Source organism: Frankia umida (assembly GCF_023242945.1).
Taxonomy (GTDB): domain Bacteria; phylum Actinomycetota; class Actinomycetes; order Frankiales; family Frankiaceae; genus Frankia; species Frankia umida.
Map to the genome: position 1 here is coordinate 227,928 of NZ_JALKFT010000005.1, position 57,435 is coordinate 285,362.

A 57,435-nucleotide genomic window follows, 5' to 3' on the forward strand; every position below is an offset into this window, starting at 1 on the left:
GCCGCGCCGATGTCCGGCGGCACCAGCCAGGTGAACATGTCGGCGCTGGTCGCCGCCACCGACCACACGCCCCGCTCCACCGGGATCGATCTGGGCGCCCTGTCGTCGATGGAGGCCTACTGGGAGGCCGTGCGGGACCTGTACGCACCGTTCGAGGCGGGCCTGCGCGCACCGACCGGCGCGGTCTACCGGCACGAGATCCCCGGCGGCCAGCTCACCAACCTGCGCCAGCAGGCCATCGCGCTCGGCCTCGGCGACCGGTGGCCCGCGGTCCAGGAGGCCTACGCGGTCGCGAACGACCTGCTCGGCAAGCCCATCAAGGTGACCCCGACCAGCAAGGTCGTCGGCGACCTCGCCCTGTTCCTCGTCGGCGGCGGCATCGACGTCGACCTGCTGCGCGAACACCCCGAACAGTTCGACCTGCCCGCCAGCGTCCTGGGCTACCTCGCCGGGGAACTCGGCACCCCCCCGGCCGGTTTCGCCGAACCGTTCCGCGAGCGTGCCCTCGCCGGACGACACCCGGAACCGCCCTCGGCCACCCTGGACGCCGCCGACTCCGCCGAACTCGACGCCGGTGGCGCCCGCCGCCGCGCGGCGCTGTCCCGGCTGCTGTTCCCCGGCCCGTGGAAGGACTACCTCGCCGCCGTCGAGGCCTACGGCGACACCTCTGTCATCCCCACCGAGGGCTATCTCTACGGCCTGCGTCCCGGTGTGCCGCTCGCCGTCACCCTGGAACCCGGCGTGGAGATCATCGTCGAGCTGGAGACCCTCTCCGAACCGGACGACGCCGCCCTGCGCACCCTGTACCTGCGGGTCAACGGTCAGCCCCGCCCGGTGCGGGTCCGCGACACCTCCATCACCGCCACGACCACCGCGGCCCGCCGGGTCGACCCCGCCGACCCGAAGCAGATCGGTGCCGGCCTGCCCGGCATCGTCACCTTCGTCGTCGGCGTCGGCGACACGGTGACCGCCGGCCAGAAACTCGCCGTCGTCGAGGCCATGAAGATGGAAGCCGCTGTCACCAGCCCCGTCGCCGGCACCATCGCCGAACTCGTGCGCACCAGCGGCGACTCCGTCGAGGTCGGTGACCTCCTGCTCATCCTGCGCCCCTGACTTCTGCCCCTGACCAGACGTGAAACGCCGGGCCGGCCCGTCCCAGGACTCTGACTGGGGCGGGCCGGCCCGGCGTCGTACCGGGATCGGAAGGCGGGTGGGCGCGGCTCAGGAGGCCTGGCTGGTGGCGGGACGCCGCGGACGGAAGACCCAGGCGCGCATCAGCAGGAAGCGGATGACGGTGGACAGCAGGTTCGCCAGGACCAGGACGGTGACCTCCAGACCGCGTCCGGGATGACCGCTGCCGGCGTGCAGAAGAGCGAGCGAGCCGCTGGTCAGCCCCAGCCCGATGCCGAAGACGACAAGGCCCTGGAGATGGTGGCGGCCGGCCTGCTCGGGGCCGGTGAGACCGAAGGTGAGCCGACGGTTCGCCGCGGTGTTCGCCACGGCGGTGATCAGCAGGGCGAGCAGGTTCGCGGCCTGGGCACCGGTGACCGTCCGCAGCAGGACGAACAGAAGCAGGTAGGCCAGGGTGCTGGCGACGCCGATCGCGGCGAAGCGGACCAGCTGCCTCGGCAGCCCCCGTGGCACTCCAGGAACCTGCACGCCGTCTCCCGTATCCCTCGAACTGTCAGTGTTTCCGCTGGTCAGAGCACTACCTGCGGTGGCGGTCAGGGGTCCGCGGCCGAACTCGCGGCGCAGGTCCGCGACGGGGAGCGCGCCGCTGCCGAGAGCACGCAGCAGACGGGCGACGCCCTTGAGGTCGGCCATGGCGGTGGCGACCACGTCGACCCGGCTGTCGGGATCGTCCACCCAGTCGACCGGCACCTCGTGGATGCGCATGCCGGCCCGTTCCGCGAGCACGAGCAGTTCGGTGTCGAAGAACCAGCCGGTGTCCTCGACCAGCGGCAGCAGCGCGGACGCCGCGTCCGCGCGGATCGCCTTGAACCCGCACTGGGCGTCGGAGAAACGGGCCGCCAACGTCCCCCGCAGGATCATGTTGTAGCAGCGGGAGATCACCTCGCGGCGCGGCCCGCGCACCACGCGGGACGTGCGGGACAGCCGGGTGCCGATCGCCAGGTCGGAGTGCCCGGTGATCAGCGGGGCGACCAGCGGCAACAGGGCGGCCAGGTCGGTGGACAGGTCGACGTCCATGTAGGCGAGCACCGGCGCGGACGACTCGCTCCACGCCGCCCGCAGCGCCCGGCCGCGTCCCTTGGCGTCCAGGTGGAAGGCCCGGACACCGGGCAGCTCCTCCTGGAGGGCCAGCGCGATGCCCAGGGTGTTGTCGGTGCTGGCGTTGTCCGCCACCGTGATCTGGAAGGGGTAGGGAAAACCGTCCCGCAGATGTGCGTGCAGCCGGCGCACGCACGGCGCGAGGTCGTCCTCCTCGTTGTAGACGGGGATGACGACGTCCAGGACGGCGACGGGATGCTGGTCGTCCACCGTCCGCTCGTCCTGCGGTGTTGCTGTCGTGGCCTGTGCCCAACCGCCGCCAACGCGCTGCACGGGGGCGGCGGAGGCAGTACCGGTCGCCAGGGATCGCATCGACGTCGTCATGACACTCACTCTCGGTCGGTGAGCTGTGGCACCCGTGTGCCGATCCTGTGCGGTGACTGTGAACAGCGACGGCCTCGCCCGGATGGGTGAGGCCGTCTGGCCTGCCACGTGGCCGTGCGTCCCAGCCCGAGGGGAAGGGGGCTGGAACGCACGGCCGGACCGGGGGACCGCGGGGCCGCGGTCCGATCAGTGGTCGGGTCGGTGGGTCAGGTGGTCTGGGCGGTGGTCGCACCGGTGGCCGAGGTGGACGCGGCCGTCTTCGGGGCGGTGAGGTCGTAGAGGGTGACCCCGCCGACCGTCCTGGCGGTGAAGTTCGCCTCGATCCAGCTCGCGATGCTGCTGGAGGCGCTGCTGCCGCCCATGGACTGGCCGAAGCCGCCGCCGCCGATGAAGTAGTGGATCCTCTTGTCGCTGACGTACTTCTGGAACTCGGCGAGGGTGGGCGACGGGTCGCTGCCGTTGAAGCCACCGATCGGCATCACCGGCTCCCGCGTGGCCAGCTGATAGCCGGCGGCGCTGTTCGAACCGACCGCCGCGGCGACCCAGGTGTACTGGTCAGCGTCCTGCTTGAACAGGTTGACGATCTCCTGGCTCGGCTTGGCCGCGTCCAGCAGACCGCCCATGCCACCCCGACCGCCAGCGGCGCCCGGACCCGTCGCCGTACCGCCAGTAGCACCCTGACCAGCCGTCCCGCCGGTGCCCGTGCCGCCGCCGGTGCCTGTGCCGCCCTGGCCCGGCGCGGTGGCGCCGTTCTGGCCGGGAAGCGCGCCCACGCCGGCGGGGCCACCAGCGGCACCCGGGGCGCCGGGGAAGCCCTGAGCTCCGGCGCCGCGCTGGCCGAACCGTCCGAACTGGCCGTTGCCGTTGCCGTTACGACGACCCATCCCGCCGGGACCGCCGCCGAAACCGGCGCCGGCCGGACCGGCCGAGGGGATCGAACCGGTGTGCGGGGCGCCGGCGGTGGCGATCGTGTACGCGCCGGGACCGAGCAGACCGGTGACCAGCGTCAGGACGGCGACGCCGAGCGCGGCCCGGCGCGGCAACCGGACGCAGGCGAGGAAACCGAGCGCGGCGATGACGCCGGTGACCAGCACCGTGTAGCGAATCCACGGATTCCAGTCGGGGGTGCGGTCGAGCAGGTGGAACGTCCACCAGGTGGTCACACCGATCGCGGCGGCACCGGCGACCGCGGCGGCGGGGTGGTGGCGCTGGCGCCAGATCAGCACCGCCCCCATGCCGACCACGGCGCCGATCGCCGGCGCGAGCGCGACGGTGTAGTACGGATGGAAGATGCCCTGCATCTGGCTGAAGATGATCCCGGTGACCAGCAGCCAGCCGCCCCACAGCACGAGCGCGGCGCGCAGCCGGTCCGTCCGCGGCGCCCGCCGGGTGATCCACAGGCCCGCGCCCAGCAGGATCAGCGAGGCCGGCAGCAGCCAGGAGATCTGGCCACCGACCTCGTCGCCGAACATCCGCAGCCAGCCGGTCTGACCCCACATCCCGCCACCGCCAGGCCCGCCACCGCCACCGGGACCGCCCCCACCACCGGGGAAGGTGAACGCGCCGCCGGTACCGGTACCGGTGCCCGGTGCGGCGCCGGCCGCCCCGTTCTGCAACGCGCCCCCCGCGGCCGTCCCTGCGGCCCGGCGAGCACCACCGCCGCCGACGCTGCCGGTCTCGTTACCGGTGAGGCGTCCCAGCCCGTTGTAGCCCAGGGTGAGTTCCCACAGACTGTTCTTCTGGGAGCCACCGATGTACGGCCGGGACGACGCCGGAACCAGCTCGACGATCGCGATGAACAGTCCGGACGGAATCAGCAGCCCGAGCCCACCGGCCAGGGTCTGCCGCACCCGCCGCCAGAACCCGGTCGGCGCGAACGCCAGATAGACCAGCGCGAACACCGGCACCACGACCAGCGCCTGCAACAGCTTCGTCAGGAAGGCGAAGCTGACCAGCACACCGGCCAGCACCATCCACTTCGTACTGGCCTGTTCGACGGCCCGAAGCGTCGCGTACGCACCGCCGATCAGCAGCAGCACGAGCAGCGCGTCCGGATTGTTGAACTTGAACATCACCGCGGCGATCGGTGTGAGCGCCAGCACCAGCCCGGCGATGAGCCCGGCCACCGGACCCGCGTACCGGCGCACCGACCTGTAGAGCAGCCCGACGGACGCCACACCCATCAGCGCCTCGGGAACAAGAATGCTCCACGAGTTCAGCCCGAAGATCCGCACCGAGAGCGCCATGATCCACAGGGACGCCGGCGGCTTGTCGACGGTGATGGAGTTCCCGGCGTCCGAGGACCCGTAGAAGAACGCCTTCCAGCTCACCGACCCGGCCTGCACCGCCGCCGAGTAGAAGGCGTTCGCCCAGCCGGACGCGCCGAGATCCCACAGGTACAGCACCGCCGTGCCGATCAGCAGCACCGCCAGCGCGGGTCGCACCCAGCGCGGATCGGGTGCGTTCTCCGGCACCGCCCCGACGTCGGGCTGCCCCGCCTCACCGGAGCCGGCTCCGACCTCGGTCGGCGCGTCGGATCCGTCGGATGCGTCAGATCCGTCATGGTCGGGTGTTCCGGCCGGGCCTGTCCTGGTCCACGGCAACCTGCGACGGTGCCCGTGGGCACGCCGATCCCGCGCTTCGGGGATCGGGTCGGTGAGAGTCGACGACATGGGAATCACCCTGCGCCGCGGACCTTTCGGCTCCTTGTGCTCCACCTGTGACCAACCTGTGAGCTCCGCCCTCGGGTAGCCCCGGCCCCGACCCCCGGGTAGCCCCGGCCCCGACCCCCGGGTAGCCCCGGCCCCGACCCCCGGGTAGCCCCGGCCCCGACCCCCGGGTGGTCCCGGCCCCGACCCCCGGGTGGTCCCGGTCCCGACACCTGTCTCTGGTCGCGGTTACCTGGTGTGACGGATCTGCCGGGGGTCACGGGTATGCAGGGTGCACACGGGTCGTCGTGGGGGTATTCGTGTCCGTTTTGCCCCCCACAGCGACCCGCGTGGGTGGATCTTGTCTTGGGGCTGCCAGCAGATTGTGATGACGGCCCGAGCTGGTTGCCGTGGGTGAGGGTGGGGGGTGTTCCGGCTGCGGAGAGTGGGCGGGCTGCCGGGGTTTGTTCGTGGATGAGAGGCTGGCGTGACCAGGGATCGGGCGGCGGCGCGCGGTGCCTGCGGAGGTTATGGGCGGGGCGACGGTGTGTGCCCGAGCGTCGGGGCTGCGAGGAAACCACTGGTGGGGGCGTCAATGGGCAGGTGATCCCCACGGGTATGGCCGACGGCGCCGCCCATGGGATCCCCGACGGCACCGCCGCCAGGAGCCTCGATCGCGCCGTTGTCGGAAGCGCCCATGGCGCCGTCAGCGGGAACGCCGAACGCCTCGCCGAGGGCGGAGCCGTCCGAGATGGGAAGGGAGGCATCCGAGGACGTGCGGGGGAGACGGACGACGAAGGCGGTGCGGCCGGGGACACTGCTGGCCTCGACACGGCCGTGATGGGCCTCGATGACGGCGGCGACGATCGCGAGACCGAGGCCGGTGCTGCCGGCGGCGCGGGAACGGGAGCTGTCGCCGCGGGCGAAGCGTTCGAAGATCTGCGGGAGGAGTTCGGCAGCGATGCCGGGGCCGTTGTCGACGACGGCGATGATGGCGTCGGTGGCCGTGGCGGACAGGCTCGCGGTCACCAGGGTGCCGGGCGGGGTGTGGGTGCGGGCGTTGGCCAGCAGGTTCGCGAGGACCTGGTGCAGGCGCGCGGCGTCGCCGGTGACGGAGACGGGCTCCTCGGGCAGGTCCAGGCTGAACCGGTGGCCGGGCGCGGCGACATGGGCGTCACTGACCGCGTGGACGACGAGGTCGGAAAGGTCGACCGACTCGTGCTCCAACGGCCGGCCCGAGTCGATCCGGGCGAGCAACAGCAGGTCCGAGACCAGGGATGTCATCCGGGCGCTTTCCGATTCGACCCGGCTCATCGCGTAGGTGACGTCCGGCGGGACCGGTTCGCGGGTGCGTCGGGTGAGCTCCGCGTAGCCGCTGATCGCGGCCAGCGGGGTGCGCAGTTCGTGGCTTACGTCGGCGAGGAACTGCCGCATCCGCGTCTCGCTGGCATGCCGGACGGCGAGCGCGTTACCGATATGACCGAGCATCTGGTTGAGCGCCGCGCCGACCTGCCCGACCTCGGTGCGCGGGTCGGTGTCGACCTCGGCCACCCGCACGGACAGCGCGACCTCGCCGCGTTCCAGCGGCAGCTCCGCCACCCGGGACGCGGTGGCCGCCACCCGGCGCAACGGCCGCAGCGTCACCCGGATGATGATCGTCCCGGCGATCGCGGTGGCCGCGACCCCAATCAGGGCGACCACCCCACCGATCACCGTCATCTTGGTCAACGTGGCGTTGACCTGCGCCATCGGCAGGGCGGTGACCACGGTCGTACCGTTCGCCCGCGTGGTGCTGATGATGCGGTACTCATCGCCACCGATGGTGCGGGTGTACGCGTTTCCGTCGCGGGGGACCGCGGCGATCGTTACCGCCTCCCCGTCAGTGACCGACTGCAGGGCGTTCGTGGACGAGTCGTAGGTCGCCCCGTAGAGGGTGCTGCCGTCGATCACCGCCGCGAGCGTGCCCGGATCCACCGGCCCGCGGAAGAACCCGTTCACCAGAGCCGTGCCGTCCAGCTCGTCCAGCGCGTTCTGCGCCGCCGTGGTCGTCGTGGTCACGGATGTGGTGGTGGTACCGCTGCCCGAACCCGTCGCACCGCCCGTGCCGCTGTCCGACTCCGAGCTGTCACCTGAGCCCGAGCCGCTGCCGGCCCCCGTGCCGTAGCCGCTTCCGTAGCCACCGCCGTAACCGCTCCCGGGCAGCAGGCCGGCCCCGGCAGGGGGCAGACCGGGGATGCCATCGCGGCCCCACCGGCGGCTGGTGTCCACGAGCTGATGGTCAAGCTGGTTGATCAGAACACCGCGCAGAGCCACCGCCGTGACGAACACGATCGCCATGGACGCGGTCGCCAGCAGCACCATGAGCAGGGCGATCAGCCGGGCACGCAGGGACCAGCGGGCCGGTGAGACCTTCCGCCCATGCCCCGGCTCGCCGCCGCGAGCAGCCCTGCTGCGGCGCGCACCGGAACGTCGTCCCGGCCTGGGGACCGGACCCGAGGCGCCACCGGGCAGCTCCGCGACAGCCATGCAGATCAACCCCGTCAGCCCCGACGGCCCAGGCCGCCACCAGCCGACGCCGACACCGCCGCCGCCGACACCGACACCGCCGAGGTGCCAGCCCCGGGTGGACCAGGCGCGCCCTGGGCCTGATCGGCCGGACGCAGGACGTAGCCGGCACCGCGCATCGTGTGGATCATTGGCGGACGTCCGGCGTCGATCTTCTTACGCAGGTAGGAGACGTACAGTTCGACCACGTTGGCCTGACCGCCGAAGTCGTAGTTCCACACCCGATCGAGGATCTGCGCCTTGCTCAGTACCCGACGTGGGTTGCGCATGAAGAAGCGGAGCAGCTCGAACTCGGTGGCGGTCAGATGGACGGGCACCCCTCCACGCTCCACCTCGCGGCTCTCCTCGTCCATGGTGAGGTCGCCGACGACCAGCCGGGCACCCTGCGCGGCCTCGGTGTTGCGCGCCGCCCGCCGCATCAGTCCCCGCAGCCGCGCGACCAGTTCCTCAAGGCTGAACGGCTTCGTGACGTAGTCGTCGCCACCCGCGGTCAGCCCCGCAACCCGATCCTCGACGGCATCGCGAGCGGTGAGGAACAGGACGGGCACGTCCGGACTCTCCGCCCGTAGCCGCCGCAGCACCTCCAGCCCGTCCATGTCCGGCAGCATGATGTCGAGCACGACCGCGTCGGGCCGGAACTCGCGTGCCAGTCGCAGGGCGGTCCGCCCGTCCCCAGCGCTGCGCACTTCCCAGCCCTCATAGCGCAGCGCCATCGACAGCAGCTCCGCCAGTGTCGTCTCGTCGTCCACCACGAGTACCCGCACCGGTTGCATGAGGACAGCCTCTCCCAGATCCCTAGCCGTCAGCTGAGTCCTCGCTGTGAACTTCCTGTGAGTGCCCCACGCGGCGGACGGCAGGGTTGTGGGCTCGACGTTGTCTCAGATCGTGCTGCTTTGATCACTGGCCGGCCATATTGTCGCCTAGTGCAACTAGATGATGCTTTGGAGGCATTGGCCCTGCTTCGGCGGCAATCTGATCATGGACGGCCACCGCCGCAGCAGTCGCTGACGTTGCTGTGGGCGGTCGAGCAGGTAGCCGTGGGCATCCGCCTCTTCCGGTGGTCGCAGATGCACGAGACGCTGGAGGCCAGGTTCGCCACCCGGGCCGAGGCGCTAGGTCATCGTGCAGCTCCAGAGAACGCTGTGGTCGCGCTGCGCGATTCTCCACTCTGGGAGATCCGGGCCGACTCTGTGGTGCCGGTGTCGCTCGGGTCATCAGTGCGTAGCTGGCTGGAGGAAGAGGATCCCGAGTTTGGGCTTTCGGTCGAGGCATTCAGCCTCCTGCGGGACGAGGGGGTTCGGGCCCTTTTCGTCTCCCAGCTACGCGCACTGATCGATGACAGCACACCCACGCCGACCTCATCTCTCGCGCCGAATGTGTCGAATGCGGACGAGGATTGGGATATTGAGGTAGGGGAAGTCTTGCGCCGGGCGGAAGTACACGACAGGTATGGTGGAAGTCGTCAGTCGGGGATATCGCACTCGAGGCAGACTTCAAATATCCTGCTCTTTGCAGATCCCGCCGCGCGAGAAAAGCATGGGTACTTTGATGGCTGGAGCGACGACGGCCTTTTTCACTACACGGGAACTGGTCAAAAAATAGATCAGATCATGCCTGGTGATAATGAGCGGCTGTTGCAGCATAGGAAATCGAAACGGCCGCTGCGTCTCTTCCGCGTCCTCGCGCGCGCGAAAGTCCAATATGCGGGAAGATTTTGTGTCGACGAGGTAGAGCCCTGGTACCCCAGTCGAGCACCCGCCACGGCCGACGGCCCCGAACGCTCGGTCATCGTCTTTCGCCTCAGGCCTGATGGCGAGGTCGAGGATGCCGAGACAGCTGCTGCCTACGGTGTCGCCACTTCGAGTCGCGTAGTCTCGATACCGCTCGAGAAAGTCAAGACCGAAAGCTACACGATGAGTGGTGCGCCGGCGTCAGTCGTTGTGCGGCGAAAGGAAGGTAAGCTCGTTGAACAGTACGCCGCCTACCTGAGATCTCTTGGCCATGATGTCAGTCGCAACAGCATCCTTCCAGTCGGGGAGTCGGGTTCGCTGCAGACGGATCTCTATGACGAGACCACCGGCGATCTGGTGGAAGCGAAGAGTGATGTGCATCGAAATTCGATCCGCCTGGCGATCGGGCAGCTCCTTGACTATCGGCGGTTTATAGATCCATCTCCGCGGTTGAATGTCCTGCTTCCAGCGCGACCCCGGCGAGATCTTCTTGATCTATGCGCGACTGTTAATGTTACTGTTATCTGGAAGTCTGACGCGTTGCCAGGCTGGGATCACAGCTAGTTTTTGGGTGTGGGCCGCGGTGCGGCCTTCGCCGGGCCTCAGCAGAATATCGGCGCCAGGTGCGGTGCCCCGAACCGTACTCGCTCAGCCTGGCCATCACCGGCCAGCGACCACACTTCGCCCTTGGCTGCGCTGGACCCTAGATCCGCAAGAAGCCGATCCCGGGTCCGGAACCAGCGGCTGATGGGTAGGTGGTGAGGGTGCGGGTCGCCGTGTGGGCGCGGCCTTGGGTCTCCCGGACCCCGCGTCCCTCGGAAGTTGCCTGGCTCTTCATGACCATCGTCCTGGTGGCTCTGGGCCTGGTGGTGGGGTCCTAGCGGGCCAGAGGCCGCGGATTGGTACGGGATGTGTTGATCTCGTCGCGGACGGGTGACCATGGGTTGGACCAGGCGCTACCTGGGTCACAGGACGAACTGCCCAGGATCACGGTGTGATCTGTCGCGAGGGTGACCACCAAACTGCCCCCCAAGTGAGGGTTCATCCGGCCAAAATGGGTACGTGCAACGCATGGTTCGACGTCGTCGTCCTCAGTCCGCCCGCCACCGAGCGCGCCGTCGCGCGGCGCGCCGGATCGTGCTGCCCACGGCCACCTTCGTCACCGCGGGGATCGTCACTGTCGGCACGGCCTTCGCCTGTACCGGCTCCACCACCGGTGCGGCTGCGCGTCCGTCCGGGCTGGTCAAGTCCGGTGCGATCGTCGCGAGCTCCGTGCGCGCGGCGGACACGCTCGCGCCGTCGTCGACGGATGCGTCCGCCATCGCCCAGGCGGTGAAGAGCAGCGAGTACACCTCGGCCGTCCCCGCGGCTGACTACGAGGTGACCGGCACGCTCCTCGCCGCCAGCGACCCGACGTGGGCCTACACCGAACTACATCCGACCGTCCAGGACTACGACCGTGCGGAGGGTGTCCTGCACCGCACCTCCGGTGGCTGGCAGCTCGTCCAGCTCGGAACCTACGAGGTCGGCTGTGGTGTCGCGCCGACGGCGGTCCTCGACGACTTCGGCCTCGCATGCCCGCCCCCGGGTGCGGAGGACGACAGCGCGACGGAGGGCGCCGCCGCCGCGTAGCCATCCCCGAGCATCGAACACCTGATCGCGGATGGTCGACGCCGAGGCACGCACAGACACGTACAGGCACGCACAGACACCGACGCCCCGCCGCGCTTCCTGCGCCGCGGGGCGTCAACGCGTGTGGTCCGAGCATGCGAGATACTTGCGCTGTCAAGTGTCGCCGCCGTCCCTGGCGGTACTACCGGGGCGATGGCGGACGACGGGGGACACGTGCTCCCGTCCATAACGTCCCGCCGCACGTCGTGGGACACAGCAGCGAGAGGTAAGCAACGTGCCAGTCACCGAGCTTGACGTCCAGACCCCCGACGGCGTGCTGGACGCCTACCTGCACACCCCGGACGGCGCGGCGGCCAGCGCGTCCCCGCTGCCGGTGGTGGTCTTCTACCCGGACGCGGGTGGGGTCCGGGACACCATGCACCAGATGGCCCAGCGGCTGGCCGACGAGGGATACGCGGTGGCGGTGGTGAACTACTACTACCGGCAGGGCAAGGTCTCGTTCGATCTGAACAGCACGTTCGCCGACCCGGACGCGCGGACGCGGATCATGGCCGCGCTGGCGGGAGCCGATGGCGCGCTGGTCGCGCGGGACACCGCGCTGCTGCTCGACGCCCTGGCCGCGCGCGGTGATGTGCGGGCGGACCGAGTTGGCGCGGTGGGGTACTGCCGGGGCGGCAACCTGGCGTTCACCCTCGCCGGGGCGGTGCCGCAGCGGGTCGCGGTCGCCGCGTCGATCCACGGTGGGAGCATCGCCACCGACGCGCCGAACAGCCCTCATCTCAACGCCGACCAGATCCAGGGGGCGCTCTACTTCGCTGTCGCCACCGACGACCCGCACTGCACCCTCGAGCAGCAGGAGCTGCTGACCACGGCGCTGGACAAGGCCGGTGTCCGCTACGAGCTCGATCGTTACGACGCCGCCCACGGGTTCGCCGTCCCCGACCACACCGCCCCCTACGACCCGGCCGCCGCCGAGCTGCACTGGCAGAGGATCACCGCGCTGTTCGCCCGCGAACTCCCACGCTGAGCGGGCGTGTCGCGCTGAGCCGCGGTGACCGGCCTGGCCGCCTGGCTGTCAGGGACGGTAGATGATGTCCCACAGGCGGGCGGTCATGTCGGTGCTGGTGGTGGCGAGCAGCAGACCGAACGGCGCGAAGGCGCAGCTTATGACGGTGCTGGAGTGGCCGGCGAGGGTGGCGACCGCGGCGCCGGTGGCGACATCCCACAACAGGGCGGTGTCGTCGGTGCTGGCGGTGGCCAGCAGCTTGCCGTCGGGGGAGAAGGCGCAGCTCTGCGCCGAGCCGGGCAGGGTGGCGACGGTGGAGCCGTTGGACGTGTCGGTCAGCCGGGTGCCCTCGTTGCCGGCGGTCGCGAGCAGGGCGCCGTCGGGGGAGAAGGCGCAGCCACCGGTGAAGTTGGTGTGGCCGGGCAGGCTCATGATGATCTCGCCGACGGAGACGTCCCACAGCAGGGTGGATTCGGCGCCGGCGCTGACCAGCAGGCGCCCGTCGGGGGAGAACGCGCAGCCGTAGACGGTGCCGCGGTGACCGTCGAGGGTGGCGATGTTCTTGCCGGACACCGCCCCCCACAGCCGGACGGTGCGGTCGGTGCCGGTGGTCGCGACGAGGCTGCCGTCGGGGGAGAACGCGCAGCCGTAGACGGGGCCGCGGTGGCCGGTCAGTGTCACCGCCTGGCGGCCGGTGGCGACATCCCACACGCGGGCGGTCTTGTCACTGCCGGTGGTGGCGAGTAGTCGGCCGTCGGGGGAGAAGGCGCAGTCGTGGATGAGGATGCTCTTGCGACCGCTGAGCGTGAGGGCGGTGCGGCCGGTGGCGACATCCCACAGCCGGGTGCCGTCCTTGCTGGTGGTGGCGAGCCAGTGGCCGTCGGGGGAGAACGCGGCCGAGGTGACGTCGCGCTCGTGGCCCTTCAGCGTCGCACGGGCGGTGACCTCCACCTGATGGGACGGACGGGTGCTGCGTTCGAAACCGCGCAGATCCGCCCCGCCACCGGCGCCGGTGGCACCGAGCAGCGGGGCCGGGCCGGACGGGAGCGTGGTGGCCAGCCAGTCGGCGTCGCGCACCGGCGTGCCGGGTTCGGCATGGGTGTGCAGGAGGCTGCCGGGGGCGTCCATCGCCAGGTCGAACAGGGAACCGTCGGTCAGCCGGACCCGGGCGAGCACGGCGCCGGCGTCGTAGCGCTCGCCGGGTTCGACCAGCCAGCGCACCATCGTCGCCCGGGCACCGGGGATATCCCACCGGGCCGGGACGAGCACCGGGTTCGGCCGCGCCGCCGTGGTCCGCCGGGTCGACACCGACGACGCCCACGCCGCCGCGCCGAGCACCACGGCGAGTTCCGGATCGACCGGGGTGTAGATCTGGGTGGTCGGCCACGCGGTGCCGACCCCGAGCCGCCCGGTGAGAATGTCGGTGACCACCGGGATATGCGCGCTGCCGCCCACCGACAGCACCCCGCCGAGCTTCTCCGGCCCGTACCCGCCGGCCTCCAGCAGATGCTGGCAGCAGGCCATGGTGCGGGCGAGTGTCGGCGAGGCGAGCTGGGTGAACCGATCGCGGCGCATGCTGACCAGCAGGCCCGCCGGGCTGAACACATCCTCGACCGAGGCGATGTCGCTGAGCTGGTGCTTGACCGCGCGGGCGAAGTCGAGCAGCTCGTGGCGGGTGCGGCTGGCCGTCGTCTGGTACATCTCGCCGCTGCCCGGCGGGTTCAGCAGCGGCTCGAGCCCCGGGCCGTACAGGCCGAGGATCTCGTCGAACAGGATCTGGTCGAGATCACGCCCGCCGCAGTCGTGCAGCGCGGAATGACTGAGCATCTCGTGCCGACCGTCGGCACCGACCTCGATCAACGCGCCTTCGAACGTGCCACCGCCAAGGTCGTAGACGAGCATCAGCGTGCCCGGCTCGGGCTGGGTGCCATCCAGCGGCGACCAGGCCGCCGCCAACGGTTCGGCCAGCAGGTCGACGTCGACGAACCCCGCCGCCTCCGCTGCCGCGATCATGATCCGCCGCAGTGGCCCGGACGGATCGTAACTGGCCGGTACGGTGACGACCGCCCTGGTCAGCCGCTCTCCGCCGCCGCCCCCGGCACCCGCCCCGCCAGCACCGTTACTACCGCCACCGCTGCTACCACCGCCGTTGAGCTGGAGCTCCGCCTCGGCCTTCAGCGTGCTGATGACCGCTGTGACCAGGGCGCGCGGCGGATACCCGCGCCCATCCAGCCCGACCGCGACATCCCGCGCCAGATCGCGTTTGATCTCACCGCGGTAGGCGGCCGGCCAGATCCGTTTGCGTCGCTCGGCGAGGGTGCCGACGATCAGATTTCCCCCGTCGGCGAAGACCGACGCCGGCCAGTTCGCCGACCCGCTGGCCGGCTCACGCACCAACTCGATGCGCCCCTCGATGGCCAGCGCGGCCCTGGCACTGCAGGTGCCGTAGTCGATCGCGAGGATCGGCTCGCCCACGGCACCCCCTGTCCACGTTTTCCGGTGGGCAGATCGTAGCGGCGACCACCGACACGACGTCGGCACCCTCACCAAACTCGCCGACAACGGGACGCTTCGTTCGACACCGGTCGCCGCTGGTGAGCAACCGTCAACACCGGCCGCCCCTCGGGACCCTCGATCCCGGCCGGGCCGGGCCGGTCGTCCCGAACGTCCATCCAGGATCGCTGGCACCATCGCCGTCGAGTGCCGAGTGTGGGCGGGCCGCCGGTCTCCCCCGTAACTCTCCCCCGTGAGACCGGCGGCCCAAGGAACCACACAGGTGCGCCCCCGTACGACTCCGAGCCGCCCCACGTTTCCCCCGACGAGGCAGCCCGATCACCGCCGCACCGGTGTGATCCCTTGGTTTCATCCTGTCGCCCCGCACCGCCGGACGCTATCCCCCATTCATCGGGGGAAATCGCGGGCGCCGGGTGCGGCCTGACGGCCACGTGGCCGGGGACGGTCGAAGATCCACGCGAGCTGATGGGGATGGCGCCAGCGGGTGGGATGCCAGGGGGGCGGGCGCAGGGCGTCGGCCGTCCGGGCGAGGAGTTCGAGCTGGCCTGCGACCAGGTGGCCGAGTTCGGCCACGAGATCGGCGGGCAACGTGGCGTCCTCCCCGGGGGAGAGGCGTAGTCGCGCGACGGCCATGCCACGGTGGAAGACACGCGTGACGCCCGAGGCCAGGCCACCGGCGAGGAGGTCGGGCGAACGGTGGGACGGGTCCGCGGAGGCGGGCGCGACGTCCAGGGAACGGGGGAGGGCGGCGGCCAGCCTGGCGGCGAGTGTGACGGAGGCCAGCAGCCAACGTTCGTCGTCGACGCGGTAGAGGCGGGCATCTGGTGGCCCAAGCCAGATGGCGTGGCCGTAGCTCCGGGCGCCCGCGATGCCGCTACCGGGTTGAGCCCCCGGGGCCGGGCCGGCGGCTGTCAGGTCGGGGGCGCGGATGCGGGTCATGTTCGCGGGCAGCGCGGCGGTGCTCAGGAACGAGGCGAAGAAGGCGGCGAGCCGCCGGTCGGACCTGCTGCGACTGCCCTTTCCCCGCCCCCCGGTTCCCATTGTGACGAGGGTGTGGGCCGCGATGCCCGTCCGCAATCCCGCAGAAGTAAGGGGGCCGGACGGACGGGGGTGGGCCGCGGGTGGGTGCGAAAGGTCAGTGGAAGCCGAGTTCGCGGGCCCACTGGCCGGCGGCGTTGCTCGGCGCGATGGACGGCGGGGCCTCCGGATGACTGGCGAGGTATTTCGTCCGCACCGTGCGCAGGTAGTCGGCGACGACACTCTCGCGGATCTTCATCTCCCGGGCGGCCTCCCGGTAGGTCAGCCCGCGACAGCCGATGAGGATCATCACCTCGGCCTCGCGGGGGGACGGCCGGTGCAGTCGGCGGCGGCGGCGGGCGGCGTCGAAGATGCGGTCGAGATGACGGCGGGCGGCGGGCGGCGAGAGATCCCACTCGGCGCACAGCTCGTCCATCAGGTCCCCCTGGGCGAGACCACGCAGAAGATCGCGTTCGGTGCTGTCGATCTCGTCCCGGGACAGCGGTCGGCGTTGTGCGTCGTCCAGCAGGAAGCCGGCGAGTCGGGTGGAGATGTGGTGGCCGCCGGCCGCGATGGCGATGACCGCCGGCACGAACTGGTGGGACGGCGCGGCCTTGTCGACGAAGCCGTGGGCGCGCGCGGCGATCGCCTCGAGCACCTCGTCCGGGGTGGCGACGCCGGAGGTCGCCAACACCAGCAGGCCGCGTCGATGCAGCTCCGCGACCGCGGCCGCACCGGACAGGCCGGGCAGATGCAGGTCGCAGACGACGACGTCCGGGGTGGCGGCGACGTCGAGGTCCTCGAGACGCGGGGCGGGCGCGAGCACCGAGAAACCGGCGCCGGCGAACCGAGCGGCCAACGACTCGGTGGTGATCGGATGGTCCTCGACGATGGCCACGGACACCGGCCGGCCGGCCTCGCCACGGCCGCGACCATCCTGGCTGCTCAGGGTCAAGGGAGCTCCCCGTCCGATGCGGGCGGTGGGATCAGCACGTCAGGTGCGGTCAGTGTGCTCGGTGTGGTCGACGTGCTCGGTGTGGGGTGGTCGTCGGCGTGGGCCGGCCAGCGCATCGTGACCTTGACGCCGCGGCCGGGGCGGGCTGTCACGGTGACATGCCCACCGTGCCGTTCGAGCGCGCGGTAGCTGCCGGCGAGTCCCCCACCGGGGCGCACCGTCGCCTGGTCGAAGCCGACACCGCGGTCGCGGACGACGACGAGCATCGTCTCGGCATCGCCTTCGACGAACAGGCTGACCTCGTCCACCGGGCCGGCGTGCCGCAGCACGTTACGCAGGGCCTCGCGTGTCGCGGCCACCAGCGCCTCGCGGACGGGCTCGGGCGGCTCGCCGGTGACCCCGAGGAACGGGACGAGCGCCAGACCCTCGTCGGTGAAGGTGTCGACGACCGCCGACATCATCGCCTCAGTACTCGTCTCGCCATCGAGCACCGGCACCGAACCCGCCGGTGTGGCTGTTCCCACGGCCGCGCTCGGATGGGCCAGGGCCGGGGTGGGGGTGTGGCCGTCGTGCGGAACGCGGGGTTCGAGGCCACGCGGATCCATGATGAGGCGGCGGGCGCGTGCCGAACCGCGGCGCGCCTCGCGGACCAGCGCCGCCGACAGCGCACCGCCGCCGGCCACATGGTCGACGATCGGCAGCAGGTAGTCGTGGACCTCCCGGTGGGTGATCTCGCGCTGGAACGCGCTCTCGGCCTCCAGCTCCTGCTGGGCGGCCCGGGCCGAGGCGGCGGCCGCGTCGTCCTGGGCGTCCGCGGTGGCCGTCGACAGCCGGCGCAGTTCACCGGCGATGAGGATCGCGACGACGTACCACAGGGCGAAGCCGAGCAGGTCGGAGCCGAGTTTGAGGGTGACGTCCGGCAGGACGGCGATGCTCCAGGTCGCCATCAGCGCCACCACCAGGAGCACCCCGGCGGACCCGAGCCCGACCGCGATACCCACCCCCGCGGACGACACCAGGCTGAACGGGACCAGCTCCGTCATGATCCTGTTGCGCTCGTGCGGCCAGGCCGCCCGCGAGCCGACGGCCATCAGCGCCACGCAGAACGCGACGTCCGCCAGCACCAGCCGCTGCGACAACCGCCCCACCCGGTGCCAGGCCCGCCAGGCGAACCAGGCCGCCTCCGCGAGCGCCGCCACCGCGATCACCACGGCGATCGAGGCATGGCGCAGATCCGACCAGCCGAAAAGCGGTATGAGCACGAACGACGCGCAGGCCGCCCGCGCGTATCCCACCATCCGCGCCAGGCGCTGCTCGGTGCGTACCACGACCATTCGGGACGGTCCCGCCGACACGACCAACCCGGTCATAGCTCGCAACGGTAGTGAGCCACCCCGATCTCTGCCACCCCCCGCAACCGATTCATTCCATTTCCCGCTCCTCGCGGCCAGGCCCAGCACCCTCGAGGGACGGGTCCGGCCACGATCCTGGCCGACCCCCGCACCACCGAACCGCACACGTTGGATGTGGCCTTCGAGGACATGGCGGTGTGCCGCCGTCGACCGGTGGGCACGGCCACATCATGACCACCATCGCAGACACCACCGACGTCCTTCCGCCGCCCGGCCCCGGCCCCGGCACACCCGATCCGGTGCCGCCGGTTCCCGTGCCCGATCCGGTCCCGCCCGGCCCCGGAACCGATCCCGTTCCCCCCGGTCCGGGACCCGACCCGGTTCCCCCCGCCCCTGACCCCGACCCCGTCCCGCCTGGTCCCGGCCCCGATCCGATCCCGCCCGGCCCTGGCCCCGTCCCGGTTCCCGTCCTCGCCCTGTAGGGCGGGCAACCGCGACCGGGCATCTCCCTCGATCCATGCCGGACGGCTTGGCGCTCGCGGATGGCCTGGCCTGGGCCGGGTGGGTCGGCCGGGTGAGGCCATAGGTGTGGTCTTTGGGTGGGCGCCGGTTCTGGTGAGCTACATCAAACCGACGGCGGGTACACCGAAGAAATGACGCATCGACCCGAAGGCATCCCGGCTCCCGCACTCGCCGACGGCGACCTGACACGCGAGCTGCAGCATCTGCACCGAACCCGCCATGACGCATTCCTCACCGGCAGCGAGGACGCGTTCGAGACCCACACCGCGCGCATGCTCGAGCTTGAGCAGGAGTACCTGCGCCGGTTCCCCGACGCGGCCAGCCCCGACCCGCTACGCACCCGCGCCGGCCGACGACGAGCGGCCGGAGTCTGACCCACGGCCGGCCGGCGAGAGACCGCCGGGTGACGCCCGGCCAGGTCATGACGCGTGGCCGGGCGGGGCTGGTCAGCGGGCGGTGGTGAGGGTGTCGGCGTAGATGCCGAACAGGGCGGTGGCGTCGGGTGCGACATAGGCCCGTCCGCCGGTCGCGGCGGCCAGACGTTGCAGAGCGGTGGCGTTGGCCGCCGGATCGCAGCCGATGATGACCAGGCGGACGGGGTGTGCCGCGTCGTAGCCGGCGTGCAGCTGCTCGACGGTCTGATCGAGGGTCGGCTCGCCCGAGGCCAGGGTGTCGGAAGCGTCCCGGCCCCCACCGCCGGAGCCGACCGGGCCGCCGGTGGGGTCGTCGAGGATGCCGTCGGTGATCACGATGACCTCGTTGAGTCGGCCCGGGGTGAAGTGCCGCTGGCGGTCGTGGACGGCGGCGAGGACCGTCGAGTAAAGGGTGGTGGCGCCACCGGTGCGTAGTGACCGGGCGAGGGAGGTCAGCTCGTCGAGGTGCGTACCCGCTCCGGTCGAGGCGGGGGCGGCAAGACTCGCCATCGGCGAGAGGACCCGATGGCCCTCGGGCAGGGCACCGGCGGACTGCCAGATCTCGAGGTCGCTGGTCGGGCCGATCACCTGGAGGCCGGCCACGGCGGTGTCGGACGCGGCCTGAAGGCGGGTCCGGCGGGGCTGGTCGGTGAGCGGCAGACGCATCGAGGCGGAGGTGTCGAGGACGGCGATCGTGGCGCCGCGCTGCCGGGCGTGCCGGAAGAACCGGCGGGCGGTGCCCAGCACGCTGTCGGAGGCGTCGACGCCGGCGACCTTGGGCGCGGTGGTGCGGATCCCATCGGTGATCGTGAGCTTGTCGGCGAGGCCGGCCGGGTCGTCGCGGCCGGCGAGTTCGGCGGGGGTGCGCAGGCCGGCGTCCGAGAGGGCCTGGCGTCCGGTGTCGGTGCCGAGGTAGTCGAGGAAGGACGCGGCGACCGTGCGTTTGGCATCCGTCTCGGACGTGTGGGTCAGCACGATGTACGGGACGCTCGCGGTGAACGTCCCGTCGGAGGGGTACTGGGCGACGAGGGTGCTGCCGCGGCTCGCCCGGTTCGTGGAAGCGGTCAGGCTCCGGTTGTAGGCGATCACGTCCGATTCGAGTGCGGGGAAGGCGGACGGGGGCCGTCCACCGCCGGGAACGGAGGTGGTGCGCTCGGCGTCGAACAGCAGGCTGTCGTACGTCGGCAGCCAGGTCGCCAGGCGTTCGAGGCGGACGGTCGTGGCCTGCGCGGTCCGGTCCTGGTCGAAGGTGCCGGTGGACATGTCCGCCGGGGCGATGCCGCGGGCCGCGCTGACGATACCGATCACCGCCCGCAGTCCCGCCGCGGACGAGTCCGGGTTCGCCATGTCGAAGCGGAAGTCGCCCCAGGCCGGCTGGCCCCGCGTCGCCCAGAACCCCGGGACGCCCGCGTCGGCGGCGAGTTCCGCCCAGGTCAGGTGGTGTTCCGGCCAGCCCAGATGCTGCGCCATCTCGCGGGGCATCGCGATCACCACCGGGGACGCGGCGATCGTCGTCGCCCGCAGCGGGAGTTTCGGCGCGGCCGAGGCCGACTCCTGCCCGAGCGCCAGCCAGTCACTGGACTCGGGAATCCACACGTCCGGGATGCTCGCCGCGGACGGACTGGCGCGGGCCACCGCGTCCAGGGTCCGGTCGGAGGGCGCCGCCTGCACGCGGATGGTCGGGCAGGGACCGTTCTGATCACCGTGGGCCCGCTCGTAGGCGGCGGCCAGAGCGCGCACCGGCACGGCCAGCGAGGGTGCGGTGGTGATCGTCAGGTCGGTGCGTGGAGTGCCGTCCGCGCAGGTAGAAGGATCACTACCGCCGAGGATGGACGCCACGGCGAAGGTGGCACCAGTGATCAGCAGCGCCGTCGGCACCAGGATCAGCAGACCGTTGACCGCCGCACGCCGCCGTCGTGACGGCGGCCCCTGCCGCCGCACCGCATCCTGATCGCCAAGCGGAGCGGGCTCACCGAACGCGGTCCGAACACCGAAGATGCCTCTGGGTTCCGGCGTGGGCTGCGCGCCGAACAGTGGCCCGGGTTCCGATGCGGCCTGTACGCTGAACGGCGCCTTGGGTTCCGGCGTCGGCTGTACGCCGATGGTGGTCTGAAAATCGGTGGCGGTCTGAAAATCGATGGCGGTCTGAGGATGCTGTCGCGTGGCCGGATCGCCGGGTGCGGCAGAGCGGCCTCGCGACCTGTGCCGGGCGCCGGACACACGAAATCCTTCCTCCGGGCTACGCCACCGCCCCGTCGCGACGGTGTGTGTCAGGACGGGACGGTGCACCCACCGTGAGATCTCGCCGCCACCTCGTCGGCTGACGACTCTTCCACGGTGCCAGCGCCGGATCGCGGGACAGCGAATATGCGCATGCCGGGGTCAGCCGTTGTTCTTCCGTTTCAGCTGTCGTCGCGGCGGTGTTCTCGCTGACCAGCGGTGTTCTCGCCGACCAACGGACTGCCGCCCGGCCACCGGTGCGCTAGGGCTCCACGGCCACCAGATCCGCGTACGAGGGGTGACGGTCGATGTACCGGCGGATGTAAGGGCACTGCGGCACCACGCTCAGCCCCTGGGCGCGCACATCATCGAGGGAACCGGCGGCCAGGGCGGAGCCCACCCCCTTGCCCTCGAACTCCGCCGCGACCTCGGTGTGCACGAGGGTGATCCGGTCCCCGCGGCGCTGGTACTGCACGAATCCGGCGACCTGACCGTCGGACGTCCGCGCCTCGTACCGGTGCCGTTCGGGATTGTCGATGACGGACAGCTCCATGCCACCATCTTCACCCCAGCCACCCTCGGCTGGTGCCGCGAGGGTCGGTCAGGCCTTGGTGGCGTCGGCCGGCTTGCGCTCGGGGCGCCAGGCGGTCGCCAGCAGCAGGGCGGCACCGCCGACGCCGAGGATGAGGGTGATCGCGGCGCCGACCCAGCCGTCGAGCTCGATGTCGATGGCGTGGTCGAGCGAGGCCTTGCCTGGGCCGAGGATGCCGATCGCAGCGCAGACGACCGCGATGAACAGGACGTACTCGTAGCCCTGCCCGGGACGGAAGATGAAGAAGCCGTTGGTGCGGTGCGCGGTGATCCCGGCGACGACCATGGTGCCGATGATGGCGCCCGCGGCGAACGGGGTGAGGAAGCCGACGATCAGTCCGGCGCCGGCGGCGAGCTCGACCAGCCCGGACATCCACGCGTGCACGATCCCGGGACGAAGGCCCATGCTCTGGAACCAGCCCGCGGTGCCCTTGATCCCACCGCCGCCGAAGATGTGGTTGTAGCCGTGCGCGATCAGGGTGAGGCCCACGATGATCCGGAGTACCAGGGCCGCGGTGTCAGGCGATGTCACGTGTCCTCCTCGAACCGGGCCCCAGCGGATCGTGGCGGCGGCCGGCGTGCCGATGTCGCAGCGCCGACAGTAGCGGGTTCACAGAGAAGACACGCTAATTGCAATGATTGTGATCTATGGTCGTCCGTTCGCTGACGGTGAAATCAGCGTCGATCTCGTTCGTCCGACGGGGACGCCGCCGCGCCGCGCTGACTCGGCCGTGCCATCGTCGCGGTGTGGGCCGGACCGTCCTGGTGTCCGGGCCGCACCAGACATCGCTGATGGGTGGTACCGGTGCCAGCGCGGGCGTGCGTCAGCGCGGGCCGTCCTGATCGACGATTCGCGTCAGCATGGACAACAGGGCACCCTGCTCCTCCTCGGACAGGGGTGCGAGAAGCTTGTCGTTCATCTGGTCGATGCGATCGGCCACCTGCCCGTGGGTCGACTCCCCACGCTTGGTCAGCCGAAGGACGTTGCGCCGACCGTCTCGTGGGTCGCGAACCCGGCGGATGAGACCTCGCTGGACAAGCCGTGCCACCACATCGGCGACCGTGGAGCGGTCGAGCGACGCCCGTTCCCCGAGCGTGCGCTGATCGATGTCGGGATCGGCGAGCAGGCTGTTGAGCACCACGAACTGCGGCGGCGTCGTCTCGGTGGAGACGGTCGTCGTCCACAGCTGGTAGGTCACCTGCTGCAGCCGTCGGGCCAACTGGCCCGGATGGCAGGACATGTCCACCACGCCGCTGGTGCTGGGTGGCTCGGCCGGCTGCGAGGGCACGGTGGCCGGCTCGGTGGCGCGTTGCCCGGGTAGGCGCTCGCCGGAATGTTCCAGCGCGCTGGTGTCATCGGCGACACCCCTGGGCAACTGGTCGGATCGTGTGCGCGCGTTCAGGGTTCGCTTCCAATCCGGTGTCGAAGTGGGCGGCCGACGAGTTCGCCGCAAAGGTCATCATCGCTCATGTCGACGCTCGTTGTCGCCATGCTGTCAGAATCAGTGGCGCATCGGCGCCGACGTCGTATGCGTCGTGGCGGGTGGTGAAATTATAACTACGGATAACCGGACATCCGCGTGTCTGCGTAGTACGCTCGTCACCGCTTCGGGGTAGCCATTCGGGGATGTCGCGCGGGCGACCGTGCGCCCCCGCCGCCACTGGCCCACGTGGGCCCACACCGGTCCGAGTGATCGAGGTGCATCGTCACGCGGATGCGGGTAGTGGCTGCCGTATGGAGGATGCGCCCAGAGGTCTGCGAGAGAGTCTGAAACGGGTTGCTGTGACCCTCAAGGAGGCGAACATCCCGTTCGCCCTTGGTGGGAGCTACGCGTGTTGGGCGCGCGGCGGGCCCGAACCGGTTCACGATGTCGATTTCATGCTGCGGGAAGAAGATGTCCCGCGAGCGGTCGAGGTACTGGCCGCTTCGGGACTTCGTTCGGTGGATCCGCCGGAGGACTGGCTGACCAAGGTGTTCGACGGAGAGGTGCTCGTCGATCTGATCCATCATCCGGTCGGTCGCGCGGTCACCACCGCGATGCTGGAACGCTCCCGGGAGATGTCGGTCGACTCGGTGCGTATGCCCGTCCTGGATGCCACGGACTGGTTCGAGATGACCCTGCTCGCGCTCGAGGAGCGCTACTGCGACCTTGCCCGGGTACTTCCAATGATCCGGGCGATGCGTGAACAGGTCGACTGGGACCAGGTACGCCGATCCACCGCGGCCTCCCCGTTCGCGGAGGCCGCCCTGCTTGTGGCCACCCGCCTCAACCTCATTCCCGCGGACACCACCGGCAATACCGCGGCGCCCCCCGGGAGATCGCCGTTGTGGTCGGTGCGCACGGAGCACCCCACCCAGCCGGACCAGTCGGCCACCTCGAGCCGGCCAGCCACCTCGGGACGGCGGGACGGGCTGGGGCGGCGGGACGGCTTGGGGTCGCGGGACGGCCTGGGGCGGCGGGACAGTCTGGGGCGGCGGGACAGTCTGGGACGGCGGGATGGCCTGGGACGGCGGGATGGCCTGGGGTCGCCGACGTCCGTTGTCGCCGCAGCACACGTGGACGACGCCGACGAGTACCTGGCCGGCGAGCTCCACGAACTGCTCGCCGAGGATCCCCGGGTCGCGGAACTCGGGCTTGAGGTGTCCGTCCGGGAAGGGGCGGTTCTGGTGGCCGGCGAGGTCGCCACCGAAACTCGCCGCCGCGCGGTCACCGAGGTGCTGCGCGAGGCGGCCGCGGGCCGCCCGGTGCGCAACGAGGTCACCGTGACCGACAGCCGAACCCAGGCCACCCCCTCGGGTGCGGGCACGGGGCAGGACGCGACCGACGCCGAGACCGCGGAGATCATCTCATGATTCGGATCGCCGCCGTCGGCGACATTCATCTTGGTACGGACAGCGGTGGGACCTTCGCGCCGGTGGTGCGTGAGCTGGCGGGACAGGCCGATGTGCTGCTGCTGGCCGGCGACCTGACCCAGCACGGCCGGGTCGCCGAGGCCAGGGTGGTGGCCGCGGAGGTCGCGGCGGCGGAGCTCCCCGTGGTCGCCGTACTGGGCAATCACGACTACCACGACGACGCCGAGGAGGAGATCACCCGCATTCTCGTCGATGCCGGCGTGATCGTGCTTGAAGGCGCCGGCACCGTTCTCGATATCGCCGGCACCCGCCTCGGGGTCGCCGGTGTCAAGGGATTCGGTGGCGGGTTCGCCGGCGCCAGCTGCTCGGAGTTCGGCGAGCCGTTGATGAAGGCCTTTGTGCGCCACAGCAGAGAGGTGGCAGCAGGCCTGGGGACAGCCTTCGGAGACCTGACCTGCGATATCCGGGTGGCATTGACCCATTACGCCCCGATCCCGGACACGTTGATCGGGGAGCGGGCGGAGATCTATCCCTTTCTGGGGAGCTACCATCTCGCCGAGGTCATCGATGCCGCTGGCGCGGACCTCGCCCTGCACGGTCACGCACATGCCGGATCCGAACGTGGTTCGACGGCGGGCGGAGTACCCGTCCGTAATGTGGCGAGACCGGTGATCGGTAAATCCGTTGCCCGATACGAGATCGCCCATGGCGGGCACGCCGACCAGGATGCGCAGACGCCACCGCCGTCCCGTGTTCCGGCCATCGAGGCGGACTCCCGCGCACTGTCGTGACGTTCGCCGAAACCATCAATGGCCGAGCGGACGTATGCGGAAGGTGGCGACAACTCCGGACGAACGATGTCCCGATACCCCGATCGAGGGGGTCTGACAGAGGGGGCATCGTGTGACCCGTCCGGGGGGTGCGGCATGGCCGTGATGGCCCAGGTCATGATCGATGGCGGCTCGAACGGGCCGCCCGGATGGGCCGCCGTCGACGCTACGGGGCCACCCGATTGGAGGTGACCCGGCCGCGCTCGACGATGGCCGTCCGCATGGCCCGTTCGGGTCCCACGGCCACACCAAATGATCATTTCGGTGGCGGTGGTGCGTGGGGGGCGGTTGGCTCTCACCGTGGGTAGCGAACGGTTGGGAGCCTGAACGGGGGAATCGAGCCGGGTGGTGGCCTGTGCGGTGCCGCGCCGGAGCCGTCCCGCGGCGGAGGTCATCCTGTGAAGTGTCTGTGCGGCAGCGCTATCGGGTCGTCGGTGAGGCTGTGGGCGGGGTCATGAAACTGGTTGCATGACTGTGGCACTGATGGGGCACGAACCAGCCATGGGACACACCGTGCTGGATCGACAGTCACGCACCGCTGCGGGTCGCGGCGTCCTGCCGCGACCGAATGCTCCTGCTGGCCGGCCCGCCCAGTCGGCCGCCCCCGCCGCCGAACGGGCTCCCGGCGCGATCGGGCGTCCGGCGCCGGCCGGCAACCGAGGATCGTCGGGCAGGGCGCGCGCGGCCGAGGACACCACGCGTGTTCAGCCGTATCCCGAGGTCGGGGCGGGCACGCGGCCGGCGGAGCCGATCAGCCTGCGCCGGCTGCTGAGCTGGGGACTGGCCGTGAGCGCCGTGCTGCTGCTGTTGTTCTCGCTGATGGGTGGCTTCGGCGCGTTGGCGTTCGGGGCGATCGCCGCGCTGTGGGCACTCGCGGTGGGATGGGTCATCGTGTTCGGTCCGCCGACCGCGGCCACCGTGCCGCAGCGGCGCGTTCTGGTTCAGCGTGCCCGCACCGCCCTGGATGGCTGGACGCTGGGACGCCGCTGACCGCCCGCGGCGCGGGAGGGGGCAGGGTTTCCCGGGCTTCGGAGAAGGCCGGGTCTCAGGGGCGTGACCTGCTGCGATGTGGGGTAGGAGCAGGTCGTGGGCAGGCCAGGACGTAGCGATGACGAGCAGTGGCCCGGTTCGGATGCCCTGCTACGGACGCTGGTGTCCGGCCTGTCGCAGGAAGAGCAGGACGAGACGCTACGGCTCCTGCGTCGGCGTCTGGCGGAGGATCGGGCGGCGGCGACCGGTGGGCAGCGGGATCGTCAGGTCGACGTCGGCCCTCGGAGCCGGGTAGCGCGCGGCGGCACTCCCAGCGGCCAGTGACCAGGCGCTGCGGCGTTGGTCAGCCGCAGCAGCCGCCTCCGCAGCAGGAGCCGCCGGATGACGGCGCGGCCGCCATCGCGGCGGCGGAGGCCGACGAGGACGCCGACGCGCCACGGCCGACCGCGACGGCGGAGAAGACGCGGGACGTCTGCGCGTGACCGGCGGGGCAGAGCACACCGTCCGGTGCGGGTTCGGTCATGCTCCGACGGACCTCGAACGAGGTGTCGCACTCCCGGCAGCGGTAGTCGTAGGCAGGCACGCTCTCAGGGTATGGGGCGCGCGGCCCGGATGCCCGCGCACCGCCCGAATCAGCGGGGGAGATCGTCGTCTTTGTTTCCATCCGGGCACAGCTTGGCGGGATGCCCGCGCGACGGGCACGGTCGTCGTACCCTGCTGGCTATGGAGCCGCCGGTGGGGCCGCGGGTGGTCGCCGAGATAGTGCGTGGGCTGCGCGGAGGCGAGCCGTTCGTCGAGAGCGTGCATCACGGCACGGTGGTGGGGCTGGCACGCGACGGCTCGGTCGCGCTGCGTGTCGGTGAGCCCGATGAGCCGATGTTCCCACGCTCCGCCGTCAAGCCACTTCAAGCGGTGGCGATGCTGCGGGCAGGGCTCGACGGCATGTTCCTCAGCCGCGACATTCCGGATGACCTGCTGGCCATCGTGTCGAGTTCGCACAGCGGGCAGGGCCCTCATCTCGTGCGGGTCCTGGAGATCCTCTCGGTGGCCGGGGTCCCGGTCGACGCGCTGCGCTGCCCTCCTGACCTGCCGTTGGGGGAGGCTGCGATGCGGGCCCATCTGCGTTCCGGGGGTGGCGCCGAGCCGATCCTGATGAACTGCTCCGGCAAACACGCCGGGATGATCGCCTGCTGCGTGGCCGCGGGCTGGTCGATCGACGACTACACCGATCCGGATCATCCCCTGCAACGGATCATCCGGGAGACGGTGGAGGAACTGATCGAGGAGCCGATCGCCGGCGCCACGGTCGATGGCTGCGGTGCCCCCCTGTTCGCGATCTCCCTCACCGGTCTCGCCCGCGGCCTGCAGACGATGGTTCTCGCCGAGCCCGGCTCGCCACAACGCCGAGTCATCGACGCGATGCGGGCCTACCCCGAGCTCATCGGTGGTTCCGGCTCCACCGACACCGACCTGATGCGCGCCGTTCCCGGCCTGCTGGCGAAGAACGGCGCCGAGGGCGTCACGATCGCCGCGACGGCGAGCGGTCACACCGTGGCGGTCAAGATCGCCGACGGTGCGGGCCGGGCGGGCGTCCCGGTGGCGCTGGCCGCGCTCGGGCGACTGGGCGCGCTGCCCGCCGCGAACGCCCCCGGTGCCCCCTCCATCGACCTCGCGCAACTGGCCGTCCTCGGCGCCCCGACCATCCTGGGCGGCGGCCAGCCCGTCGGCTCCCTACGCGTGCGCCTCCCCGCCTGACCGCAGCCCCGCAGCTTGGCCTTGGCCGGCCCCGCAGCTTGGCCAGCCCCACAGTCGGAGCCGGCCGCCCCGCCGTCAGGATCGGCGTCGGGGTGGCGGCTGGGACGGCCTCGGGCCGGCTGACTGGTCAGGACGGTGGCGCGGCCGCCCGGCGACGGTGACGGCGATCGGCGGGATGATCGCGGCCACCGCCAGCATGGCCATGGCGGCCGGCACCGAGTACAGACGGACGAACGCGCCCCCGGTGACGAACAGGGTCAGGGCGATTCCCATCAGGATCAGGTAGCGCCGTCGCACGACCGGATCGGCCCCGGCCAACAGCGCACCAGCCGGCGGCGCGGCCATCCCGGACGCCCGCGGGGTCGACGTCCCCGAAGCGGCGGTTCCCGGCGATCCCCCCGGTGCTCCTGGTGCCGCTGGTGTTCCCGGCGCGCCTGGTCTGGGACGGGGGGACCGGGGGCCGGGGGTGGGTGCCCGGGGTCCGGTGGCGAGCCGCAGGTCGTAGCGGCGGCGGCGGTCGGGGTCGGCCAGGATGTCGTAGGCGATCCGGACCTGGGCGAAGGCCGCGGGCTGGCCGCCGGCATCGGGATGGGTACGCCGTGCCGCGGCGCGGTAGGCATGACGGATCTGCTCGGCGCTGGCACTGGGTGCGACCCCCAGCACCTCGTAGAGTGACGGTTGCGCGGCCATGCGGCGCCTCCCTGGCCGTCCGCCGATGGAGCCCCGCGGGATCTCACGCGGTGTGGCTGCGCGGACGCGACCCACCTCCACAGTATGAGCGGACGGTCGAAGCTGCATCGACCCGGCGAACGGGTCGATGCACTCCGAGCGGTCAGGCATGGCGATCCGCGGCTTCGGCGCTTAAGGTGATGCCCCGCGCACTTTGCGGTATGACGTACCGCGCGGCGCGAGGGCGGCTGCGTCGGCGGGAGACCGTCCGACGGCAATCATGGGATGGGGACGATGGGGCGGGCCACGGAGATCGTCGATCGGGTGGGGTCGCTGGTAGGGGAGGACGTCACTGACCGGCTGACGGTGACCGGGCCGGCGGACGTGCTCCCGAGCGTGTACGAGGTGACGACGTTCGCGGCCACGACGGTGGCGGCGGCGGGGGTCGGCGCCGGGCGGCTGCTGTCGGCCCGCACCGGCGAGGGACCTCCGCCGGTCGTGGTCGACACCCGGCATGCCGCGGCGGCGTTCGGCAGCGAGCGGCATCTGCGGCTGGACGGACGGCCCGCACCGTCGGTGTGGGAGCCGATCTCCGGGTACTACCAGACCAGCGATGACCGGTGGATTCAGCTGCACTGCAATTTCTCGCATCATCGCGACGGTGTGCTGGACCTGCTCGGTGTCCCGAACGAGCGGGACGCGGTCGCCCGGGTGATCCGTCGGATCGACGCCGCCTCGCTCGAGACGGAACTACAGGCCATGGGCCTGTGCGCGACGATGGCCCGGACGGAGGCCGAATGGTCGTGTCATCCGCAGGCCGAAGCGACCGCGACCCAGCCGGTGCTGGCGGTCGAACGCCTCGACGACAGCGCGCCGCAGCCGCTGGCCCCGACCGAGACGCCGGCGGCCGGGGTGCGGGTGCTTGACCTCACCCGGGTCATCGCCGGACCGGTCGCGGGGCGCACGCTCGCCGCCTATGGTGCGGATGTGCTGCGTGTCGGCGCCGCGCACCTGCCGGAGGTGCAGACGCTGCTGGTCGACACCGGGTTCGGCAAGCGCAACACCTTCCTCAACCTCCGGGTGGCCGCGGACGCCCGACGGCTGCGGGAACTGATCGCCTCGGCGGACGTGCTGATCCAGGCCTACCGGCCGCGGGCGCTGGACCGGCTCGGTTTCGGCCCGGCCGCCGTCGCGCGGCTGCGTCCCGGCATCGTGTACGCGACGATCAGCGCCTACGGGCACACGGGTCCGTGGAGTGGGCTGCGGGGCTTCGACAGTCTGGTGCAGACCGCGTCCGGGATGGTGCTGGCCGGCGCGGCCGGGCGGGACGAGCCGGACCCGGTGCCGCTGCCCGTGCAGGCACTTGATCACGGGGCGGGCTATCTCACGGCGTACGGCATCCTCGACGCGCTCGCCCGCCGGGCCCGCGAGGGCGGCAGCTGGCATGTGCGGGTGTCGCTGGCCCGTACCGGACGGATGCTGACCGACCTCGGTCACCATGACACGCGGGCGGTGCCACCCCTGGCCGCGGCCGACCTCGAGCCGTACCAGGACACCTACATGAGCGAGTTCGGCGAGCTGACCTACATCCGTCCGCCGGGCACGGTCGCCGGGGTCGCGCCGCGCTGGACCCGTCCACCCGCCCGGCTCGGCACCAGCGCGCCGACCTGGTCCCTGCGCCACTGAGGGGCAGCCGCGGTCCGAATCGGTGCTGGATGCGGCTGGGTCGAGGTTTTGCCGCCGTCCAGACGCGTGCGTCGGGGCGATTTCATCGCATTGATTCGTAGGAATCATTGAGTTGTGAAATAGCTCGCAAGATGAACAGCGGCGCGCCTAGGTGGCGCGATTGTGTACTCGGTGTAACAACCTGCTGGGCTACTTTCGGGGGATCCACCCGGAGGACTAGGTTGCCGCCATCTCGGGCGGAGCGTTCGCGACGGTCGGTCGACAGGGTTGGGTCGGGCGGCGTTCCCGTGCGATGCGGTGCAGGTAACCGGGCGCCGCCGCCGTATGGATGGTGGCGTGTCCCGGTGCCGAGCACCGGTCGCGCCGGGGGTAGCTGGCAGCGTGACGGGGGCGGCAGCGGAGTCGCAACCGATGTACCGGAGGAGGATATGCATGGGTAGGCGCCCGATTCTGGGAGCGATCGCCCTGGCCACAGCGGTGACACTGTCCGCCGCGGCCTGTGGGAGTAGCGGGGACGACACGTCCTCGAGTGGCAAGAAGACGATCACCATCGGCTTCCAGGGCGTGCTTTCGGGCGACAACCAGCAGCTTGGTCTGAACGCGCTGTACGGGGTCAAGACGGCGATCGCGGAGGTCAACGCCGACGCGAGCTACCCGTTCGAGTTGAAGCTGGTCGAGTCCGACGACGCCGGTTCGCCCGACCAGGGCCCGACGGCGGCCCAGAAGCTGATCGACGACAAGAAGGTCGTCGCGGTGGTCGGGCCGATGTTCTCCGGCGCGACCAAGGCCAGCGAACCGGCCTATTCGCAGGCCGGTCTGCTGTCGGTGAGCCCGTCGGCGACCAACCCGGCACTGACGACGCTCGGTTTCACGTCGTTCTACCGGGTCATCGCACCGGACACCGTGCAGGGCAAGGCCGCCGCGGACTACCTCGCCGATGTGCTGAAGGCCAAGAAGGTCTACTCGCTCGACGACAAGAGCGAGTACGGCACCGGTCTGTCGGGCGCGCTCGAGCCCGAGCTCAAGGCCAAGGGCATCGAGGTCATCCACGACGGCATCAACCCGACCAAGGACTACCAGTCCGAGGCCACCAAGATCATCGCTGCCGGGCCGGACGTCCTGTACTACTCCGGCTACTACGCCGAGCTCGCCCTGCTCACCAAGGCGCTCAAGGACAAGGGCTTCACCGGCAAGATCGCCAGCGGTGACGGTTCGAACGACCCGCAGTACGTCGCGCAGGCCGGCGCCACCGCGGCCGAGGGCGTCTACCTGACCTGCCCCTGTGGCGACGCGAACTCCGACCCGAAGGCGGCGGCGTTCGTCGAGTCCTTCAAGAAGGTCAACAACGGCGCGAAGCCGGGCACCTACTCCGGTGAGGCGTACGACGCGACGAAGGCCCTGGCCACGGTCTTCAAGCAGCTCGGCGACGACGTGAACCGCGAGTCGGTCCTGAAGGCCTTCCCCGGGGTCAACTACGAGGGCATCACCAAGACCGTCTCCTTCGAGTCCAACGGCGAGGTCAAGGGCTCGAACGTGTACGTGTACCAGGTGAAGAACGGCGCGATCACGGTCCTCGGCAACATCGCGGATCTGATCAGGGCCTGATTCGGTTCTGATCCCGACGGTGGCCCGGGCGCCCGCTGGCGTCCCGGGCCACCGTCGGGTTACATGCCCTACCGAGACGTGCCGGATCGAGATGTGCCGGATCGAGACGCGACGAACGAGGCGTAACGCATGGGTTTCTTCGACCAGTTCTGGCAACTGACCATTGACGGTCTGATGGTCGGATCGCTGTACGCGGTCATCGCGCTCGGCTACACGCTGGTGTACGGCGTGCTCCAGCTGATCAACTTCGCCCACAGCGAGGTGTTCATGCTCGGTTCCTTCGGCGGGCTGTTCGCCGCCCGGGCACTGCTGCCCGACGGCGGGGTGCCGGGCGGCTTCCAGTCGGTGTACCTGGTCGCGGTCGGGCTCGCCGTCGGCGCGTTGTGCGGGGCGCTGGCCGCCTTCACCCTCGAACGGGTCGCCTACCGGCCGTTGCGGCGCCGTTCGGCACCCCGGCTCGCCTATCTGATCAGTGCGATCGGCGCGTCCCTGTTCGCGGTGAACCTCGCCGGCAAGGAGTTCGGCCGCCAGAACGTCGACCTGCCCGACCTGTTCCACAACGACACCGTCTTCACGCTCTTCGGCGCCGATGTCTCCACCCAGTCGCTGGTCATCTTCGCGGTCGCCATCGCGATGCTCGTCGGCCTCGACCGACTCGTCGCCGGCACCCGCCTCGGCCAGGGCATCCGGGCCGTCGCCCAGGACGCCGACACCGCCGTGCTGATGGGCGTCAACGTCGAGCGCATCATCATCGTCACCTTCGTCGTCGGCGGACTCCTCGCCGGCGCCGGCGGTTTTCTCTACGCGATGACGTTCAACGCGTCGTACAGCATGGGCTTCGTCCCCGGGGTGAAGGCGTTCACCGCCGCCGTTCTCGGTGGGATCGGCAACGTCCGCGGCGCGATGCTCGGCGGTCTGCTGCTCGGCCTGGTCGAAAGCTACGGTGGTTACCTGTTCCAGGCGTCGTACAAGGACGTCATCGCCTTCCTCGTGCTGGTGGCGATCCTGATGATCCGGCCGTCCGGTCTGCTCGGCGAGCGTCTGGGACGGGCGGCATGACCGGCCCGAACGTGCCCGGCCAGCCAGCGCCGCGCTCGTCCTCGTCCACGTCCACGCGGGAGGGGCGGGAGGGGTCGGGTGGGCCGCGGCGGGTGCGGCCGTCGTGGCATCCGGCGGGGTTGCGTTCGCCGGCACGACTGCGTCAACTCGGCGTTCTGGTACTGCTCGGGCTGCTCGCCGCGGTCGTGACCGGGCCGACCGGTAACTCCGACCATCCGCTGCGGGCCGCCTGGGATTCGATCGCCGACCCGCGGATCGTCCTGTTTCTCGTGATCGCCGTCGTGGTGTGGCTGGTCGTGGCGCTTGGCGGGCAGCTGCGGACGCTGGCCGTGCGGTGGGCGACGCCGGTGCGCGAGCCGGTGGGCGCCGCCTACGGCCGCCGCGGCGGGCCGATCGCGCTGAACCTCGCCCTGCTCGCTGTCGCGATCATCGCCCCGATGCTGTTCTCCACCGCGGCCCAGCAGTGGATGGTCGACGGCGTCGGCATCTACGCGCTGCTCGCGCTCGGCCTGAACGTCGTCGTCGGCTACGCCGGCCTGCTCGACCTCGGCTACATCGCGTTCTTCGCGATCGGCGCGTACACCACGGCCTATTTCACCTCGCAGACCGCGATGCCCTGGCATGCCCCGTTCACGCTCAACCCGTTCTTCGTCTTCCCGATCGCACTCCTGCTCGCCGCGCTCGCCGGCGTCGTTCTCGGCGCGCCGACACTGCGGCTGCGCGGTGACTATCTCGCGATCGTCACACTCGGCTTCGGTGAGATCATCCATCTGGTCGCGAACAACGCCGATGGCGTCACCAACGGTGCCCGTGGCGCGTTCGGTGTCCCGCACCTGTCGATCCACCTGCTCGGGATCGACTACACCTGGGGCATCGATCCGTTGCCGTACTACTACCTGCTGCTGGCCATCATCGTGATCGTGATGATCGCCTTCGGTCGGTTGGAACGCTCCCGGATCGGCCGATCATGGGCGGCCATCCGCGAGGACGAGATCGCCGCCGAGGCGACCGGTGTGGCGACGCTGCAGCTGAAACTGCTCGCCTTCGCCATCGGCGCGTCGGTGTCGGGGTTCGCCGGGGTGCTGTTCGCGTCCAAACAGTTCTTCAATCCGCAGAGCTTCAGCCTGCAGGCCTCCTTCTTCATCGTCGCGGTGGTCATCTTCGGCGGGATGGGTTCACGCCTGGGCGTGGTCGTCGGCGCGGTCGTGCTCCAGGGGCTTGCCTTCTACCTGCGGGACCTGGTGGCGCCCGCGGACCGCTACATCTACTTCGGGGCTGTCATCGTGACCATGATGATCTTCCGTCCGCAGGGGTTGGTGCCGTCCCGGCGCCGTCGCCGCGAGATCGAACTGTCCGAGGCCGGGGTCGGCGCCGCCGATGCCCTCGGCGCCGCGCCGACCGGAGCCCGGCCATGAGCCGCCGCGCCGGTTCGCACCGCGCCAGCACGCACCGCGCCAGCGCGCGCGGCGGCGGGGCCGCGGCTGTACCGGGGGCGCGGCAGCCGTCCATGATGGAGAACGTGGGTGGCGATCCGGGGGACCTCGTCGTCGAGGCCCGCGACCTGTCGCTGCGCTTCGGCGGCGTGACCAGCCTGGACGGCGTCTCGCTGCGGCAGCGGCGCGGGGAGATCCTCGCCGTCATCGGGCCGAACGGAGCCGGTAAGACCTCCCTGTTCAACTGCCTGACCGGCGCGTACCGGCCGCAGGAGGGCTCGGTGACCTTCTGGCCGCGGCCCGGGCAGAGCACCGAACTCCTCGGCCGTCGCCCGCATGCCATCACCCGGCTCGGGGTCGCCCGCACCTTCCAGAACATCCGCCTGTTTCCCGCGCTGTCCGCGTTGGAGAACGTGCAGATCGGCACCGAGGTGCGCCAGAAGTACGGCCCGTTGTCCGTCGTGCTCGGCCTTCCACACGCCCGGCGAGCCGAACGCGACGGTGTCCGCCGGGCCGCGGACCTGCTCGACCTCGTCGGCCTGGCCCACCGCACCCACGAACAGGCCGCCTCCCTGCCCTACGGCGAGCAGCGCCGCCTCGAGATCGCCCGCGCGCTCGGCACCGACCCGCGCCTGCTCCTGCTGGACGAACCCGCCGCCGGCACCAACCCGGTGGAGAAGCGCGACCTCGCCGCCCTCGTCACCCGCATCGCCGCGACCGGCGTCTCCGTCCTGCTGATCGAACACGACATGGGTCTGGTGATGTCGCTGGCCACCACCGTGGCCGTGCTCAACTTCGGCCGGATGATCGCCTACGGCTCGCCGTCCGAGGTGCAACGTGACCCGGCGGTGATCGAGGCCTATCTCGGCGCCGACTCGGGCACCGGTCCCGGTCCCGGTCCCGGCCCGGGTGCCGGTGGCGCCGGCAATCGCAAGGAGCTGGGCTGATGCTGCTGTCGCTGACCGACGTCGAGGTCGCCTACGGGGCGGTCACCGCCCTGCGCGGCCTGAGCCTCGAGGTGGACGAGGGCGAGATCGTCACCCTGCTGGGCGCGAACGGCGCCGGCAAGACCACCACCCTGCGCACCATCTCCGGTCTGCTGCGTCCCCGCGCCGGCGAGCTCCGCCTGGACGGCCGTCCCCTGTCGACCATCCCCGCGCACGACCTGGTGGCACTCGGCGTCAGCCACGTCCCCGAAGGACGCCGCGTCTTCCCCAGCATGAGCGTGCGGGAGAACCTGCTGATGGGCGCCTACCGCGACCGTCGGCACACCCGCGAGGACCTCGACCGGGTGTTCGCGCTGTTCCCGCGTCTGTCCGAACGCATCGGCCAGGCCGGCGGCACCCTGTCCGGTGGCGAGCAGCAGATGCTCGCGATCGGTCGCGCCCTGATGAGCCGCCCACGTCTGGTCCTGCTCGACGAACCGTCGATGGGCCTCGCCCCCATGGTCGTCCAGACCATCTTCGAGGTCATCGCCGAGATCAACCACGACGGCGTAGCCGTCCTGCTCGTCGAACAGAACGCCGCCTCGGCCCTGCGTATCGCCGGACGCGGCTACGTCCTGGAAACCGGCGAGGTCGTCCTCTCCGGCACCTCCGCCAGCCTGCTCTCCGACGACCGTGTTCGCCAGGCCTACCTGGGCGAGGACCTCACCCCCACCCCCTGACGCCCCCGCGGCGAAGGTCGGATCTCCCGGATCGGACGGGTGGCCACGGTCGTGCCGGTGCCGGTGCCGGTGCCGGTGCCGGTGGCAGTGGCAGTGGCAGTGGGGGTGGGGGTGGGGGTGGCAGCCGGGGTCCAGTCACGGCCGTCGCGGGAGTCGGTGCCGAAGCGGATCCCGGCGACGATCAGGGCGGTGAGCAGGGCGAGGATCGCGTAGGTCATGGTCCTGAGGATCAGGATCGGCGGACGTGCAGTCCATCTGTTTTTTGTGGGATAGACCGTTAAGCTGAGCTACATGATCGATGTTCGGCGGCTGCGGCTGCTGCGGGAGCTCGACAACCGGGGGACGATTGTCGCGACCGCGCAGGCGTTGCATCTGACCCCGTCAGCGGTCAGCCAGCAGCTGGCGGCGCTCGCGAAGGAGACGGGGGTGCGGCTGCTCGATCCGGCGGGGCGGCGGGTGCGACTCACACCGGCGGCGCAGGTGCTGCTGGAACATGCCGACATTCTGTTCGCGCAGCTCGAGCGGGCCGAGGCTGATCTCGCGGCGTTCGACGAGGGCCGGGTGGGGTCGGTGGCGATTTCGGCCTTCACGACGGCGATCTCCGGGATCGTCGCGCCGGCGCTGCTCGCGCTGCGGGAAAGCCGGCCGCGGCTGCGACTGTCGGTGACGGATGTGCCCGAGCCGGACTGTTTCGATCAGCTGCTCGACGGTGAGCTGGATGTGGCCATCGGCATCACTCATGCCGGGGCCCGGTCGCTGGATACACGGTTGTTGCAGATTCCGCTGGTGGACGATCCACTCGAGGTGGCCCTGCCGGTGGGGCATCCGTATGCGTCGGCACCGGAGGTTCCCCTGGAAGCGCTGCGGGCGGATGAGTTCGTTGTCAGTCGTCCGGGTACCGCGTGTCGGGAGGTGGCGCACGCCGCCTGCGCGGCGGCCGGTTTCGTCCCGCGAGTTCGACATAATGCGGACGACTTCGTCGCCGTCCTTACCCTGATTGCCGCGGGGTGCGGGATCAGCCTTGTTCCGCGGCTTGCCGGGCTGTCCTCCACCCCGCAGGTGGTGCTGCGTCCCCTCGCGGGTGCGACACCGATCCGGCCGATCTTCGCAGCCGTCCGCCGCGGTTCCCAGCAGGCCCCGCATCTGTCCGCCGTCCTCGCCGCCCTGGTCGCCGCCGCCCGTTCTCCCGACGCCGGTCCGGTGCCCGCATAGCTCCACAGAGATGCCGCGGTGTCCGGAAGCAGTGGGTGCGCCGTCCCGCGAGGACGTTGGACTGTACGGCCTCAACGTCGTGGTGGCCTCAACGTCGAGGTGGCCTTGATGTCGTGAGCGGGCATGCTGCCGGTCCGGTGGCTCGGGCAACAAGATGGTTCTGTCGTGGTCCGTGGATCGCAGGCCGCTGACCAAGGATAGGATGAGTGGGTGCTGACCAGGCTCGAGGTAGACGGGTTCAAGAACCTTCTGGGCCTGACGGTCGATTTTGGGCCGTACACCTGTATCGTTGGCCCGAATGCGGTCGGAAAGTCGAACATCTTTGATGCCATCGAATTTCTTTCGCTCCTGGCTGATCATCAGTTTCTCGAGGCTGCGCAAAAACTGCGATCGGTCGGGTCGCATGGCGGCGACCCGAGGTCTCTTTTCTGGAACCTGGGAGTCGGCGAATCTGCGGCAATGAAAATTGCCGTGGAGATGATTGTTCCACAGAATATAGAAGACGATTTTGGCCAATCTGAGTCACCGACCACATCTTTTCTTCGATACGAGGTTGAGCTCTCCTATCGGCCGACAGAAAATGGTCGAACAAGCTCGGGTGGAATATCGCTGGTGCGCGAGGAGCTGCGGCATATCAAGCTCGGCGACGCTGCCCAAAGGCTACGCTGGCCGCACAGCAAGAAGAACTTTCGTGATCGTACGGTATTTGGGCGACGTTCCGGATCTGCCTATATCTCGACCGAGATGGTCGATGGAGTGGGTACGGTCAAGGTCCACGCGGACGGTGGCAGTCGTGGCCAGCCACGCACCTCTCCTGTGGCCAGGGCGCCGCGGACGATCGTGAGTACCACAACTACCAGCGATCATCCCACGATACTCGCCGCGCGCCGTGAGATGCAGCAGTGGCGAATGCTGGCGCTAGAGCCTTCCGCCATGCGCTCGCCAGATCTGCTGACCGATTCTTCGCATATTCTGGCGAATGGTGCCCATCTCGCCTCCGCGCTTAATCGGCTTGCGGCGCACAACTCGGACAACGTCTATGCCTCAGTCGCCTCTGCCGCGGCGGCACTCACCGACGTTCGAGACGTCGTGGTCGACTTTGATCCGCGCCGTGAGCTACTGACGCTGAATGCCCAGCTCGGATCGGGGCCACTGCTACCCGCCCGGGCCCTTTCGGATGGAACTCTGCGTTTTTTGGCACTCTGTATCATCGCGCAGGATCCATCCTTCTCGGGGCTCCTGTGCATGGAGGAGCCGGAGAACGGCATCCATCCCGGTAGGGTGGAAGCGATGGTCAACCTGGTGCGAGACCTGGCGGTCGACCCCTTCTTCCAGCCAGGTGACGAAAATCCCCTCAGGCAGGTTGTCGTTAATACTCACTCACCATTCTATGTGCAGTACCAGAACGATGACGACATCATTCTTGCGGTTCCGGCCTCCCTGCTGCGAGACAAGCGTCCCGCCCTGACCGTACGGCTCGTACCGCTGGCTGATTCATGGCGAGCTCGTAGCGGAATTCCCTCGGTCGGTAGAGGTGCGATCGCCGAGTACCTGGAGCCGCGGCCCAACGGCCAGCTCACACTTGATCTTGATCGGGTCGGCTGATGTCAGGGCTGAGCACAATAAATTTCGTCTTCTTCCGTGAAGGCACTTCGGACGAAGGAATTCTCCCTCATCTGCGTGATCTTCTAGTGCGCGCCGGTGCACCTGAGGCACAAGGAACGGTTCGCCCTGAGCGTCCGCCCGTGACTCGCCAGCTCGCGGCGGTAGCGGCAGAGGCTGACCGACCGAACATGATCTTTGTTCACCGTGACGCGGACCGAGAAGGCCCCACCGCGCGCCGCACCGAAATAGCAGTGGCCGCAGCGGAGAACAGTGTGCTGGAACCGGTCGTTCCCGTCATTCCTGTCCGGCACCTGGAGGCTTGGCTACTGCTGAGCGAAGGCGAGATCCGCCGCGCTGTCGGGCGGCCCAGGGGGTCGGTTCCGCTGTCTTTGCCCAGCCTGCGGGAAATAGAAGAGAAAGACTGCAAGACCATCCTTCGGCGCGCGCTGGTGGAGGCTGGAGAAACCTCGGGTCGTCGACGTCAGAAGGCGTCTACAGACGCGGCCTTCAGTGCGTACCGGAAAGTTCTTCTTGAACGGCTCGACATCGATGGGCCGGTGCGTGAGCTGCCGTCATGGCGCGCGCTCGAGGCCGACATCAGGACTGCCGTTTCTCGCCTGATGTCGGCCTGATCCGAGGGTGGCTGAGCGCGTCCATCCGGCTGGTCACAGGGGAGAGCGGATGCCGTGACTCTGCAGGGCGCCGCGGGCGAGGGCGAGGGCGGCGGGTGAGGAGCCGATGTTGTCCTGGTCCATGAAACTGAAGGCGAACAGGCCGGCGGCGCTGAGCTGGCGGACCTCGTCACCGGTCAGCAGCACCTGCATGTCGGACTGCCAGGCGCTCTGCGACTCGGACTTGTAGTGGGCCAGCATGACGGGGCCGAACCTGCCGAGGGCGGCGGTCATGCTCTGGACGTCGGGGGCGCTGGGATCGCCACCCATCGCCTGGAAGCTCTGGAAGTCCGAGGCCCGCATCACGTCGGCGAAATAGGGCAGCAGGGATTTGCCGCCGCCGATGAGCGGATCGTCCCAGCGCTCCTGCCAACCACCCCAGCCCAGCGACACCCGGGCGTTCGGCGCCCCGGCGTGGAAGATCTGCATGGCGGCGAGGTACTGGTCCTTGAGAGTCAGGTAGTAGTTGGTCGTCTCGGCGCTGGCCGCCCAGGCATTGGTCTGGCAGGGGTAGGTCTGGAACTCGGTGAACAGCGTGACGTACAGGGCCGGACCGTTCGCGGTGCCGGCGAAGATCGAGGCGAGTTCGCGGGCGTCCGAGAGGAAGGCGCTCGACAGCGGGTACTCGCGGCCGCAGGCCTGACCGTGCGCGGTGGAGAAGGTGCCGGTCGAGCCGGTGCCGTCCAGCCAGACGATGAGATGAACACCGTGGCCCGAGCGGTACACCTGGGGAATCAGATCGAGCTTCCACTTGCGCAGGAAGCCGAGGTCGTTCGGGCCGTTGAACCAGGTGCTGTAGAAGTCGAGATCGCCGGCCAGCGGCGAGGACTGGGCGCTGTCGAGGCCTGGGCCCAGCCCGAACCGGAGCTTTCCCGCCGGTGTGGCCGGTACCGGGCGAATACTGTCCGAGAGGGCCTTCCGCTGGGCGTCGGTCGCGGCGGGAAGGCCGGTCATCCCGTGTTCCGACGTGCGCTTGTCGCCACCAAGCCCGCCCGTCAGATGACCGACGAGCACGACCGCGACGGCTGTTACCGCCAGCAGCGCAATGAGGGGTACCGCCAGATGTCGAAACCTCCGGCTACGCATCGAAACATTTCCTCTCGTGACGACCTTCCTATGTGGCGAGACAGTAACTGATCCGATACTTTGCGGAGCTGTATGGGCGGGATGGTCCGACGGGGACGGCGTGTCGCCGTGCCGTCCCCGTCGCGGGGTGGGGCTGTCGGAGGGTCACGTCGAGCCGACCGTGTTGTGTCATCGTTGTCACCTTCGTGGTTGTCCGAGGGTGGTATTCGGTGATCAGGGGGTACGTCCGGCGGCACCATGAACCGTCGTGATCGCACTACGAGACTCCTGGCCACCTGGCTTCGCATCCGGCGCCGTGGCGGCCCGGGCGCGTCCGAGCATGGCGGCGAGGCCGCCGTCGACAACCCGGCTGACCATGTCACCGACGGGGAGCACGCTCCCGGGGGAGCGGGCCGCGGTGCTGGAGAACGCGCTGACAGCGGGGAGCACGCCGCTGGCGGCGGGGCCTTCGCGGATGAAGGGGATGCGGGGGATGGGCAGGACGAGGTCGGTGACCTGATTCGGATGGTGGCCCGGGAGGGGTTCGGCTTCGAGGGGCTGCGGGATGGGCAGCTGGAGGCGATGCGGGCGGTGCTCGCGGGGCGGGACACGCTGTGCGTGCTGCCGACCGGTGGGGGAAAGTCGGCGGTCTACCAGATCCCGGCGCTGGTGCTGGCGGGGCCGGCGGTGGTCGTCTCGCCGCTGATCGCCCTGCAACGGGACCAGGTGCGACGGATCACCGAGCGGATGTCCACGCTGATCGGCCCGACGGAGCCCACGTCGGCCGCGGCGGTGGTGGCGAACTCGGACGCGGGCGCGGCGGCGCGCCGGGCGGCGTTCGACGCGGTTCGGCAGGGGCAGACCGAGTTCCTGTTCCTGGCACCCGAACAGCTGGCGCGCCCCGATGTCCGGGCGGCGCTGCGCGAGGCGAAACCGTCCCTTTTCGTCGTGGACGAGGCGCACTGCGTGGCGTCCTGGGGGCATGGGTTTCGGCCGGACTACCTGCGCCTTGGGCAGGTGATCGAGGAGCTGGGGCATCCGACGGTGGTGGCGCTGACGGCGACCGCCGCGCCACCGGTGCGCCGGGAGATCCGTGAACGGCTGCGGATGCGGGAGTGCGCCGAGGTGGTGAGCGGGTTCGACCGGCCCGAGATCAGCCTGTCGGTGGTGTCGTTCACCAGCGAGGAGGACAAACGGGCGAGCCTCATCGAACGGATCGCCGCCGAGGCGAAGCCGGCCCTGGTCTACGCCGCCACCCGGAGGGCCACCGAGGAACTGGCCGCGGAGGTCAGCGCGCTCGGCCTGACCGCCCACGCCTACCATGCCGGCCTGCGGGCGGCGCGGCGCCGGGAGATCGAGGCGGCGTTCATCGGTGATCGGTGTGACGTGGTCATCGCGACCACGGCGTTCGGGATGGGAATCGACAAGCCGAACGTCCGGACGGTCATTCACGCCGAGGTCGCCGATTCGCTCGATTCCTACTACCAGGAGATCGGACGGGCCGGCCGGGACGGGCAGCCGGCGCTGGCCTGCCTGTTCTACCGACCGCAGGACCTCGGGCTGCGCCGTTTCCAGGCGTCCGGCCAGGTCGACGAGACCGCGCTGCAGCGCGTGGCCGTCCTGCTCGGCCACGCCGAGGAAGCGGTGACGGCGCGTGAACTCGCGCAGGCCGTCCAGTTGCGCGCCCCGACGCTGAGCCGTCTGGTGGACCTGCTCGTGGACGCCGAGGCGGTCGTCGTCCACGATGACGGACGGATCGCCACCCACCCGGATGCCCCCGAACCGCGGGAGGCGGCCCGGCGTGCGCTCGCCGTCGCCGAGAGCCGGGCCGAGATCGACCGCTCGCGGGTCGAGATGATCCGCGCCTACGCCGAGACCCGCACCTGCCGGCGTTCCTTCCTGCTCGCCTACTTCGGCGAGTCGACCGGTCCGTGTGGGAACTGCGACATCTGCGGCGCCGACCGGCCCGGTGGACGAACCGCCTCCGCGCTCGAGGGACGGGCCGTCGATCCACCGGGCAACGACGCCAACGGCGGGGGTGCCAACGGCGGCAACGGCGCCAACGGCGGGGGTGCCAACGGCGAGGCGGAGACGGCGGCCCAGGAGCAGCCGTTTCCAGCGGGCTGCGCGGTGCGGCACGTGGCCTTCGGGGACGGGCAGGTGGTGCGGGTGGAGGGTGACCAGGTCACCGTGCTGTTCGACGGCGCCGGTTACCGCACCCTGTCGGCCGAGACCGTCCAACAGCGATCGCTGCTCGCCCGCGCCTGAAAGCACCGACGACGGGCGGCCCCGGACGGGGTCGCCGGTGGGGGGCGGGTGTCAGGGGGTGCGACCTTCTGGCTACCTTCGCCCGGTCGGCACCCTCGGGCCTGCACCTTGCGGTATCGGCGATTCAACAGTCAGTATCCGTCCTGTCCAAAAAATCCGGATAATTAATATTTCGGACATGTCGCGGATCGTGCGCTCGACCGAGGTGCCAGAGCGCTGCTGCGCACCGGCATGGTCGCGCGCGAGGTCAAGCAGGGAGGACCATGGCCGCACACGCGGAGCTGCAGATGAGTACCGCCCTGATCACCGGGGCGTCGTCGGGAATCGGGGCGGCCTTCGCCGAGGCCTACGCGGCGCGGGGAGCACGGCTCGTCCTCGCCGCGCCCGGCGAACCCCGGCTGCGCGAGGTCGCCGAGCGGCTGCGCCGGGAGCACGGCGTCGACGTGCACACCGTCGCCGTCGACCTGGCCGAGGAAAGCGGTCCGGACACGCTGGCGAAGGCCGTCGCCGAGATCGGCCTGGACATCGACATCCTGGTCAACAACGCCGGGTTCGGGAGCCGCGGCCCGTACCACGAGATCGCCGCCGAACGCGATCACCGGCAGGTCATGCTCAACGTGGTCGCGGTGGAGCGGGTCGCCCACCTGTTCCTGCCCGGCATGGTCGCCCGGGGCGGCGGAACCATCATCAACACGTCGTCGACGTCGGGCTTCCAGGCCGTCCCGTACATGGCGGTGTACGGCGGTTCGAAGGCTTTCGTGCTGCACTTCTCGATCGCACTGTGGGCGGAGTACCGCCGCCACGGTGTGCGGGTGCTCGCGTTGTGCCCGGGGCCCACGGACACGGGCTTCTTCGAGGCGCTCGGCTCCCGGATGTCCGCCGGTGGCCGGGTGCGTACCACCGACGAGGTGGTCGCCGCCGCGTTCCGTGCCCTGGATCGAGGGCAGGCCTATGTGATCGACGGACGGCTCAACTACCTCACGTCCAACGCCTCCCGGCTGCTGCCACGCGGGTTCGTCGCCCAGGTCACCGAACGGGTGCTGCGCCGTGGCTCGATGGCGATGGTCCGCTCGGCACGGGCCCCGCGGCCCCGCCGTCTCCTCGGCCGCCGCACCGCCAGCTGAGTCACCCCACCGGTGGGCACCGGCATCCGGGTACCCGCGCACCGTCGCCCGGTCCGCCTCCGGATCGGCGCGCCTCGGCCGCGGGATCGATCACCGTGGCCGAGGCGCCGCCGTCAGGGTCAGCTGTCAGCGGGCAGCGGCTGGGGTGACGGTGCCGGCTGGGGTGACGGTGCCGGCTGGGGTGAGGCCGCCCAGGTCGGCGACGAGTTCGAGGCAGCGGATGCGGTCGGACGGCTCCTGCGTGTTCGTCACCACCATGATCTCGTCAGCTCCGGTGGCGTCGAGCAGCGCGTCCAGGCCGGCGCCGACGGTCAGCGGCGAGCCGACGATGTGCGACGCGGTGAGGTTGTCGGCGGCCGCCCGCTCCTGCGGGGTCCACGGGTGGTCGGCGGCCTCCTGCGGCGACGGGAACGCCACCGGACGCCCACCGCGCAGGCGCAGCATCGCCAGCCGGGCCGAGTTGTGCAGCCACTCGGCCCGCTCGTCGTCGTCGGCGCACAGCACCGCGGCCGCGACGATCGCGTACGGCCGTTCCCGTCCCGGCGACGGCTGGAACGACCGCCGGTACAGCTCCAACGCCGGGATGGTGTTCGCCGAACTGAAATGATGCGCGAACGCGAACGGAAGCCCGAGCATCCCGGCGGCCTGGGCGCTGTAACCGCTGGACCCGAGCAACCAGATCGGCGGCACCGGTGCCTGCGGAAACGCGTACACCCCCCGCATCGGATGCCCCTCGGGGAACTGCCCGCCGGCGAGGAAGGTCGTCAGTTCCGAGAGCTGCTGGGGAAAGTCGTCCACCGCCAGGGGCCCCGCCGTGCGCCGCAGCGCCCGCGCGGTCGCCGGATCCGTGCCCGGCGCCCGCCCGAGGCCCAGATCGATGCGCCCCGGGAACAACGTGCCGAGGGTGCCGAACGCCTCGGCCACCGCCAGCGGCGCGTGGTTGGGCAGCATCACCCCACCCGACCCCACCCGAATGGTGCTGGTCGCCGCCGCGATCTGACCGATCAGAACCGCCGTCGCCGAGCTCGCGATCCCCGGCATCCCATGATGCTCCGCCAGCCAGTACCTGGCGTACCCCAGCCGTTCCGCCTGTCGGGCCAGTTCCAGCGACCCCTGCAACGCCTCGCTCGCCGGCACTCCGGAACCGACCGGAACAAGATCCAGAACTGACAGTGGTACCCGCCGAGTCAAAGACACGCCACGGTGCAACACCGCCCCCGCCGCCTCTCTTCCCGCCCCACCGGCCCGGGCCGGCTCCACCGTCCCACCGCCCCGAAACGTCCATGGGACGAGACGGACATGCTTCGGGCGGGTGGCCGCGGACAGCGGTGGCGCGGGGGTGGCGCGGGGAGCGTCAGTCGATGGCGGTGGAGTTGAGGTACTCCTCGGCGATGCGGTCGAGATCGTCGCAGGGATGGCCAAGGCGGGTGCGGACGCGGCGTCGGCCGACGAGCAGAAGGTCGAGCAGGAAGTCGGGGACGGGGGCGTTCTCGCAGCGGTGGTAACCCATGGTGAACCAGGTGTGCGCCTCGGTCAGGGCGTCGACGTGCTCCAGGGACTCGGCGACAGCCTCGTAGACGCCGGGATCGTTCGAGCGCGCGGACCGCAGCTCCAGCCGCAGCCGCGCGGCCTCCTCGGGCTGGCCGTCGCGCAGCAACGCGTCGTGCAGCCACACCCGGGGGTCGGGCGAACAGTCGCTGCCGTCGGCGACGGCGGCCCGGTAACAGCGGATCGCCTCCGACCAGTCGTCGGCGAGACCCCACTGGCTGCCGGCATCCACGAACAGGGAGGCCCGGGTCACCGGGTCGCTGTGTTCGGTGGTCCGGTCGGCGAGGGCTTCGAGCCTGGTGGCGGCGCCGCGGTGGTCGCTGTCACCGGCGGCCTGGTACACGATCTCTTCGACGTCCTCGTCGGTAATCATGCCCGTCATTGTGGCGGTCGCACGACGCGCCGCAACGGTGCCCCCGCGCCGGTCCGGTGGTACGCATCGGCGCCGGTCCGGCGGGGAAGTAGTCGATCGACCGCCGGCCGCTCCCCTGGCCGGCAGCGGCGGGAGGGCCGGATGGCGGACGAGGGCGCGGACGCGGGTGCGGGTGAGGACGCGGACGGCGGTGCGGTTGAGGGCGCCCGCGGCGACGATGCGGACGTGAGCGCGGACACGGGAGTGGGTGTGGGCGGGCACGAAGGAGGACGTCACGCGGTGGCGTTCGTGCTGGGCGGCGGCGGGGTGCTGGGGGCGAGCGAGGTGGGGATGCTCGCCGCGCTGCTGGACGCGGGTGTCCGCCCGGACCTGGTGGTGGGGACGTCCGTCGGGGCGATCAACGGGGCGGCGATCGCGGCGGAGCCGTCGGCGACGACCATCGGGCAGCTGACGCGGCTGTGGTCGGGGCTGGGAGTGTCGGACGTGTTCACCGGTGGGCCGGCGAAGCGGGTGGCGACGGTGATGCGGCACGGACATCTGCATTCCAACCTGCCGTTGCGGGCCCTGCTGCGCAGCCACCTGCCGGACACGTCGATCGAGGAGCTGCCGGTGCGCTTCCAGTGCGTGGCGGCGAGCATCGAACGGGCGGCGGCGCACTGGTTCGACCGGGGTCCGCTGGTCGAGGCGGTGCTGGCATCCTGTGCCGTTCCGGCGCTGCTGCCACCGGTGCGCATCGGCGACGAGCATTTCATCGACGGCGGCATCGTCGATTCGAACCCGGTGGGACGGGCGGTGGAACTCGGCGCGCGGACGGTCTACGTCCTGCATGTGGGACGGATCGAACGGCCGCTGCGACCGCCGCGATGGCCGTGGGAGGCGGGTCTGGTCGCGTTCGAGATCGCGCGGCGCCGTGGGTTCACCGAGGCGATGGCCCGGCTGCCGGCCGGGGTGGCCGTGCACGTCCTGCCGGTGGGTGAGGATCGGAGCGCGCCGCTGGTGCCGCTGCGTTATCGCTCGACGGGTGGGCTGGTCCGGCGGATTCGGCAGGCGGAACAGGCGACCGCGGCCTACCTCGAGGATGCCGCCGCCGGCCGGGTGCGCCCGGTCGACGTCGGCTGACGGGGCGCCGGCCGTGGATGTTCCGCCGTGGGCGGTCCGCCGGTTCGTGATCGATCCGGTGTTCGTGCCGGTCGCGGCGGCGGGGGCGCTGCTCGCCCTCGGTGTCGCCGGGCTCGGGCTGGTGGTCGCGCCGCTGCTGGACCGCCGGCTGCGGGTGGCCCGGGTCGCGACGCTGGTCGCGCTCTACCTGGCGATGGAGGCCGTCGTCCTGGTCAGTGCCGGGGTGCTGTGGCTGGCGCGGCCGGCGCTGGGACGGGACCGCTACGAGCGGGCGCATGTGCTCGTGCTGCGCCGCGGGGTGGGTCTGCTCGTCGGGGCGGCCCGCCGACTCGTCCGGCTCGAACTGGAGATCCACGAGCCGCCGCGCGGTCCGGTCCCGGACGGCCCGGTGCTGGTGCTCGGCCGCCATGCCGGGCCGGGGGACTCGTTCGTGCTCGTTCACCTGTTGCTCAGCCGCCACCAGCTGCTGCCCCGGGTGGTGCTGTTGGACTCGTTGCAGATGGACCCGGCGATCGACCTGCTGCTCAACCGGCTCGGCGCGTGCTTCCTGCGCAACGACGGCTCGCAGCAGGACGCCGCCCAGCGCATCGGCGCCCTGGCCGGACGGCTACGTCGCGGCGAGGCGCTGGTGATCTTCCCGGAAGGGGCGAACTTCACCCCGGGACGCCGACGGCGGCTGATCGCCCGGCTGCGGGCCCGCGGCCAGTGGGAACGCGCCGCGGTCGCCGAGGATCTCGACGCGGTCCTGCCGCCGCGACCGGCCGGGGTGCTCGCCGCCCTCGCGGCCGGCACGGTCGCCGCCACGATGATCGTGGCGCATGCCGGGCTGGACGAGCTCGCCACCCCCGCCGACGTGTGGCGGGCGGTGCCCTTCGGCGCACCCCTGGTGCTGCGCTGGTGGTGGGTGCCGGCGGCCGAGATCCCGCCGTCGGCGACCGGACGCACCCAGTGGCTGACCATGCACTGGGCGGTGGTCAACGCCTGGATCGACACCCAGCGTGCCACCGGAGGGCCGGCCGAGCCTGCCGAGCGGCCTGCCGAGCGGGTCGAGCCGGGTGAGCCGGAGGTCAGGAACGTCGGGCCATCTTGATGGTCTTCTCGAGTTCGGTGCGGTCGACCTCGGCGACCCGGCCGTTGGTCGGAACGGTGGGGATGTGCCCGCCGCCGAGGACCAGGTCGGTGGTGTGCCGCAGCCCCATGTCCTTCTGCTCGACGTCCAGGATGGCCTCTTCGACCCGGTAGAGCTTCTCGATCTTGGCGACCTTCGCCTCGACCTGCGCGGCGACGATGCGCAGCCGGCGTTCGGCCTTGGCCAGGCGCCGTTCGAGACGGCGGTCGACCAGGTTCGGCATCGGCTCGTCGCGCTCGGTCGGGTCGTGCAGGTAGAGCTCGACGGCGACGGCGACCAGCGGGATCAGCGCCTGGAACAGGATGACCGCACCGCCGGTGGTCTCCCCGGCGGTGCCCTGGCTGCGCACCAGCACACCGGCGACCGACAGCAGCAGGAAGATCGCGGCGGTCAGGCTCAGTGCCAGCGCGGACGAGCGGGACTCGACGAGCTGCTCGCGGACGTCCGGGTCCATCTTGAGCCGTCCGGCGTCGGCGTCGGCGAGCATCTGCTTCTGCGCCCGAGCCAGGATGGACGCCTTGATGCCGTGTGCGAGCGCCACACCGGCGATGAACACCGCGACCCCGAGCAGGCCACCGAGCCACCACTCCGGCCCGTAGCCACCGACGTCCGCGAGCACCGCGTACGACTGGGCGAAGACGTAGAAGTCCAGGGCGGCCAGCACGCTCAGGACGACCTTGCGGGCGGCCTCGGCCAGGGCCATCTGCGGGATGCGCTCCTGGACGCCGACGCTGCGCCACAACCGGCCCTGCTCGACCTTGTTCTTGATCAGTTCGCTGCGGCGCTCCCGGCGTTCGGCCCGGGAGTCGATCTCCATCCGCAGCTCGGCGATCAGCTCCTCCAGCGTGCGGCCGTCGGAGCGCACGGAGGCACGGACCTCCTGGACCTCGGCCTCCTCGAGGCTTTTGAGCACCTTGGGCCGGGTCTCCGCGCCGGCGAGCGCGACGTCGGCATCTCCGACGCGGCGGATGAGCTGCTTGGCCAGACGTCCTGGCTGGTTTCCCCTGCGCAGCACCGTTTCAGGCTCCTGTTTCCGTCATGAGTGGCATCCGCGCGGGCATCAGTCGATCGGGCGGGCGAAGGTGCCGCCGACGAAGCAGAGCATCGCGCAGACGATGCCCAGGACCGAGGCGACCATGGCCTCCCGGGCGCCCTGCTGCTCGTCCCCGGAGAACACCATGGTCAGCACCAGGGTGCCGACGCCGACGACGGCGCCGACCACGCCGAGCAGGAACCGGCGCTGGATGGTCTCCCGCGGCGGCAGCTGGGACAGCGCGTCGATCGGGGCGATCCGGCCGGCACGGGCCTGGTTACCGACGCGGCGGCGGATGTCGCGCAGTCGGAAGGTGTTGCCGGCGATGAAGAAGCTCACCGCGGTCACGATCATCGAGCCGGTCACCGACACGCGTGCGAACGGCGAGGACAGGGTGAGCCACACCCACAGCTCCAACACCGCCAACAGCCCCAGGCAGGTGAGGATGACCACGGTCGAGCGCATGAGCGCGGGGCTGAAGTGCTGGTCCTCCGGTTCGTGCAGGATGCCCATCGGTCGCCTCCTCGGCTTGGGTCCCACCCGGCCCGGAACGGACCTCGACGGTGGGGGTACAGCGGGTGATGCGATCGAGGCATCCGTCGGGTAGGGGTTGTCCTCGGGCGGCGGTCCTGCGGAGGCGGGGGGCAGTGGGCTAGTCACAGTCACTGCTGATCCGTCGGCACAGCTCACCCTTGAGGTAGCGGGCGAGCTCCTGCTGCGGGCGGTCCGCGCTGCCCTCGTTGACGCCGATGAAGCGGACCCTGGTCGCCCCGGCCGAGCGGATCTGCCCGGTCTCGAAGCACCGTTTCACCACAGCCTCGGCGATGGTGACCGACGCGGTCTTGCCGTCGACGTTCAGGCAGTCGGCCTGCCCGCCGGTGCCGAGCAGATCGGACCAGACCAGCGCGGTCACCGCGGTCGCCTTCACCCCGGGAGTGGCGCGCACCGTGGCGACCTCGTCGTTGATACCGGCGAGCAGCGGCGTGGCGCTGCCGGTCGGGCCGACCTTCGTGGACTGGACGACCTGGCTGATCTCGGTGCCGAGCGCCTTCGAGGCGGCGGCACGGTCCTTCTCCTCCCGGGCGCTGTTGCGCCGTTTGACCTGGAACATCTGATCGCCGTGGAAGCAGTCGGAGTAGATCATCGGGCCGCCGGCGGTGGCGACGAGACGGATGTAGGAGCCGTCGCGCAGCGCCGCGTCCAGGTAGGGCTGGACACGGCTGGCCACCCGGGTCGCGGTGGCCGCCGAGTTGTCGGTGACATCCAGCAGCACCAGCAGCAGCGGCGCCCCGTCCTTGGGGGTCTTCTCCTGGTAGATCTTGCAGTCCGGCGGCCCGGACGCCTTCGCCGTGCCCAGCAGGCCGCCCGGATCGCAGGCGGTCAACGCGGGCACGGCCAGCAGCGACACCGCGATCAGGGGTGCGAGCCGGCGGACCAGAGCGGCCCCGCGCGGTGGCCACAGGGCCCTGCGCAGGGACAGGCGGTGCGTCATCGAAGCACGATCTCCACTCGGCGTCGGCTCGCATCGGGGACGCCGTCCCGCGCGCCCTGCTCGCCCCGGCCCTCGACGTCCAGCACTGAGCTGGGAATGTTCTGTGTGGCCAGCCACGCCTCAACCGCCTTGGCACGGTCGAGGGACAGTTCCTGGTTGTCCTCGGTACGGCCGAGGCCGTCGCTGTAGCCGATCACCGATATCCGGCCGGGATGCTCACGCACCGCGGGCAGGATCTGCTCCAGTGCCGTCACCGCCTGTGGCATCAGCGTGCTGCTGTTCGAGTCGAACAGGTAATCGGAACTGACCGTCGTCACCTGGCTTCCGTCTGGCTGGGTGACGAACTTGCTCAGCGGTGGCAACGGGTCGGCGGCGACCGCCGGGACGGACCGGGTCGCGTGCGGGGCCGCGACGAACGACGCCCCACCACTGCCTGATCCACATCCGGTGGCGGCCAGCCCCACCGTCAGTGCGAGCGCGACACCCACACACATTCGGGCACCCGAAGTCGGGCATGGGCGGACAGCCGGACTGCCGCGCCTGAGCGTGGCATCTCCGGGTGCGCAGTGAGCGTGGTCCACGGTCTGCCCCCAACGGCGAATGCGGGGCTTACCATAACGGGGCCGTTCGGGTCAGCTCAGGACACCCGGGGGTGTTGTGCACGTAGTGGGGTGTACTGGTCCTTTGTTGGGGCCCCGGGTCGCCTCGTCACGAATATCGAGGTCGAGGGCACATAGGCGCCACGCTCCGGCCCCCACTGCCCCCAGGTCGCGGTCAGACCCGCCGGCCACTCGGGTTCCAGCAGGTCAACCAGGGTGAGTCCGGCCCCGACGATCTCCCGGACGCGATCACCGACGGTCCGGTGCGTCTCGGTGTAGACGGCCCGGCCGCCCTCGTCGTGCTCGGTGTAGGCCCGGCGGTCGAAATAGCTGTGGTAGATCCGAAGGCCGGTGTCCTCATCCGGTTCGTCCGGCAGACACCACACGAACGGGTGGGTCGTGGAGAACACCCAGCGCCCACCGGGACGCAGCACCCGGGCCACCTCGCGCATCAACGCGGCCGAATCGGCCACGAACGGGACGGCCCCGAACGCCGAGCAGGCCAGGTCGACGCTTTCGTCGGCCAACGGCAGCGCCACCGCGTCGCCCTGCACCAGCGGCACCTCGATGCCGGTGCGTGCCCCGAGCGCGCGGGCCTGGGCCAGCTGGCCGGCGGACAGGTCCATCCCGACCACCCGCGCCCCCTGGGTCCGCAGCCAGCGGGCGCACTGCGCGCCGCCGCAGCCGATCTCGAGCACGGTCCGTCCGGCCACGTCGCCGAGCAGACGCAGCTCGGACTCACGCAGCCCCTCCGGGCTCCAGCAGAAGTCGCTGTCGCCCAGGAACTCGCCGTGTTCGGCCTGGTAGTCGGCCGCGGTGTCGTCCCAGTAGATCCGGCTGGCGTGGCGAGCGGTGTCGGCGTCGATGTCGACGTAGCCGTAGGCCGGCGGGTTGCTCACAGGGTGCCCTCATGGTTGACAGCGGTACCGATCACGGCCCGGTCCTCGGCGACGGTGATCGGGGTGTAGACGACGGGAAGGCCGGTCTGCCGGTCGACGAGCCGGCCACGCCGGCTCTCCCCGACCAGCCGGGCCCGGCCCTCCAGCGAACGCAGGCTCACCTCACGGTCCGCCGGGCCGAACGGGCCCGTCCCGGCCAGACCGGCCTGGGTGGGGTTCTCGGTGGCGTAGACCCGCACGACGGTGCCCGGCACGGTCGTCCAGCGCAGCACCGTGCCGCCGAGGGTGGCGCGGGCCTCCAGGTCCAGCACCGCCCGTGGCCGGGCGACCGCGCGGATCACGACCTGGCTGGCATCCACCGGGGCCAGCGCGTCCGACCCGTCGGGCCCGACGACCCACACCCGGTAGCGGTAGACCGCACCCGGGGAGACGTCCGCGTCCACGAAGTGCCCGCAGACCCCCCGAAAACGCCGTTTGGCGCCCGACAGCGCCGACGACTCGGCGAACGTCCGCTCGATGACCACCTCGTCATGATCGGGCATCGGTCGCCACGACAGCTCCACCGCATCCCCCGACATGGTCGCCCGCAGCACCGTCACCGCCGGCGCCAGCACCCGCGACGGCGTCCGCGCCGCCGTCGAACGCAGCCGCCCGGACGCCCCCGCCAGCACCGCGACCACCTCGTGCCAGTACTCCACCCCGCGCGGCACCCCGGCATCCGAGAGCTCGGTGGCGGCCGTGATCCCCAGCCCGCGCTCGCGCCGGCCCCCCGGCGCGGACACGTCGGCGAGCACCCGGGACACGCGGTAGGACACCCCCGGGGTGACCGAGGGCTCCCAGCGCAGCAGCACCGCGCCGTCCTGCGCCACCCCGATCAGATCCGTCGGCGCCGCCGGCACGCCCGCGGCGGCCCCGCCCGCGTCGCCCGGCTGGTTCGCCTGCTCGCCCTGGTGGGCGGCACCCGGGTCGGCGGGGCCCTCCGGTTGGGCTGGGCTGGCTGACCCGGCTGGGCTGGCTGGTTCGTCCGGTTCGGAGCCCGGGTCGCTCTGGTAGGCCGACCGTGTCGGCGGAATGCCCCGGGTGCTCGGTGCCAGCCGGGTCGGATCGCCCTCCCGCAGGTGTGCGCCGGTGGGGTGTGCGCCGGTGGGGTGGGAGCCGGTGGGGTGGGAGCCGGTGGCGCCGAAGGGGCGGGTGTCCGTCCAGGGGCGCTGAGCGGCGGCCAGCAGCAGGTCACGGGCCCGCCGGGGGGTGATCCGTCGCTGCGGATCCTTCTCCAGCAGGCCGTCGAGCACCTCGGCCAGCGGGCCGGCGTGCGGCGCCGGTGCCGGCGGGTGCAGCACGATCGCGGCGAGCATCGCGCCGAAACTGTCCCGTTCGAACGGGGGCCGCCCCTCGACGGCGAAGTACAGCGTGCCACCGAGGCTGAACAGGTCGGCGTCGAAGGTCGCGGGGAAGTTGTTGAGCCGCTCCGGCGCCATGTAGAGCGGGGTGCCGAGCACTCCGGTGACGGTCAGGGTGGGATCGCCGTCGCCGGTGGCGATGCCGAAGTCGGTCAGCACGGTCCGACCGTCCGTCCCGATCAGCACATTGGACGGTTTCACGTCCCGATGGACGATGCCATGGTCACGCGCGGCGACCAGCGCGTCCAGCACGGCGAGCCCGACCCGGGCGACCTGCGCGGGCGGCAGCGGCCCGTCGTCGCGCACCACCTCGAACAGCGACCGGGACGGCACCAGCTCCATCACGATCCAGGGCAGCCCGTTCTCCAGGACGACGTCCAGGATCGTCACGACATGCGGGTGGCCGCGCAGCTTGGCCGCGTGCCGGGCCTCCCGCATCGCCCGCTCCACCCGGTCGGCGCGCTCCGACCCGGCGACCCCACCCGCGAGTTCGATCTCCTTCAGCGCGGCCTCGGTCTCGAGCACACAGTCGAACGCGCGCCAGACCGTGCCCATCGCGCCCGCACCAAGGCGCGCGAGAAGGCGATATCGACCCGCCACCACGCGGTCGCCTACCGGACCGGCAGCCACGACACCCCCTCGGCTTCGTCCATTCTCGCAGGCCAGCTTTTCAGGTGAGCGGGGAATGTCACGACCTGCGTCCACCCGACCGGTCAGGCAACCACAGATCGACACCGCCGACCCGGTCCGGGGCCTGACCGACCAGCCCCACCAGCAGGGTCCGCAGCTCACCTGTGCGCCGGGCCGGGCCGAGCACCACCGCATCCGGGGACAGATCAGCATAGGCGGCCCGGACCTGCGCCGAGCCTGCCATGCGCGCCCCCGAAACGGTGCCGTTGTCGACGTCGATCAGGGCGGAGGTCAGCGCGTCACTCGGCCCGTGGAACGCCGCGTGGCCCGAGGCGTCCGCGACAGTGCAGTAACAGCCGGGCATGACGAACCGGAAGTCGGCCCGCGCCTGCCACAGCATCGCCTCCGCCTGCTGCGGATGCGGATAGGGCACGACCAGCGTGGTCGCGCCCGCCGGGAGCCGCCGCACGCCGTCCCCGGTGAAGAACGCCGGGGTCCGCGCCGACGTGGTCAGCAGCTGCGCCGGCACGAGCGCCACCAGCGCGGCGACGGTGAGGACGCCCGCGCCCGTCCACGCCAGCACGCCCCGCGGGGACGTCCCCCGCAGGAACCCCGCCCGTGGGGACATCGCCCGCAGCGACAACGGATGCCGATCGGGTGTCCGCGAGCCCCCCGGCCGCCAGGACACCCGCCGAAGCCCCGACCCCCGCCGGGTCGGCAACTGGTCGAGGCCGACCGCGGTGACCGCCGCCGCACACAACATCACATACCCGGCGAACCGGGACGGCAGGGCATTGCGCAGCACCGGCACCCGCTCGCCGAGCAGCCAGGGCAGCCTGATCCCGGTCGCGTGACCACTCACATGCAGATGATCGCCCAGTGACAGCACCGCCATCACGATCCCGACCGGGACGAGGACCCGCACCAGCGGATGCCGCCGCGCCACCACCGCCGCACCGATCGCCAGCAGCACCAGCGGAACGCCCAGATAGCCACCGACCTCCACGGCGTTGCCGGTGAAACGCAGACTGTGCCGCACGGCCGCGTCCGGGCCGAACTCCTGCATCGGCGTCGGGGTGACGAACGTCCACAGGTCACTCACCGCGATGCCGGAGGGCTGGATCGACCCGTGCACGCGGCCGGCGCCGAAGAACTGCACCGACAGCGGCCAGGCGAGCAGCACCCCCGCCGTCACGCCCGCCACCGCGAGCCCCCGCACCGCCGGCCCGATCCGCGCCCGCACCAACCCCCGATGCCACGCACCCAACGCCACCACCCCGACCGTCGCCGCCAGCGCCGACGATGCGAGCACCTCCTCGCCGATCAGCGCCTGCGCGGCGACCGCGAGCCCGAGCAGCACGCCGGTCCGTCCCGGCGACCGCTGCCGCCGCACCCGCCCCTGTCCCTGCCGCTGCAAGTGTGGGTCGGGGACCAGAAGGTCGATCAGCAACAGGGCGAGCAGGGGCGGAAACGGCATGAACGCCAGATGCAGATGCCCGTACGAACTGCCGATCAGGTAGGGCCCGAACCCGTAGAACAGCCCACCGAGGGCCGCCGGCCCCACCCGCACGAACCGACGCAGCAGCCCGTACAGCGCGAGCGCGCTGACGACCGGCGCGAGCGTCAACAGCACTGTCAGGGCGAACACCGGTCCGCCGATCATGGTGATGGGTGTCGCGATCAGCGCGAGCAGCACCACCGGGGTGCTCCACAGCACGTTCGCCCCGTCCGGCGCGTTGATCTGGTGGGTGACGAAGGGATCAAGCCCGTGCGCGACGGCGTACGGCGTCCACCGCAGAAACCACGTGTACAGATAGCCGTCGTTTCCCCCGTAGGTCACCGCACCGGGATGCAGCCAGCCCGCCCGGAAGATCCACCCCGCCAGGACCAGGTACCCGACCCCCACCGCCAGCCAGGCCGGCACCCGCCTGATCCCCCATGGGTGCTGTCGCCGGTCACCATCCGCGGCTGCTCTCGTGCCACCGTGATCAGCGCCGGAGGGCGGCCTGGTATCGGACGGAGTGTCACCGGGTGGATCGACACTGGGCAGGTTGATACCGGAGCTGGTCACGAGACCCCCCTCGCACGTCCCACGATCACGGCGTGGCAATGGGGCGATGGAACAGCCGCCGTGCAGGACATTTCAGACGATAGTTCCAGCCATGGCCCGATCAACACACTTTCCGGCCAGTTGGATGCACAGCGTCATCCAGGAGACGGAGCGTGACTATCCGGCCGGAAGGTGCCACCTGGGTCGTACCCGGGCCGCCCCCGCTCCACGAGGCCTCGCCGCCCCGGCGGAGGCGCACCGGGCGAGGCCGTGTTCCACGGACCCCGCCGATGCGAGGCCGCATCGCGTGTTTCGGTGAACATCGGTCGAGCGAAGGGTGAGCTCAGTGCCCGGGGCCACCGCTGTCGGAGGGGTCGGAGTGAGGTGGCCCGGAGGTCGTGGTGGTGGGCTCGTCGAACCATTCCGCGGTGAGGGCGGCGAAGGTGCGGTAGCGCGCCACCGCGTAGTCGGAGGAGACGACGCCGTGCCTGTCGAAAAGGGCCACGGGATAGCCGCGCTCGGCACGGTAGCCGCGTTCGCCGATGATGATGCGGCCGCCGAGACGGACGACTCCGACCACGCAGGGTAGCGACGTCCAGGTGGGGCGGCGGGCGGCGGCGAGCAGCTCCGGGGTGCGCCAGGCGTACAGGCCGCACAGACAGTGCTCGTCGGGGATGCGCTCGTGCGCGACGGCGGGAGCGTCGGCGCGGGAGGGCTCCTCCGGGTGGGTGGTGGTACGCAGGCAGCGGGCCTCGGTGATGGCATCGGGGCGCCACAGGAGCATGCCGGGCGGAAACGGCGACCAGGGCGTCCAGGCGGGTCGTAGCTGACCGTCACGGTCGACGGCCCACTGCCGCCAGCCGAGCAGGCTCACCCGGGCACCGGCTCCGCCT

51 protein-coding genes (2 of these 51 running past the window's edge) are annotated in these 57,435 nt (G+C 70.9%); 24 read left to right on the forward strand and 27 right to left on the reverse strand.

Features of this window, described 5'->3' with window-relative positions; all coding sequences use genetic code 11:
- Positions 1–1,113: the end of a pyruvate carboxylase gene (locus MXD59_RS07460; RefSeq protein ID WP_248824029.1), read on the forward strand. It extends 2,271 nt beyond the left edge of the window; only the last 1,113 of its 3,384 coding nucleotides appear in the window; its start codon lies beyond the left edge, outside the window; its stop codon occupies positions 1,111–1,113.
- 108 nt (positions 1,114–1,221) lie between these two features.
- Here the strand turns inward: MXD59_RS07460 and MXD59_RS07465 are convergent, their stop codons facing one another.
- The 4 genes from MXD59_RS07465 to MXD59_RS07480 all read right to left on the reverse strand — a co-directional run bounded on the left by MXD59_RS07465 (position 1,222) and on the right by MXD59_RS07480 (position 8,599).
- Entirely contained in the window at positions 1,222–2,613 is a 1,392-nt protein-coding gene (locus tag MXD59_RS07465; RefSeq protein WP_248824030.1) for a glycosyltransferase, read from the reverse strand.
- Between the two features lie 206 nt (positions 2,614–2,819).
- Entirely contained in the window at positions 2,820–5,285 is a 2,466-nt protein-coding gene (locus MXD59_RS07470; RefSeq protein ID WP_248824031.1) for an ArnT family glycosyltransferase, read from the reverse strand.
- Between the two features lie 504 nt (positions 5,286–5,789).
- Positions 5,790–7,787 (reverse strand): sensor histidine kinase, encoded by a 1,998-nt coding sequence (locus MXD59_RS07475; protein WP_248824032.1) that lies wholly within the window; start codon positions 7,785–7,787, stop codon positions 5,790–5,792.
- A gap of 14 nt (positions 7,788–7,801) precedes the next feature.
- Positions 7,802–8,599 carry a response regulator transcription factor gene (locus MXD59_RS07480; protein WP_283096491.1) on the reverse strand — a complete coding sequence of 266 codons (798 nt, stop codon included), beginning with the start codon at positions 8,597–8,599 and terminating at the stop codon, positions 7,802–7,804.
- Between the two features lie 150 nt (positions 8,600–8,749).
- On the opposite strand from MXD59_RS07480, the gene MXD59_RS07485 reads away from it, so the two are divergent.
- From MXD59_RS07485 to MXD59_RS07495, 3 genes are all read left to right on the forward strand, one after another.
- Positions 8,750–10,120 (forward strand): SRA domain-containing endonuclease, encoded by a 1,371-nt coding sequence (locus MXD59_RS07485; protein ID WP_248824033.1) that lies wholly within the window; start codon positions 8,750–8,752, stop codon positions 10,118–10,120.
- 507 nt (positions 10,121–10,627) lie between these two features.
- Positions 10,628–11,188 (forward strand): hypothetical protein, encoded by a 561-nt coding sequence (locus MXD59_RS07490; RefSeq protein WP_248824034.1) that lies wholly within the window; start codon positions 10,628–10,630, stop codon positions 11,186–11,188.
- A gap of 274 nt (positions 11,189–11,462) precedes the next feature.
- Positions 11,463–12,215, forward strand: coding sequence for a dienelactone hydrolase family protein (locus MXD59_RS07495; RefSeq protein WP_248824035.1), 753 nt, complete (start codon positions 11,463–11,465; stop codon positions 12,213–12,215).
- A 48-nt stretch (positions 12,216–12,263) separates the two neighbouring features.
- Here MXD59_RS07495 and MXD59_RS07500 read toward each other — a convergent pair whose 3' ends face one another.
- The 4 genes from MXD59_RS07500 to MXD59_RS07515 all read right to left on the reverse strand — a co-directional run bounded on the left by MXD59_RS07500 (position 12,264) and on the right by MXD59_RS07515 (position 18,050).
- Positions 12,264–14,669 carry an Hsp70 family protein gene (locus MXD59_RS07500; protein WP_248824036.1) on the reverse strand — a complete coding sequence of 802 codons (2,406 nt, stop codon included), beginning with the start codon at positions 14,667–14,669 and terminating at the stop codon, positions 12,264–12,266.
- Between the two features lie 426 nt (positions 14,670–15,095).
- A complete protein-coding gene (locus MXD59_RS07505; protein WP_248824037.1) occupies positions 15,096–15,749 on the reverse strand; it encodes a hypothetical protein in 654 nt (217 codons plus the stop codon).
- A gap of 94 nt (positions 15,750–15,843) precedes the next feature.
- On the reverse strand, positions 15,844–16,680 hold the full coding sequence (locus MXD59_RS07510; protein ID WP_248824038.1) for a response regulator: 837 nt from the start codon (positions 16,678–16,680) through the stop codon (positions 15,844–15,846).
- Positions 16,677–18,050 carry a sensor histidine kinase gene (locus MXD59_RS07515; RefSeq protein ID WP_248824039.1) on the reverse strand — a complete coding sequence of 458 codons (1,374 nt, stop codon included), beginning with the start codon at positions 18,048–18,050 and terminating at the stop codon, positions 16,677–16,679. The genes MXD59_RS07510 and MXD59_RS07515 overlap by 4 nt, the downstream gene beginning before the upstream one ends.
- A gap of 212 nt (positions 18,051–18,262) precedes the next feature.
- On the opposite strand from MXD59_RS07515, the gene MXD59_RS07520 reads away from it, so the two are divergent.
- Entirely contained in the window at positions 18,263–18,514 is a 252-nt protein-coding gene (locus MXD59_RS07520; protein ID WP_248815652.1) for a hypothetical protein, read from the forward strand.
- Positions 18,515–18,685: 171 nt separating this feature from the next.
- On the forward strand, positions 18,686–18,928 hold the full coding sequence (locus MXD59_RS07525; protein ID WP_163550678.1) for a DUF6158 family protein: 243 nt from the start codon (positions 18,686–18,688) through the stop codon (positions 18,926–18,928).
- 72 nt (positions 18,929–19,000) lie between these two features.
- Here the strand turns inward: MXD59_RS07525 and MXD59_RS07530 are convergent, their stop codons facing one another.
- The 4 genes from MXD59_RS07530 to MXD59_RS07545 form a co-directional block, all read right to left on the reverse strand.
- Positions 19,001–20,908, reverse strand: coding sequence for a substrate-binding and VWA domain-containing protein (locus MXD59_RS07530; protein WP_248824040.1), 1,908 nt, complete (start codon positions 20,906–20,908; stop codon positions 19,001–19,003).
- Between the two features lie 541 nt (positions 20,909–21,449).
- Positions 21,450–21,740, reverse strand: coding sequence for a GNAT family N-acetyltransferase (locus MXD59_RS07535; RefSeq protein ID WP_248824041.1), 291 nt, complete (start codon positions 21,738–21,740; stop codon positions 21,450–21,452).
- Between the two features lie 48 nt (positions 21,741–21,788).
- Positions 21,789–22,310 carry a DoxX family protein gene (locus MXD59_RS07540; RefSeq protein WP_163550507.1) on the reverse strand — a complete coding sequence of 174 codons (522 nt, stop codon included), beginning with the start codon at positions 22,308–22,310 and terminating at the stop codon, positions 21,789–21,791.
- Between the two features lie 292 nt (positions 22,311–22,602).
- Positions 22,603–23,154 carry a MarR family winged helix-turn-helix transcriptional regulator gene (locus MXD59_RS07545; RefSeq protein WP_372511961.1) on the reverse strand — a complete coding sequence of 184 codons (552 nt, stop codon included), beginning with the start codon at positions 23,152–23,154 and terminating at the stop codon, positions 22,603–22,605.
- A gap of 407 nt (positions 23,155–23,561) precedes the next feature.
- Between MXD59_RS07545 and MXD59_RS07550 the strand changes: the two genes are divergently transcribed.
- From MXD59_RS07550 to MXD59_RS07565, 4 genes are all read left to right on the forward strand, one after another.
- Positions 23,562–24,632, forward strand: a complete 1,071-nt coding sequence (locus MXD59_RS07550; protein WP_308301666.1) for a BON domain-containing protein — start codon at positions 23,562–23,564, stop codon at positions 24,630–24,632.
- On the forward strand, positions 24,629–25,423 hold the full coding sequence (locus MXD59_RS07555; protein ID WP_248824043.1) for a metallophosphoesterase family protein: 795 nt from the start codon (positions 24,629–24,631) through the stop codon (positions 25,421–25,423). The genes MXD59_RS07550 and MXD59_RS07555 overlap by 4 nt, the downstream gene beginning before the upstream one ends.
- 540 nt (positions 25,424–25,963) lie before the next feature.
- Entirely contained in the window at positions 25,964–26,452 is a 489-nt protein-coding gene (locus tag MXD59_RS07560) for a hypothetical protein (protein ID WP_248824044.1), read from the forward strand.
- 96 nt (positions 26,453–26,548) lie between these two features.
- Complete coding sequence (locus tag MXD59_RS07565) at positions 26,549–26,776, forward strand: hypothetical protein (protein WP_248824045.1); 228 nt, start codon at positions 26,549–26,551, stop codon at positions 26,774–26,776.
- Between the two features lie 19 nt (positions 26,777–26,795).
- Here MXD59_RS07565 and MXD59_RS07570 read toward each other — a convergent pair whose 3' ends face one another.
- Positions 26,796–27,035 (reverse strand): FmdB family zinc ribbon protein, encoded by a 240-nt coding sequence (locus MXD59_RS07570; RefSeq protein WP_248824046.1) that lies wholly within the window; start codon positions 27,033–27,035, stop codon positions 26,796–26,798.
- 140 nt (positions 27,036–27,175) lie between these two features.
- Between MXD59_RS07570 and MXD59_RS07575 the strand changes: the two genes are divergently transcribed.
- Positions 27,176–28,207 (forward strand): asparaginase, encoded by a 1,032-nt coding sequence (locus tag MXD59_RS07575; protein ID WP_248824047.1) that lies wholly within the window; start codon positions 27,176–27,178, stop codon positions 28,205–28,207.
- 75 nt (positions 28,208–28,282) lie between these two features.
- On the opposite strand, the gene MXD59_RS07580 is transcribed toward MXD59_RS07575, so the two are convergent.
- On the reverse strand, positions 28,283–28,897 hold the full coding sequence (locus MXD59_RS07580) for a DnaJ domain-containing protein (RefSeq protein WP_248824048.1): 615 nt from the start codon (positions 28,895–28,897) through the stop codon (positions 28,283–28,285).
- Between the two features lie 273 nt (positions 28,898–29,170).
- On the opposite strand from MXD59_RS07580, the gene MXD59_RS07585 reads away from it, so the two are divergent.
- The 6 genes from MXD59_RS07585 to MXD59_RS07610 all read left to right on the forward strand — a co-directional run bounded on the left by MXD59_RS07585 (position 29,171) and on the right by MXD59_RS07610 (position 36,325).
- Positions 29,171–30,562 (forward strand): CoA transferase, encoded by a 1,392-nt coding sequence (locus MXD59_RS07585; protein WP_248824049.1) that lies wholly within the window; start codon positions 29,171–29,173, stop codon positions 30,560–30,562.
- 432 nt (positions 30,563–30,994) lie between these two features.
- Positions 30,995–32,167 (forward strand): branched-chain amino acid ABC transporter substrate-binding protein, encoded by a 1,173-nt coding sequence (locus tag MXD59_RS07590; RefSeq protein WP_248815663.1) that lies wholly within the window; start codon positions 30,995–30,997, stop codon positions 32,165–32,167.
- A 129-nt stretch (positions 32,168–32,296) separates the two neighbouring features.
- Positions 32,297–33,226, forward strand: coding sequence for a branched-chain amino acid ABC transporter permease (locus MXD59_RS07595; protein WP_163549865.1), 930 nt, complete (start codon positions 32,297–32,299; stop codon positions 33,224–33,226).
- Positions 33,223–34,641: a branched-chain amino acid ABC transporter permease gene (locus MXD59_RS07600; protein ID WP_248824050.1), complete on the forward strand. Its 1,419-nt coding sequence runs from the start codon at positions 33,223–33,225 to the stop codon at positions 34,639–34,641. Before MXD59_RS07595 ends, MXD59_RS07600 begins: the two co-directional genes overlap by 4 nt.
- A gap of 95 nt (positions 34,642–34,736) precedes the next feature.
- Positions 34,737–35,606 carry an ABC transporter ATP-binding protein gene (locus tag MXD59_RS07605; RefSeq protein ID WP_248824086.1) on the forward strand — a complete coding sequence of 290 codons (870 nt, stop codon included), beginning with the start codon at positions 34,737–34,739 and terminating at the stop codon, positions 35,604–35,606.
- On the forward strand, positions 35,606–36,325 hold the full coding sequence (locus MXD59_RS07610) for an ABC transporter ATP-binding protein (protein ID WP_248824051.1): 720 nt from the start codon (positions 35,606–35,608) through the stop codon (positions 36,323–36,325). The genes MXD59_RS07605 and MXD59_RS07610 overlap by 1 nt, the downstream gene beginning before the upstream one ends.
- On the opposite strand, the gene MXD59_RS07615 is transcribed toward MXD59_RS07610, so the two are convergent.
- A complete protein-coding gene (locus MXD59_RS07615) occupies positions 36,292–36,543 on the reverse strand; it encodes a hypothetical protein (RefSeq protein ID WP_248824052.1) in 252 nt (83 codons plus the stop codon). The genes MXD59_RS07610 and MXD59_RS07615 overlap by 34 nt on opposite strands.
- A gap of 73 nt (positions 36,544–36,616) precedes the next feature.
- On the opposite strand from MXD59_RS07615, the gene MXD59_RS07620 reads away from it, so the two are divergent.
- From MXD59_RS07620 to MXD59_RS07630, 3 genes are all read left to right on the forward strand, one after another.
- The gene (locus MXD59_RS07620; RefSeq protein WP_248824053.1) at positions 36,617–37,537 is read left to right on the forward strand and encodes a LysR family transcriptional regulator; all 921 of its coding nucleotides are present in this window, start codon (positions 36,617–36,619) and stop codon (positions 37,535–37,537) included.
- A 210-nt stretch (positions 37,538–37,747) separates the two neighbouring features.
- Complete coding sequence (locus tag MXD59_RS07625; protein WP_248824054.1) at positions 37,748–39,142, forward strand: AAA family ATPase; 1,395 nt, start codon at positions 37,748–37,750, stop codon at positions 39,140–39,142.
- A 140-nt stretch (positions 39,143–39,282) separates the two neighbouring features.
- A complete protein-coding gene (locus MXD59_RS07630; RefSeq protein ID WP_248824055.1) occupies positions 39,283–39,774 on the forward strand; it encodes a hypothetical protein in 492 nt (163 codons plus the stop codon).
- Positions 39,775–39,807: 33 nt separating this feature from the next.
- Here the strand turns inward: MXD59_RS07630 and MXD59_RS07635 are convergent, their stop codons facing one another.
- The gene (locus MXD59_RS07635) at positions 39,808–40,899 is read right to left on the reverse strand and encodes a hypothetical protein (RefSeq protein ID WP_248824056.1); all 1,092 of its coding nucleotides are present in this window, start codon (positions 40,897–40,899) and stop codon (positions 39,808–39,810) included.
- A 237-nt stretch (positions 40,900–41,136) separates the two neighbouring features.
- Between MXD59_RS07635 and MXD59_RS07640 the strand changes: the two genes are divergently transcribed.
- Both MXD59_RS07640 and MXD59_RS07645 read left to right on the forward strand, forming a co-directional pair.
- A complete protein-coding gene (locus tag MXD59_RS07640; RefSeq protein WP_248824057.1) occupies positions 41,137–43,146 on the forward strand; it encodes a RecQ family ATP-dependent DNA helicase in 2,010 nt (669 codons plus the stop codon).
- A gap of 287 nt (positions 43,147–43,433) precedes the next feature.
- The gene (locus tag MXD59_RS07645; protein ID WP_248824058.1) at positions 43,434–44,270 is read left to right on the forward strand and encodes an SDR family NAD(P)-dependent oxidoreductase; all 837 of its coding nucleotides are present in this window, start codon (positions 43,434–43,436) and stop codon (positions 44,268–44,270) included.
- A 126-nt stretch (positions 44,271–44,396) separates the two neighbouring features.
- On the opposite strand, the gene MXD59_RS07650 is transcribed toward MXD59_RS07645, so the two are convergent.
- Positions 44,397–45,467 (reverse strand): LLM class flavin-dependent oxidoreductase, encoded by a 1,071-nt coding sequence (locus MXD59_RS07650; RefSeq protein ID WP_248824059.1) that lies wholly within the window; start codon positions 45,465–45,467, stop codon positions 44,397–44,399.
- A 157-nt stretch (positions 45,468–45,624) separates the two neighbouring features.
- Positions 45,625–46,191 (reverse strand): tetratricopeptide repeat protein, encoded by a 567-nt coding sequence (locus MXD59_RS07655; RefSeq protein WP_248824060.1) that lies wholly within the window; start codon positions 46,189–46,191, stop codon positions 45,625–45,627.
- 330 nt (positions 46,192–46,521) lie between these two features.
- On the opposite strand from MXD59_RS07655, the gene MXD59_RS07660 reads away from it, so the two are divergent.
- Positions 46,522–47,310 (forward strand): patatin-like phospholipase family protein, encoded by a 789-nt coding sequence (locus MXD59_RS07660; RefSeq protein ID WP_372511972.1) that lies wholly within the window; start codon positions 46,522–46,524, stop codon positions 47,308–47,310.
- Positions 47,311–47,323: 13 nt separating this feature from the next.
- Entirely contained in the window at positions 47,324–48,400 is a 1,077-nt protein-coding gene (locus MXD59_RS07665) for a 1-acyl-sn-glycerol-3-phosphate acyltransferase (protein ID WP_248824061.1), read from the forward strand.
- Here the strand turns inward: MXD59_RS07665 and MXD59_RS07670 are convergent.
- The 9 genes from MXD59_RS07670 to MXD59_RS07710 all read right to left on the reverse strand — a co-directional run.
- Complete coding sequence (locus tag MXD59_RS07670; RefSeq protein ID WP_248824062.1) at positions 48,378–49,454, reverse strand: hypothetical protein; 1,077 nt, start codon at positions 49,452–49,454, stop codon at positions 48,378–48,380. The genes MXD59_RS07665 and MXD59_RS07670 overlap by 23 nt on opposite strands.
- A 45-nt stretch (positions 49,455–49,499) precedes the next feature.
- A complete protein-coding gene (locus MXD59_RS07675) occupies positions 49,500–49,985 on the reverse strand; it encodes a hypothetical protein (protein ID WP_163550140.1) in 486 nt (161 codons plus the stop codon).
- Positions 49,986–50,124: 139 nt separating this feature from the next.
- Positions 50,125–50,964 carry a hypothetical protein gene (locus MXD59_RS07680; protein WP_248824063.1) on the reverse strand — a complete coding sequence of 280 codons (840 nt, stop codon included), beginning with the start codon at positions 50,962–50,964 and terminating at the stop codon, positions 50,125–50,127.
- Positions 50,961–51,458 (reverse strand): OmpA family protein, encoded by a 498-nt coding sequence (locus MXD59_RS07685; protein WP_248824064.1) that lies wholly within the window; start codon positions 51,456–51,458, stop codon positions 50,961–50,963. The genes MXD59_RS07680 and MXD59_RS07685 overlap by 4 nt, the downstream gene beginning before the upstream one ends.
- A gap of 143 nt (positions 51,459–51,601) precedes the next feature.
- Entirely contained in the window at positions 51,602–52,462 is an 861-nt protein-coding gene (locus tag MXD59_RS07690) for a class I SAM-dependent methyltransferase (protein WP_248824065.1), read from the reverse strand.
- Positions 52,459–54,492 carry a protein kinase domain-containing protein gene (locus tag MXD59_RS07695; RefSeq protein ID WP_248824066.1) on the reverse strand — a complete coding sequence of 678 codons (2,034 nt, stop codon included), beginning with the start codon at positions 54,490–54,492 and terminating at the stop codon, positions 52,459–52,461. The genes MXD59_RS07690 and MXD59_RS07695 overlap by 4 nt, the downstream gene beginning before the upstream one ends.
- 58 nt (positions 54,493–54,550) lie before the next feature.
- Entirely contained in the window at positions 54,551–56,416 is a 1,866-nt protein-coding gene (locus MXD59_RS07700) for a hypothetical protein (protein ID WP_248824067.1), read from the reverse strand.
- Positions 56,417–56,885: 469 nt separating this feature from the next.
- On the reverse strand, positions 56,886–57,416 hold the full coding sequence (locus tag MXD59_RS07705) for a hypothetical protein (protein WP_248824068.1): 531 nt from the start codon (positions 57,414–57,416) through the stop codon (positions 56,886–56,888).
- Positions 57,413–57,435: the end of a hypothetical protein gene (locus MXD59_RS07710; protein ID WP_248824069.1), read on the reverse strand. The gene runs 121 nt beyond the window's last position; the window shows 23 of its 144 coding nt (coding positions 122–144); its start codon lies off the right edge, out of view; it ends in the stop codon at positions 57,413–57,415. Before MXD59_RS07710 ends, MXD59_RS07705 begins: the two co-directional genes overlap by 4 nt.

What these genes read in the sequence shown, in the direction of transcription:
- MXD59_RS07490 (WP_248824034.1), top strand. Translation starts at nt 10,628, where the DNA reads ATGGTTCGACGTCGTCGTCCTCAGTCCGCCCGCCACCGAGCGCGCCGT.
- MXD59_RS07680 (WP_248824063.1), bottom strand. Translation starts at nt 50,964, where the DNA reads ATGACGCACCGCCTGTCCCTGCGCAGGGCCCTGTGGCCACCGCGCGGG.
- MXD59_RS07470 (WP_248824031.1), bottom strand. Translation starts at nt 5,285, where the DNA reads ATGTCGTCGACTCTCACCGACCCGATCCCCGAAGCGCGGGATCGGCGT.
- MXD59_RS07685 (WP_248824064.1), bottom strand. Translation starts at nt 51,458, where the DNA reads ATGTGTGTGGGTGTCGCGCTCGCACTGACGGTGGGGCTGGCCGCCACC.
- MXD59_RS07535 (WP_248824041.1), bottom strand. Translation starts at nt 21,740, where the DNA reads ATGGAGCTGTCCGTCATCGACAATCCCGAACGGCACCGGTACGAGGCG.
- MXD59_RS07480 (WP_283096491.1), bottom strand. Translation starts at nt 8,599, where the DNA reads ATGCAACCGGTGCGGGTACTCGTGGTGGACGACGAGACGACACTGGCG.
- MXD59_RS07505 (WP_248824037.1), bottom strand. Translation starts at nt 15,749, where the DNA reads ATGGGAACCGGGGGGCGGGGAAAGGGCAGTCGCAGCAGGTCCGACCGG.
- MXD59_RS07555 (WP_248824043.1), top strand. Translation starts at nt 24,629, where the DNA reads ATGATTCGGATCGCCGCCGTCGGCGACATTCATCTTGGTACGGACAGC.
- MXD59_RS07580 (WP_248824048.1), bottom strand. Translation starts at nt 28,897, where the DNA reads ATGGCCGCGCAACCGTCACTCTACGAGGTGCTGGGGGTCGCACCCAGT.
- MXD59_RS07605 (WP_248824086.1), top strand. Translation starts at nt 34,737, where the DNA reads ATGGAGAACGTGGGTGGCGATCCGGGGGACCTCGTCGTCGAGGCCCGC.
- MXD59_RS07560 (WP_248824044.1), top strand. Translation starts at nt 25,964, where the DNA reads ATGGGACACACCGTGCTGGATCGACAGTCACGCACCGCTGCGGGTCGC.
- MXD59_RS07675 (WP_163550140.1), bottom strand. Translation starts at nt 49,985, where the DNA reads ATGGGCATCCTGCACGAACCGGAGGACCAGCACTTCAGCCCCGCGCTC.
- MXD59_RS07660 (WP_372511972.1), top strand. Translation starts at nt 46,522, where the DNA reads ATGCTCGCCGCGCTGCTGGACGCGGGTGTCCGCCCGGACCTGGTGGTG.
- MXD59_RS07620 (WP_248824053.1), top strand. Translation starts at nt 36,617, where the DNA reads ATGATCGATGTTCGGCGGCTGCGGCTGCTGCGGGAGCTCGACAACCGG.
- MXD59_RS07590 (WP_248815663.1), top strand. Translation starts at nt 30,995, where the DNA reads ATGGGTAGGCGCCCGATTCTGGGAGCGATCGCCCTGGCCACAGCGGTG.
- MXD59_RS07655 (WP_248824060.1), bottom strand. Translation starts at nt 46,191, where the DNA reads ATGATTACCGACGAGGACGTCGAAGAGATCGTGTACCAGGCCGCCGGT.
- MXD59_RS07595 (WP_163549865.1), top strand. Translation starts at nt 32,297, where the DNA reads ATGGGTTTCTTCGACCAGTTCTGGCAACTGACCATTGACGGTCTGATG.
- MXD59_RS07585 (WP_248824049.1), top strand. Translation starts at nt 29,171, where the DNA reads ATGGGGCGGGCCACGGAGATCGTCGATCGGGTGGGGTCGCTGGTAGGG.
- MXD59_RS07635 (WP_248824056.1), bottom strand. Translation starts at nt 40,899, where the DNA reads ATGCGTAGCCGGAGGTTTCGACATCTGGCGGTACCCCTCATTGCGCTG.
- MXD59_RS07575 (WP_248824047.1), top strand. Translation starts at nt 27,176, where the DNA reads ATGGAGCCGCCGGTGGGGCCGCGGGTGGTCGCCGAGATAGTGCGTGGG.
- MXD59_RS07640 (WP_248824057.1), top strand. Translation starts at nt 41,137, where the DNA reads ATGAACCGTCGTGATCGCACTACGAGACTCCTGGCCACCTGGCTTCGC.
- MXD59_RS07600 (WP_248824050.1), top strand. Translation starts at nt 33,223, where the DNA reads ATGACCGGCCCGAACGTGCCCGGCCAGCCAGCGCCGCGCTCGTCCTCG.
- MXD59_RS07525 (WP_163550678.1), top strand. Translation starts at nt 18,686, where the DNA reads ATGACGCATCGACCCGAAGGCATCCCGGCTCCCGCACTCGCCGACGGC.
- MXD59_RS07615 (WP_248824052.1), bottom strand. Translation starts at nt 36,543, where the DNA reads ATGACCTACGCGATCCTCGCCCTGCTCACCGCCCTGATCGTCGCCGGG.
- MXD59_RS07520 (WP_248815652.1), top strand. Translation starts at nt 18,263, where the DNA reads ATGACCACCATCGCAGACACCACCGACGTCCTTCCGCCGCCCGGCCCC.
- MXD59_RS07610 (WP_248824051.1), top strand. Translation starts at nt 35,606, where the DNA reads ATGCTGCTGTCGCTGACCGACGTCGAGGTCGCCTACGGGGCGGTCACC.
- MXD59_RS07475 (WP_248824032.1), bottom strand. Translation starts at nt 7,787, where the DNA reads ATGGCTGTCGCGGAGCTGCCCGGTGGCGCCTCGGGTCCGGTCCCCAGG.
- MXD59_RS07465 (WP_248824030.1), bottom strand. Translation starts at nt 2,613, where the DNA reads ATGACGACGTCGATGCGATCCCTGGCGACCGGTACTGCCTCCGCCGCC.
- MXD59_RS07515 (WP_248824039.1), bottom strand. Translation starts at nt 18,050, where the DNA reads ATGACCGGGTTGGTCGTGTCGGCGGGACCGTCCCGAATGGTCGTGGTA.
- MXD59_RS07645 (WP_248824058.1), top strand. Translation starts at nt 43,434, where the DNA reads ATGAGTACCGCCCTGATCACCGGGGCGTCGTCGGGAATCGGGGCGGCC.